General features: G+C 56.7%; 46 protein-coding genes, 3 tRNA genes and 1 pseudogene (2 of these 50 running past the window's edge). 17 read left to right on the top strand and 33 right to left on the bottom strand.

Annotated features, from left to right (window positions below; genetic code table 11):
• Nucleotides 1–2,609, top strand: the 3' portion of a protein-coding gene (gene barA, locus I6L58_RS17520; RefSeq protein ID WP_006178263.1) for a two-component sensor histidine kinase BarA. It extends 151 nt beyond the left edge of the window; only the last 2,609 of its 2,760 coding nucleotides appear in the window; its start codon lies off the left edge, out of view; its stop codon occupies nucleotides 2,607–2,609.
• A gap of 89 nt (nucleotides 2,610–2,698) precedes the next feature.
• On the opposite strand, the gene I6L58_RS17515 is transcribed toward barA, so the two are convergent.
• The 8 genes from I6L58_RS17515 to syd form a co-directional block, all read right to left on the bottom strand.
• Nucleotides 2,699–3,838 (bottom strand): glycerate kinase, encoded by a 1,140-nt coding sequence (locus tag I6L58_RS17515; protein WP_006178264.1) that lies wholly within the window; start codon nucleotides 3,836–3,838, stop codon nucleotides 2,699–2,701.
• 77 nt (nucleotides 3,839–3,915) lie between these two features.
• On the bottom strand, nucleotides 3,916–5,253 hold the full coding sequence (gudD, locus tag I6L58_RS17510; RefSeq protein WP_058608537.1) for a glucarate dehydratase: 1,338 nt from the start codon (nucleotides 5,251–5,253) through the stop codon (nucleotides 3,916–3,918).
• A 14-nt stretch (nucleotides 5,254–5,267) separates the two neighbouring features.
• On the bottom strand, nucleotides 5,268–6,608 hold the full coding sequence (locus I6L58_RS17505; RefSeq protein WP_042322288.1) for an enolase C-terminal domain-like protein: 1,341 nt from the start codon (nucleotides 6,606–6,608) through the stop codon (nucleotides 5,268–5,270).
• Complete coding sequence (gudP, locus tag I6L58_RS17500; protein WP_006178269.1) at nucleotides 6,608–7,963, bottom strand: galactarate/glucarate/glycerate transporter GudP; 1,356 nt, start codon at nucleotides 7,961–7,963, stop codon at nucleotides 6,608–6,610. Before gudP ends, I6L58_RS17505 begins: the two co-directional genes overlap by 1 nt.
• 338 nt (nucleotides 7,964–8,301) lie before the next feature.
• On the bottom strand, nucleotides 8,302–8,751 hold the full coding sequence (locus I6L58_RS17495; RefSeq protein ID WP_088208626.1) for a flavodoxin: 450 nt from the start codon (nucleotides 8,749–8,751) through the stop codon (nucleotides 8,302–8,304).
• Nucleotides 8,752–8,766: 15 nt separating this feature from the next.
• A complete protein-coding gene (gene truC, locus I6L58_RS17490) occupies nucleotides 8,767–9,552 on the bottom strand; it encodes a tRNA pseudouridine(65) synthase TruC (RefSeq protein WP_088208625.1) in 786 nt (261 codons plus the stop codon).
• A complete protein-coding gene (locus I6L58_RS17485; protein WP_006178276.1) occupies nucleotides 9,549–9,878 on the bottom strand; it encodes a YqcC family protein in 330 nt (109 codons plus the stop codon). Before I6L58_RS17485 ends, truC begins: the two co-directional genes overlap by 4 nt.
• A 633-nt stretch (nucleotides 9,879–10,511) precedes the next feature.
• The gene (gene syd, locus I6L58_RS17480; protein ID WP_088208624.1) at nucleotides 10,512–11,057 is read right to left on the bottom strand and encodes a SecY-interacting protein; all 546 of its coding nucleotides are present in this window, start codon (nucleotides 11,055–11,057) and stop codon (nucleotides 10,512–10,514) included.
• Between the two features lie 69 nt (nucleotides 11,058–11,126).
• Between syd and queF the strand changes: the two genes are divergently transcribed.
• The 5 genes from queF (at nucleotide 11,127) to xni (ending at nucleotide 17,555) form a co-directional block, all read left to right on the top strand.
• Entirely contained in the window at nucleotides 11,127–11,969 is an 843-nt protein-coding gene (queF, locus tag I6L58_RS17475) for an NADPH-dependent 7-cyano-7-deazaguanine reductase QueF (RefSeq protein WP_088208623.1), read from the top strand.
• Nucleotides 11,970–12,085: 116 nt separating this feature from the next.
• Nucleotides 12,086–13,450 (top strand): nucleotide 5'-monophosphate nucleosidase PpnN, encoded by a 1,365-nt coding sequence (gene ppnN / locus I6L58_RS17470; protein WP_042321829.1) that lies wholly within the window; start codon nucleotides 12,086–12,088, stop codon nucleotides 13,448–13,450.
• 515 nt (nucleotides 13,451–13,965) lie between these two features.
• A complete protein-coding gene (locus I6L58_RS17465) occupies nucleotides 13,966–15,255 on the top strand; it encodes an HAAAP family serine/threonine permease (RefSeq protein WP_088208622.1) in 1,290 nt (429 codons plus the stop codon).
• A 63-nt stretch (nucleotides 15,256–15,318) separates the two neighbouring features.
• The gene (locus tag I6L58_RS17460) at nucleotides 15,319–16,686 is read left to right on the top strand and encodes an L-serine ammonia-lyase (RefSeq protein WP_006178282.1); all 1,368 of its coding nucleotides are present in this window, start codon (nucleotides 15,319–15,321) and stop codon (nucleotides 16,684–16,686) included.
• Nucleotides 16,687–16,799: 113 nt separating this feature from the next.
• On the top strand, nucleotides 16,800–17,555 hold the full coding sequence (xni, locus tag I6L58_RS17455) for a flap endonuclease Xni (RefSeq protein WP_088208621.1): 756 nt from the start codon (nucleotides 16,800–16,802) through the stop codon (nucleotides 17,553–17,555).
• Nucleotides 17,556–17,708: 153 nt separating this feature from the next.
• Here xni and rlmM read toward each other — a convergent pair whose 3' ends face one another.
• The 4 genes from rlmM to I6L58_RS17435 all read right to left on the bottom strand — a co-directional run bounded on the left by rlmM (nucleotide 17,709) and on the right by I6L58_RS17435 (nucleotide 20,731).
• The gene (gene rlmM, locus I6L58_RS17450; protein WP_006178285.1) at nucleotides 17,709–18,809 is read right to left on the bottom strand and encodes a 23S rRNA (cytidine(2498)-2'-O)-methyltransferase RlmM; all 1,101 of its coding nucleotides are present in this window, start codon (nucleotides 18,807–18,809) and stop codon (nucleotides 17,709–17,711) included.
• Entirely contained in the window at nucleotides 18,802–19,197 is a 396-nt protein-coding gene (locus I6L58_RS17445; protein ID WP_003862756.1) for a DUF423 domain-containing protein, read from the bottom strand. The genes rlmM and I6L58_RS17445 overlap by 8 nt, the downstream gene beginning before the upstream one ends.
• Nucleotides 19,198–19,236: 39 nt before the next feature.
• On the bottom strand, nucleotides 19,237–20,154 hold the full coding sequence (gene gcvA / locus I6L58_RS17440; RefSeq protein WP_006178288.1) for a glycine cleavage system transcriptional regulator GcvA: 918 nt from the start codon (nucleotides 20,152–20,154) through the stop codon (nucleotides 19,237–19,239).
• Nucleotides 20,155–20,503: 349 nt separating this feature from the next.
• On the bottom strand, nucleotides 20,504–20,731 hold the full coding sequence (locus I6L58_RS17435) for a YgdI/YgdR family lipoprotein (RefSeq protein WP_006178289.1): 228 nt from the start codon (nucleotides 20,729–20,731) through the stop codon (nucleotides 20,504–20,506).
• Nucleotides 20,732–20,923: 192 nt separating this feature from the next.
• On the opposite strand from I6L58_RS17435, the gene csdA reads away from it, so the two are divergent.
• Nucleotides 20,924–22,129: a cysteine desulfurase CsdA gene (csdA, locus tag I6L58_RS17430; RefSeq protein ID WP_088208620.1), complete on the top strand. Its 1,206-nt coding sequence runs from the start codon at nucleotides 20,924–20,926 to the stop codon at nucleotides 22,127–22,129.
• Entirely contained in the window at nucleotides 22,129–22,575 is a 447-nt protein-coding gene (csdE, locus tag I6L58_RS17425; RefSeq protein ID WP_088208619.1) for a cysteine desulfurase sulfur acceptor subunit CsdE, read from the top strand. The genes csdA and csdE overlap by 1 nt, the downstream gene beginning before the upstream one ends.
• Here the strand turns inward: csdE and tcdA are convergent.
• Together tcdA and mltA are read right to left on the bottom strand one after the other, a co-directional pair.
• Nucleotides 22,566–23,372, bottom strand: coding sequence for a tRNA cyclic N6-threonylcarbamoyladenosine(37) synthase TcdA (gene tcdA / locus I6L58_RS17420; protein WP_088208618.1), 807 nt, complete (start codon nucleotides 23,370–23,372; stop codon nucleotides 22,566–22,568). The genes csdE and tcdA overlap by 10 nt on opposite strands.
• 77 nt (nucleotides 23,373–23,449) lie before the next feature.
• Nucleotides 23,450–24,547 carry a murein transglycosylase A gene (gene mltA, locus I6L58_RS17415; RefSeq protein ID WP_006178293.1) on the bottom strand — a complete coding sequence of 366 codons (1,098 nt, stop codon included), beginning with the start codon at nucleotides 24,545–24,547 and terminating at the stop codon, nucleotides 23,450–23,452.
• A gap of 208 nt (nucleotides 24,548–24,755) precedes the next feature.
• Between mltA and I6L58_RS17410 the strand changes: the two genes are divergently transcribed.
• The 3 genes from I6L58_RS17410 to I6L58_RS17400 all read left to right on the top strand — a co-directional run bounded on the left by I6L58_RS17410 (nucleotide 24,756) and on the right by I6L58_RS17400 (nucleotide 25,201).
• Nucleotides 24,756–24,832, top strand: a tRNA-Met gene (locus I6L58_RS17410).
• Between the two features lie 171 nt (nucleotides 24,833–25,003).
• Nucleotides 25,004–25,080 (top strand) — tRNA-Met (locus I6L58_RS17405).
• Between the two features lie 44 nt (nucleotides 25,081–25,124).
• Nucleotides 25,125–25,201: transfer RNA gene (locus tag I6L58_RS17400), tRNA-Met, on the top strand.
• 87 nt (nucleotides 25,202–25,288) lie between these two features.
• Here I6L58_RS17400 and amiC read toward each other — a convergent pair.
• Nucleotides 25,289–26,542, bottom strand: coding sequence for an N-acetylmuramoyl-L-alanine amidase AmiC (gene amiC / locus I6L58_RS17395; RefSeq protein WP_088208616.1), 1,254 nt, complete (start codon nucleotides 26,540–26,542; stop codon nucleotides 25,289–25,291).
• 226 nt (nucleotides 26,543–26,768) lie between these two features.
• On the opposite strand from amiC, the gene argA reads away from it, so the two are divergent.
• A complete protein-coding gene (gene argA / locus I6L58_RS17390) occupies nucleotides 26,769–28,100 on the top strand; it encodes an amino-acid N-acetyltransferase (RefSeq protein ID WP_006178296.1) in 1,332 nt (443 codons plus the stop codon).
• A 34-nt stretch (nucleotides 28,101–28,134) separates the two neighbouring features.
• Here the strand turns inward: argA and recD are convergent, their stop codons facing one another.
• From recD to rppH, 12 genes are all read right to left on the bottom strand, one after another.
• Nucleotides 28,135–29,955 carry an exodeoxyribonuclease V subunit alpha gene (recD, locus tag I6L58_RS17385; RefSeq protein ID WP_088208615.1) on the bottom strand — a complete coding sequence of 607 codons (1,821 nt, stop codon included), beginning with the start codon at nucleotides 29,953–29,955 and terminating at the stop codon, nucleotides 28,135–28,137.
• The gene (recB, locus tag I6L58_RS17380) at nucleotides 29,952–33,494 is read right to left on the bottom strand and encodes an exodeoxyribonuclease V subunit beta (protein ID WP_088208614.1); all 3,543 of its coding nucleotides are present in this window, start codon (nucleotides 33,492–33,494) and stop codon (nucleotides 29,952–29,954) included. Before recB ends, recD begins: the two co-directional genes overlap by 4 nt.
• Nucleotides 33,491–36,373 (bottom strand): pitrilysin, encoded by a 2,883-nt coding sequence (ptrA, locus tag I6L58_RS17375; protein ID WP_088208613.1) that lies wholly within the window; start codon nucleotides 36,371–36,373, stop codon nucleotides 33,491–33,493. Before ptrA ends, recB begins: the two co-directional genes overlap by 4 nt.
• 139 nt (nucleotides 36,374–36,512) lie before the next feature.
• Entirely contained in the window at nucleotides 36,513–39,887 is a 3,375-nt protein-coding gene (recC, locus tag I6L58_RS17370; protein ID WP_088208612.1) for an exodeoxyribonuclease V subunit gamma, read from the bottom strand.
• A gap of 12 nt (nucleotides 39,888–39,899) precedes the next feature.
• The gene (locus I6L58_RS17365) at nucleotides 39,900–40,223 is read right to left on the bottom strand and encodes a prepilin-type N-terminal cleavage/methylation domain-containing protein (RefSeq protein WP_006178301.1); all 324 of its coding nucleotides are present in this window, start codon (nucleotides 40,221–40,223) and stop codon (nucleotides 39,900–39,902) included.
• Nucleotides 40,208–40,609 carry a DUF2509 family protein gene (locus I6L58_RS17360; RefSeq protein WP_042321846.1) on the bottom strand — a complete coding sequence of 134 codons (402 nt, stop codon included), beginning with the start codon at nucleotides 40,607–40,609 and terminating at the stop codon, nucleotides 40,208–40,210. The genes I6L58_RS17365 and I6L58_RS17360 overlap by 16 nt, the downstream gene beginning before the upstream one ends.
• Entirely contained in the window at nucleotides 40,606–41,160 is a 555-nt protein-coding gene (locus I6L58_RS17355; protein WP_006178305.1) for a prepilin peptidase-dependent protein, read from the bottom strand. The genes I6L58_RS17360 and I6L58_RS17355 overlap by 4 nt, the downstream gene beginning before the upstream one ends.
• Nucleotides 41,157–41,621: a prepilin peptidase-dependent protein gene (locus tag I6L58_RS17350; RefSeq protein ID WP_088208611.1), complete on the bottom strand. Its 465-nt coding sequence runs from the start codon at nucleotides 41,619–41,621 to the stop codon at nucleotides 41,157–41,159. Before I6L58_RS17350 ends, I6L58_RS17355 begins: the two co-directional genes overlap by 4 nt.
• Nucleotides 41,622–41,804: 183 nt before the next feature.
• Nucleotides 41,805–42,599 carry a thymidylate synthase gene (gene thyA / locus I6L58_RS17345; RefSeq protein ID WP_006178308.1) on the bottom strand — a complete coding sequence of 265 codons (795 nt, stop codon included), beginning with the start codon at nucleotides 42,597–42,599 and terminating at the stop codon, nucleotides 41,805–41,807.
• 6 nt (nucleotides 42,600–42,605) lie between these two features.
• Nucleotides 42,606–43,481, bottom strand: coding sequence for a prolipoprotein diacylglyceryl transferase (gene lgt / locus I6L58_RS17340; protein ID WP_006178309.1), 876 nt, complete (start codon nucleotides 43,479–43,481; stop codon nucleotides 42,606–42,608).
• Between the two features lie 205 nt (nucleotides 43,482–43,686).
• Nucleotides 43,687–45,933 (bottom strand): phosphoenolpyruvate--protein phosphotransferase, encoded by a 2,247-nt coding sequence (gene ptsP, locus I6L58_RS17335; RefSeq protein ID WP_088208610.1) that lies wholly within the window; start codon nucleotides 45,931–45,933, stop codon nucleotides 43,687–43,689.
• Between the two features lie 12 nt (nucleotides 45,934–45,945).
• Nucleotides 45,946–46,476 (bottom strand): RNA pyrophosphohydrolase, encoded by a 531-nt coding sequence (rppH, locus tag I6L58_RS17330; RefSeq protein ID WP_003862791.1) that lies wholly within the window; start codon nucleotides 46,474–46,476, stop codon nucleotides 45,946–45,948.
• 454 nt (nucleotides 46,477–46,930) lie between these two features.
• On the opposite strand from rppH, the pseudogene I6L58_RS22945 reads away from it, so the two are divergent.
• From I6L58_RS22945 to I6L58_RS17315, 4 genes and pseudogenes are all read left to right on the top strand, one after another.
• A pseudogene (locus I6L58_RS22945) lies at nucleotides 46,931–47,008 on the top strand (hypothetical protein); the annotation flags it as partial.
• Between the two features lie 151 nt (nucleotides 47,009–47,159).
• Complete coding sequence (gene mutH / locus I6L58_RS17325) at nucleotides 47,160–47,852, top strand: DNA mismatch repair endonuclease MutH (RefSeq protein WP_088208609.1); 693 nt, start codon at nucleotides 47,160–47,162, stop codon at nucleotides 47,850–47,852.
• 129 nt (nucleotides 47,853–47,981) lie between these two features.
• Nucleotides 47,982–48,200, top strand: coding sequence for a YgdI/YgdR family lipoprotein (locus tag I6L58_RS17320; protein WP_006178316.1), 219 nt, complete (start codon nucleotides 47,982–47,984; stop codon nucleotides 48,198–48,200).
• 131 nt (nucleotides 48,201–48,331) lie between these two features.
• Nucleotides 48,332–49,372 (top strand): NADP(H)-dependent aldo-keto reductase, encoded by a 1,041-nt coding sequence (locus I6L58_RS17315; RefSeq protein ID WP_088208608.1) that lies wholly within the window; start codon nucleotides 48,332–48,334, stop codon nucleotides 49,370–49,372.
• 94 nt (nucleotides 49,373–49,466) lie between these two features.
• Here I6L58_RS17315 and lplT read toward each other — a convergent pair whose 3' ends face one another.
• A complete protein-coding gene (lplT, locus tag I6L58_RS17310) occupies nucleotides 49,467–50,660 on the bottom strand; it encodes a lysophospholipid transporter LplT (protein WP_088208607.1) in 1,194 nt (397 codons plus the stop codon).
• The gene (gene aas / locus I6L58_RS17305) at nucleotides 50,653–52,812 is read right to left on the bottom strand and encodes a bifunctional acyl-ACP--phospholipid O-acyltransferase/long-chain-fatty-acid--ACP ligase (RefSeq protein WP_088208606.1); all 2,160 of its coding nucleotides are present in this window, start codon (nucleotides 52,810–52,812) and stop codon (nucleotides 50,653–50,655) included. The genes lplT and aas overlap by 8 nt, the downstream gene beginning before the upstream one ends.
• A 619-nt stretch (nucleotides 52,813–53,431) precedes the next feature.
• Between aas and galR the strand changes: the two genes are divergently transcribed.
• Complete coding sequence (gene galR, locus I6L58_RS17300) at nucleotides 53,432–54,448, top strand: HTH-type transcriptional regulator GalR (RefSeq protein ID WP_058608559.1); 1,017 nt, start codon at nucleotides 53,432–53,434, stop codon at nucleotides 54,446–54,448.
• On the opposite strand, the gene I6L58_RS17295 is transcribed toward galR, so the two are convergent.
• From I6L58_RS17295 to I6L58_RS17280, 4 genes are all read right to left on the bottom strand, one after another.
• On the bottom strand, nucleotides 54,409–54,885 hold the full coding sequence (locus I6L58_RS17295) for a GNAT family N-acetyltransferase (RefSeq protein ID WP_088208605.1): 477 nt from the start codon (nucleotides 54,883–54,885) through the stop codon (nucleotides 54,409–54,411). The genes galR and I6L58_RS17295 overlap by 40 nt on opposite strands.
• On the bottom strand, nucleotides 54,882–55,655 hold the full coding sequence (locus tag I6L58_RS17290) for a GntR family transcriptional regulator (RefSeq protein ID WP_006178324.1): 774 nt from the start codon (nucleotides 55,653–55,655) through the stop codon (nucleotides 54,882–54,884). The genes I6L58_RS17295 and I6L58_RS17290 overlap by 4 nt, the downstream gene beginning before the upstream one ends.
• A 91-nt stretch (nucleotides 55,656–55,746) precedes the next feature.
• Nucleotides 55,747–57,174, bottom strand: coding sequence for a glycoside hydrolase family 1 protein (locus I6L58_RS17285; protein ID WP_088208604.1), 1,428 nt, complete (start codon nucleotides 57,172–57,174; stop codon nucleotides 55,747–55,749).
• 7 nt (nucleotides 57,175–57,181) lie between these two features.
• A protein-coding gene (locus I6L58_RS17280; RefSeq protein WP_088208603.1) for a PTS sugar transporter subunit IIC crosses the window boundary here: on the bottom strand, nucleotides 57,182–57,671 show its 3' portion. The gene runs 836 nt beyond the window's last position; only the last 490 of its 1,326 coding nucleotides appear in the window; its start codon lies beyond the right edge, outside the window; its stop codon occupies nucleotides 57,182–57,184.

The raw sequence follows: 57,671 nt of genomic DNA, 5'->3' as shown, positions 1-57,671 counted from the left end.
CGCTCGCCGTCTCCAGCGAGTATGGGATGAACCTGCAAAACCGTGAATCCATCGGCCAGCTCATCAGCGTGCTGCATCGCCGTCACTCCGAGATCGTGCGCGCCATATCCGTGTATGACGAGCACAACCGTCTGTTCGTCACGTCGAATTTTCATCTCGATCCTGCCGAGCTGAAAATCCCGGACGGTTCGCCCTTCCCCCGCCATCTCACCGTGCTCCGGCGGGGCGATATTATGATCCTGCGCACGCCCATTATCTCAGAGAGCTATTCGCCGGATGAATCAGCCCTGTCTGACGCCAAGTCCAGCAGCAATATGCTGGGATACGTGGCGCTGGAGCTTGATCTGAAATCGGTCCGGCTGCAGCAGTACAAAGAGATTTTTATCTCGGGCCTGATGATGCTGTTCTGCATTGGCATCGCCCTGATTTTCGGCTGGCGGCTGATGCGCGACGTCACGGGGCCTATCCGCAACATGGTCAACACCGTTGACCGCATTCGCCGCGGCCAGCTCGACAGCCGCGTGGAAGGCTTTATGTTGGGCGAGCTGGATATGCTCAAAAACGGCATTAACTCAATGGCGATGTCGCTGGCGGCCTATCACGAAGAGATGCAGCATAACGTCGACCAGGCGACCTCCGATTTGCGCGAGACGCTGGAGCAGATGGAGATCCAGAACGTTGAGCTGGATCTCGCCAAAAAGCGCGCCCAGGAAGCGGCGCGTATCAAGTCTGAGTTCCTTGCCAATATGTCGCACGAGCTGCGTACTCCGCTCAATGGCGTGATCGGCTTTACCCGCCTGACGCTCAAAAGCGAGCTGAACCCCACTCAGCGCGATCACCTGCACACCATCGAACGGTCGGCCAATAACCTGCTGACCATCATCAACGACGTGCTGGACTTCTCGAAGCTGGAAGCCGGGAAGCTGATCCTTGAGAGCATTCCTTTCCCGCTGCGCAGCACGTTGGATGAAGTGGTGACGCTGCTTGCCCATTCATCGCACGATAAAGGGCTGGAGCTGACGCTCAACATCAAGAACGACGTGCCGGACAACGTGATTGGCGACCCGCTGCGTCTGCAGCAGGTCATCACCAACCTGGTGGGGAATGCCATTAAGTTTACCGAAAGCGGCAACATCGACATTCTGGTCGAGAAGCGGGCGCTGAGTAACAACAAAGTGCAGATTGAGGTGCAGATCCGTGACACCGGCATCGGCATTCCGGAGCGCGATCAGTCGCGCCTGTTCCAGGCGTTCCGCCAGGCGGATGCGAGTATTTCCCGCCGTCATGGCGGCACCGGGCTGGGGCTGGTCATCACTCAAAAACTGGTCAAAGAGATGGGAGGAGATATCTCCTTCCACAGCCAGCCGAATAAAGGCTCCACTTTCTGGTTCCACATTAACCTTGACCTGAACCCTAACGTGCTGACGGACGGCCCGATCACCGACTGCCTGAAAGGGATGCGTCTGGCCTACGTTGAGCCAAACGCGGCAGCCGCCCAGTGTACGCTGGACGTGCTAAGCACCACGCCGCTGGAGGTGATTTACAGCCCGACCTTCTCCGCGCTCGCCGTTGAACATTACGATATTTTGCTGATGGGTATTCCTGTCACCTTTACCGGTGAGTTGACCATGCAGCAGGAGCGCCTGGCAAAAGCCGCGGCGATGACCGACTACCTGCTGCTGGCGCTGCCCTGCCACGCGCAAATCAACGCGGAAGAGCTTAAAAACGACGGGGCCGCCGCCTGCCTTCTGAAACCGCTCACCGCCACACGGCTGCTGCCTGCGTTAACGGAATATTGTCGCCTGAGCAACCAGCCCCTGCCGCTGGTTAACGACGAACACAAATTGCCGATGACCGTGATGGCAGTGGACGACAACCCGGCAAACCTGAAGCTGATTGGCGTGCTGCTGGAAGATCAGGTGCAGCACGTTGAACTGTGCGACAGCGGCGCACAGGCGGTTGAACAGGCTAAACAGATGCAGTTCGATCTGATCCTGATGGACATTCAGATGCCGGGCATGGACGGCATTCGCGCCTGCGAACTGATCCGCCAGCTTCCACACCAGCAGCAGACGCCGGTCATTGCCGTCACCGCTCATGCGATGGCCGGGCAGAAAGAGAAACTCCTCAGCGCCGGGATGAATGATTATCTGGCAAAACCGATCGACGAAGAGAAGCTGCACAGCCTGCTGCTGCGCTATAAGCCCGGGCATATCGGCGGAACCTATACGTTTTCAGCCGAGCCCGCAGAGATTAGCGTCAATCAAAACGCGACCTTCGACTGGCAGCTGGCGCTGCGACAGGCGGCGGGTAAACCGGATCTGGCCCGCGAGATGCTGCAGATGCTGGTCGCCTTCCTGCCGGAAATTCGCAATAAAGTGGAAGAACAGCTGGTTGGCGAAAATCCTGACGGCCTGCTTGAGGCTATTCACAAGCTGCACGGGAGCTGCGGCTACAGCGGCGTACCGAGGCTGAAAAACCTGTGCCAGCTGCTGGAGCAGCAACTGCGGGCAGGTACGCCAGAATCGGAGCTTGAGCCAGAGTTCCTGGAGCTGCTGGATGAGATGGATAACGTCACGCGGGAAGCGATGAAGCTGTTGGGGAACTGAGGTAAAAGCCCGGTGGCGCTACGCTTACCGGGCCAACAGGTGCACGAACGTAGGCCGGGTAAGGCAAAGCCGCCACCCGGCAATCACAGCTAAAATGCCTGCCCCACTTTCAGTACCGCCGCGATGTTTCTGGCGGCCATCCTGACGTTCTCGCTGGCGTTTTCCAGCGCATCTTCCAGCGAGCAAATGGTGTAAATCACGCTGAATACCGCGTCGATACCGTGATCGTGCACCACACCGACGTCCGCTGTCAGGCTGCCGGCGATCCCGATAACCGGTTTGTTATAGCGTTTCGCGACTCTGGCTACCCCAACGGGCACTTTACCGTGGATAGTCTGGCTGTCGATTCGCCCTTCGCCGGTAATCACCAGATCCGCGTCCGCTACCTGTTCATCCAGGTGCAGCGCGTCGGTGACGATTTCAATCCCCTGACGAAGCTGGGCACCGCAGAAGGCGTAAAGCGCAGCGCCCATTCCCCCTGCCGCACCGCCACCCGCAAGGTGCAGCACGTCGATGTCTAAATCCCTGGCGATGACCTGCGCGTAATGCTCCAGCGCGTTATCCAGGGTGACGATCATCTCCGGCGTGGCCCCTTTCTGCGGGCCAAAGATCGCGGATGCGCCCTCTTCGCCGGTCAGCGGATTGGTGACATCGCAGGCCACCTCGATCCGGCAATCCGCCAGGCGGCGATCGAGCTCACTCACGTCAATGCGCGCCAGGTTAGCCAGCTCACCGCCACCCTGTCCGACAGGTTGCCCGTGGGCGTCCAGCAGTTTTGCGCCCAGCGCCTGCACCATGCCCGCGCCACCGTCGTTGGTCGCACTGCCGCCAATGCCGATAATAATATGCTTAACGCCCGCATCCAGCGCGTGGCGGATGAGTTCGCCCGTGCCCCACGACGTGGTGATCAGCGGGTTGCGCTTAGACGGTGCGACACGTTCCAGCCCGCTCGCCGCCGCCATTTCGATAAACGCGCTCTGCTCGTCGCCGGACAGGCCGTAAAATCCGTCTACCCGTTCACCCAGCGGCCCCGTCACGTCTACAGGGACAATGCGCCCTCCAGTGGCGGCGACCATGGCTTCAACGGTGCCTTCGCCGCCGTCCGCCACCGGGAGTTTGACGTATTCAGCCGTCGGGAAAATGTCGCGAAAACCGTTTTCTATCGCTGTCGCTACCTCAAGAGCGCTCAAACTTTCCTTGTAGGAGTCCGGTGCGATAACAATTTTCATAAGCCGTCCTTACGCATGTGAGTTACGTTAAGCATATACCACCCAAGAGACCGCTTATGGGAGCGGTCCCAGTTGGTTTATCGTACCATGCACGGGCGCTTATTGTCGAATGTCCAGTTCGGGATCAGGTACTGCATCGCGGTGGCATCATCGCGCGCGCCGAGGCCGTGCTGGAGATACAGTTCATGGGCTTTCATAACGCGATCCATGTCCAGCTCGACCCCCAGGCCCGGCGTGGCAGGGACCTGCACCATCCCGCCCTTAATTTCAAACGGCTGCTTAGTCAGACGCTGGTTGCCTTCCTGCCAGATCCAGTGGGTATCGATAGCGGTGATCTTGCCAGGCGCAGCAGCCGCAACATGGGTAAACATCGCCAGCGAGACATCGAAGTGGTTATTGGAGTGTGAGCCCCAGGTCAGGCCGAACTCATGGCACATCTGCGCCACGCGAACCGATCCCTGCATCGTCCAGAAATGGGGGTCAGCCAGCGGGATATCGACAGACTGCAGCGACAGGGTATGCCCCATCTGACGCCAGTCGGTGGCAATCATGTTGGTTGCGGTCGGCAGGCCTGTGGCGCGGCGGAATTCCGCCATCACTTCCCGGCCAGAGAACCCCTGTTCCGCACCGCACGGATCTTCCGCATAAGCCAGAACGCCCTTCAGCTGTTTGCCGATGTTGATGGCTTCTTCCAGAGACCAGGCACCGTTCGGATCCAGGGTGACGCGTGCCTGTGGAAAACGTTTAGCCAGCGCCGAAATGGCCTCGGCTTCTTCTTCACCAGCCAGCACGCCGCCCTTCAGCTTGAAGTCGTTGAAACCATATTTTTCGTACGCGGCCTCAGCCAGGCGCACCACCGCATCCGGGGTCATCGCCTCTTCATGACGAACGCGATACCAGTCGCAGGTTTCGTCCGGCTGGCTCTGATACGCCAGCGGCGTCAGCTTGCGGTTGCCGACGAAGAACAGATAGCCCAGCATTTCCACTTCGCTGCGCTGCTGCCCGTCGCCCAGCAGAGAGGCGACGTTCACGCCCAGGTGCTGGCCCAGCAGATCCAGCATTGCGGCTTCGATACCGGTTACAACGTGAATGGTGGTGCGCAGGTCAAAGGTTTGCAGCCCGCGCCCGCCCGCATCACGGTCAGCAAAGGCGTTACGCACCGCGTTCAGAACATTTTTATATTCGCCCAGCGTTTTACCCACCACCAGCGGAATGGCATCCTCCAGCGTTTTGCGGATCTTCTCGCCGCCGGGGATTTCGCCCACGCCGGTATGCCCGGCGTTATCCTTCACGATCACAATGTTGCGGGTAAAGAATGGCGCGTGTGCGCCGCTCAGGTTCATCAGCATGCTGTCATGGCCCGCAACCGGAATGATCTGCATGGAAGTGACTACAGGGGTAGAAAATGTGCTCATCGTTCAATCCTTTATCAGTGACGTCCAAATACCGGGCGCTTGCGGTCAAATGTCCAGCCGGGGATCAGGTACTGCATCGGGCCTGCGTCGTTGCGCGCGCCGCCCGGCAGTTTTTTATACGCCTCATGCGCTTTGTGGATCTGATCCCAGTCAAGCTCGACGCCCAAACCTGGCGCATCCGGTACGGTAATGTTGCCATTTTTGATTTCCAGCGGATTTTTGGTCAGGCGGGCTTCCCCTTCCTGCCAAATCCAGTGGGTATCAATCGCGGTCGGGTTACCCGGTGCCGCTGCGCCAACGTGGGTGAACATCGCCAGCGAAATATCGAAATGGTTATTGGAGTGGCAGCCCCAGGTCAGGCCCCAGTCGTCGCAAAGCTGCGCCACGCGGACCGCACCAGAGAGCGTCCAGAAGTGCGGGTCGGCTAAGGGGATATCGACCGCATTGAGCATCACCGCGTGGCCCATTTCGCGCCAGTTGGTGGCAATCATGTTGGTGGCGACCGGCAGCCCGGTGGCGCGGCGGAACTCCGCCATCACTTCGCGCCCGGAGAAGCCCTGCTCGGCACCACAAGGGTCTTCTGCGTAGGTCAGCACATCACCCAGCCCTTTACACAGAGCGATGGCCTCATCCAGCAGCCATGCCCCGTTCGGATCAACGGTGATACGCGCATCCGGGAAGCGTTTCTTCAGCGCGCGGGCGGTGTCAATTTCCTGCTCACCGGGCAATACCCCACCTTTCAGCTTGAAATCTTTAAACCCGTAGCGATCCTGCGCCGCTTCGGCCAGGCGGACCACCGCCTCGCTGGAGAGCGCCTCCTGGTGGCGCAGGTGATACCATTCATGGCTGCCCGGCGAACGCGACAGATAAGGCAGGTCGGTTTTTTCACGATCGCCGATGTAAAACAGGTAACCGAGCACCGTCACCGCGTCGCGCTGTTTGCCCGGCCCTAACAGTTCGCAGACCGGCACGTTTAGCGCTTTGCCCAGCAGATCGAGCAGGGCCGCTTCCAGCGCGGCCACCGCGTTAACGCGCAGCTCAAAGGTCCAGGCCCCCTTGCCGAAGGTGTCGAAATCCGCCGACTGGTTGCCCTTGTGCACCCGCTGAACCACGTTGTTCAGACGAGCCACTTCATGACCAACAACCTGCGGGATGGCATCGACCAGCGTCTGGTAAATGACCTCACCTCCCGGCGCTTCACCGACGCCCGTATTCCCGGCGCTATCGGTAAGCACCACGATGTTGCGGGTGAACCAGGCGTTATGCGCGCCGCCGATATTGAGCAGCATACTGTCCTGCCCGGCCACCGGAATGACCTTCATCTCAGTAACGACAGGGGTTGATTGGGTTGTCATCATCCACGCTCCGCAACAGGTTTCAGTTCAACACGTTTGATATCCCCTACCAGCACCAGATAGCTCAGTACTGCGACCAGGGCATGCACGCCAACGTAAATCAGCGCGCCGTTAAATGAGCCGGTCGTGCCGACGATGTAGCCGATGGCGATTGGGGTGACGATCCCGGAAATGTTGCCGAACATATTGAACAGGCCACCGCTCAGGCCGCTGATCTCTTTCGGTGCGGTATCCGCCATCACCGCCCAGCCCAGCGCGCCAATCCCTTTGCCGAAGAAGGCCATCGCCATAAAGCCGATAATCATCCACTCTGCGCTGACGTAGTTACAGAACACCATGGTCATGGAGAGCAGCATACCGAGCACAATCGGCGTTTTACGGGCGATATTCAGCGAGCCGGTGCGGCGCATCAGCCAGTCGGAAATTACGCCGCCCAGCACACCACCGACGAATCCGCAGATCGCCGGAACCGAGGCGACAAACCCCGCTTTGAGGATCGACATGCCGCGAGCCTGCACGAGATAAACCGGGAACCAGGTGATGAAGAAGTACGTCAGGGCGTTAATGCAATATTGGCCAAGATAGATCCCGATCATCATGCGCGATCCGACAAGCTGTTTGATCTGCGCCCACTTCTGGCTGAACGGTACTTTTACCTTTTCGGATTTCTGATCCATGTTGATCAGCGCCCCGCCTTCCGCAATGTACTCCAGCTCCTTCTTGTTCACGCCCGGATGCTGGTTCGGTTCGTGGATAACCTTCAGCCAGATAAAGCTGATGACGATCCCCAGCCCGCCCATGAAGAAGAAGACGTGTGACCAACCTACCTCATGCGTCAGCCAGCCCATGATCGGCGCGAAGATCACCGTGGCGAAGTATTGGGCCGAGTTAAAGATCGCCACCGCCGTGCCCCTCTCCTGCGCCGGGAACCAGGCCGCCACAATTCGGCTGTTGCCGGGGAAGGAAGGCGCTTCCGCGAGCCCCACCAGGAAGCGCAGGGTAAAGAGCGCAACGATAATGCCAAAGCCGCTAAAGATATCGACGAAGCCCTGCAGCAGGGTAAACATCGACCAGATAAAGATGGACCAGAAATAAACGCGTTTGGAGCCAAAACGGTCGAGCAACCAGCCGCCAGGGATTTGGCCGATCACATAGGCCCATGAAAATGCCGAGAAGACGTAACCCATGCCGACCGGATCAAGCCCGATATCTTTTGCCATTTCGGAACCGGCAATCGACAGCGTGGCGCGGTCGCCGTAGTTGAAGGATGTGACGATAAACAGCATCACCACTATCCAGTAGCGAGCGTTGGTGCGCTTTTCAGCGCCGCTCGCGGCCTGGCTTAATGTACTCATAGTTGCACTCCTGAATCATGGCTTGCGCCAGTTCATTCTGTACAGCACCTGTAGGGTAATCAGAATGAGAGGTTAGTGTTGGGCAGTTTTGGTACGGCTCAGCGCCGTTTTATAGTGAAGCACTGCCTTTTCTGGTAACTGACGGGAAAAGTATATGAAGGAGTGACGCGCTTCCTCACCGTGCATCGACACAACATTCAACGGGGAGAAAGACGTGGTTTGGGGCATAAGCCCAAAGCAGTTGAAGATACTTCACGGAATTGCGGTTTTAATGCGGCTTTATGGCCGGGTGGCGGCTTCGCCTGACCCGGCCAGTAAACCCTGCCGCCGGGCAGGGATTAGCTGAGAAGTGTGGCCCAGTGCTCAACCCACGGGTTTGATTCGCTTTCTGGCTCCGGGTGTTCACCCGCATCAATCAGCAGCATCTCACCGACGCGCTGGGCGCTCTGTTCCTGCAGGAGCGCATCGAACTGTTTACCGCCGCCGCAGAAATTGGCGTACGAACTGTCACCTAAAGCAATGATGCCGTAGTGAACGTCGGGCTGATAACCAAGCCGATCTTTAATGCCCTGGTAAAGCGGAGCGATGCTGTCCGGCAGATCGCCCTGCCCGGTTGTCGACGTCACGACGAGGATGTATTTATCCTGGTACTTCTTCCAGTCATCCAGCTCAGAATCTTCGTACACCGTGGCCTTATGGCCCTGATTCACAAGGATTGCCTCTGCCTCTTCTGCTACCAGCAGCGAGTTGCCGTACATTGTGCCGACAAAAATGCCTACTTCAGCCATGCGTTGTTCCCTTGATTAATGCGCCTGCTGTTCATCCTGAACGTTGCCTGCCGCAAACTCAACCCTTTCATTTTCGGGGAGTTGTCCCCGCCAGCCAAACTGTGACAGCGCCTGCATCCAGACATCGTCCAGCCCCGCGCGGATGCTCAGCGGTTCACCGGTGAACGGGTGCGTCAGGCTCAATTCGCTGGCGTGCAGCATCAAACGGTGACAGCCAAAATGTTCGGCCGCACTGCGGTTCTGACGCAAATCGCCGTGCTTACTGTCGCCGATAATGGGGTGGCGAAGATGCGCAAGGTGGCGGCGCAGCTGGTGTTTACGCCCGGTTTTAGGCAAAAGCTCCACCAGGCTGTAGCGCGTGGTGGGAAATTTGCTGGTGGCGACCGGCATTTCCGTGGTCGCCATTGCCCGGTAATCGGTCACCGCAGGCTGCGGGCCTTTATCGTCGCGGGAAAATTTATCGGCTATTTTGTCCAGCTCCTCAACCAGCGGATAATCCAGCGTGCCGGATTCCGTCAGCCAGCCGCGCACGATGGCGTGATAGCGCTTCTGCATCTGGTGCTGCTCAAACTGTTGGGAGAGCAAACGCCCTGCCTCGCTGGATAACCCCATCAGCAGTACGCCAGAGGTCGGCCTGTCCAGACGGTGCGCGGTAAAAACATGCTGACCAATCTGGTCGCGCACGGTCTGCATCACGACGACCTTTTCGTCGCGATCCAGCCAGCTTCGGTGCACCAGCCAGCCTGACGGTTTATTCACCGCCACCAGCCACTCATCCTGATAGAGGATTTCAAGGGTCATGCATCGTCACCGGCAAACAGCGCATCGAGACGGGCCAGCTCGGCCAGCATGACGTCGCGGGCTGGATGGCTGGCCTCAAGCGCCATTTCATAATAGGGAGAAACCACAAATGCCTGCGGCAGCGGATGCCCGCCGTCCAGCAGCGCATGCATGCGGGGGATCAGCACCCACTGCAGCCACTCAAAAGGTTCCAGCGTATCGAGACAGAAAGGTTGTGTACTCGCGAATGCCTCTGGCTGCGGCGCGCTTGCCTGCCACAGCTGATGCTGGCGCAAAAGGGCTTCGATGGTGTGCAGCTGAGCACGAACGCTATCGTGATGCGTCATAAGAACCTCAACGTAAATACGGAACGGCGCGCAGCATAGCATTGCGGGAAGAAGAAATAAAAAAAGGGAGCACTGTATAAACAGTGCTCCCGGTTCGTTCCGCAGCATTCCAGCTACAATTCGTGCTCCCTGCTCATCCGTGACAACTTTTCCTGATGCCCGAAGGGCGTTGGTTATCCGTTAACCGTTGCATCCTGCTCACATCATCCTGATGTGTGTGTTTCGTCCTGAAACGTCCTGGCCTTCCTGACCCACCGACCATCCTGACCGGCTCTCGTTCTCCTTCCTGGAGGTGTCCCTTACGCATCCTGCGTTATCCACTTTGCTTCATCCTGAAGCCTTCCTGCAGCGCCTTCCTGACGAGTCCTTGCTGAGATACGCCATCATCCTGATGTTCGTTTCTCGTGTCGGCGTCCTGTCGACAGAGATAGAATCCGCTATTCCGCCGCATCTTACAACCCACCTGCAACGCCCTGTAAGCCATCAGAGATGCTGTAAGATCGCGTCATTTACCTTTAATATCTTGAAAAATAAGACGATACTTATCTTAAGCCTTTGAGACAAAACTCAACGTTCCAGCGATCTCTCACAAAGCGTGTAAGAGATCTCTCACACGCGCAGTAGCAACATGGATTACAGAACAGGCTCAAGTCGGGTGAGGAAATCCGCAAGTGAAGGGGCGAGGAGATCGCGGTTGCGGGTGCCGATCGTCTCTTTGACCACTTCCCCGGACAGGTTGCAAACGGAGATAACATCCAGCTCGCTGTCGAGTGTGGCAATAAAGAGCGTCGGAGAAAGCTTAAGGCGCTTTTGCGTGACCAGGTGACCAATCAGGTTTTCCTGAACACGCTGGAGGTCGTCCTCACTCCAGGTTTGCAGCAACGTCAGCGCGATATCGGCAAAGCGCGCGGTCATATCCCCGGCAAACTGCGCGGTATAATACGCGTGAACCGCTGGTTGTACCACAAGGTCCATTGCGCGTTCAACCGCATTTACATTCTGCTCAACCGTGAAGGGTTTGGGCTGCCAGAGCACGCTGTCTTCAAGCGTGGTGATAATGCACGGCGACGGCACGCCGTAAAGATCGGCGCTCTGCGGCCACGTCCCATGCTGTTCATGCCATGCATCGCAGTAGCGGGTGGTGAAAGTAGTTAGGGCATGTGCAGTTTCGATATCCACCGATTTCTCTCTTCTTGTAAGACAGGATAAACTCAGCCCATAAGTGTACCTGTAAAGTGGCTATGAAACATGTCTTACGAAAATCATCAGGCGTTAACGGGCCTGACGCTGGGCAAAACGACCGATTACCGCGACACCTACGATGCAAGTCTGTTGCAGGGCGTTCCCCGCAGCCTGAACCGCGACCCACTGGGCCTGCACGCCGATGCGCTGCCGTTTGTCGGCGGCGATATCTGGACGCTGTACGAACTCTCCTGGCTTAACGCCCGCGGCCTTCCGCAGGTGGCGGTCGGCCACGTTGAGCTGGATTACGCCAGCCAGAACCTGATCGAATCCAAAAGCTTTAAGCTGTATCTCAACAGCTTTAACCAGACCACATTTAACAGCTGGGAAGATGTACAGCACACGCTGCAGCGGGATTTAAGCGCCTGCGCGCAGGGCGACGTGGCGGTGTCGCTCTATCGCCTGCATGAACTGGAAGGCCAGCCCGTTGCCCACTTCCACGGTACCTGCATCGACGATCAGGATATCGGGATCGACAGCTACGAATTCAGCGCCGACTACCTCGAAAATGCGGCAAGCGGCAAGGTTGTCGACGAGACGCTGGTCAGCCATCTGCTCAAGTCCAACTGCCTGATTACCCACCAGCCCGACTGGGGCTCGGTGCAGATCCAGTATCGCGGTCCGAAGATCGATCGCGAGAAGCTGCTGCGCTATCTGGTGTCGTTCCGCCACCATAACGAATTCCACGAGCAGTGCGTGGAGCGCATCTTCAACGATATCATGCGTTTCTGTCAGCCGGAGAAGCTGAGCGTCTACGCGCGCTACACCCGCCGCGGCGGCCTGGACATTAACCCGTGGCGTACCAACACCGATTTCGTGCCTGCCACGGGCCGGCTGGTGCGTCAGTAATCTAAATATTTTCACAATATGCGGGCGGTATTCCGCCCCGGGTGTTGTGAAACGTCATAAGCCAGGGCTATTGTAATCTACAGGGAAAGACGATCTTCGTCCCGTAAGGAGCTCACTTGATTACACATATTAGCCCGCTTGGCTCAATGGATATGTTGTCGCAGCTGGAAGTCGACATGCTTAAACGCACGGCCAGCAGCGACCTTTATCAACTGTTTCGCAACTGTTCACTTGCCGTACTGAACTCCGGAAGCCTGACCGACAACAGCAAAGAGCTGCTGTCCCGCTTTGAAAGTTTTGATATCAACGTGCTGCGCCGCGAGCGCGGCGTAAAACTGGAAGTGATTAACCCGCCGGAAGATGCCTTTGTTGACGGGCGCATTATTCGCTCCCTGCAGGCAAACCTCTTCGCCGTGCTGCGCGATATCCTGTTCGTTAACGGGCAGATCAGTAACGCCGGGCGTTTCCAGCATCTTGACCTTGAAAGCTCGGTTCATATCACCAACCTGGTGTTCTCTATTTTGCGCAACGCCCGCGCGCTCCACGTTGGTGAAGCGCCCAATATGGTTGTGTGCTGGGGTGGTCACTCCATTAATGAAACCGAATATCTCTACGCGCGCCGCGTGGGGACCCAGCTTGGCCTGCGCGAGCTGAATATCTGTACCGGCTGCGGTCCGGGCGCGATGGAAGCGCCGATGAAAGGTGCCGCCGTAGGTCACGCGCAGCAACGCTATAAAGAGGGGCGCTTCATTGGCATGACCGAGCCGTCGATCATTGCGGCTGAGCCACCGAACCCGCTGGTTAACGAGCTGATTATTATGCCGGATATTGAAAAACGTCTTGAGGCGTTTGTCCGTATCGCGCACGGCATTATTATCTTCCCGGGCGGCGTCGGCACAGCGGAGGAGTTGCTCTATCTGCTCGGCATTCTGATGAACCCGGCCAACAAAGATCAGGTTTTACCGCTGATCCTCACCGGGCCAAAAGAGAGCGCCGACTATTTCCGCGTGCTGGACGAGTTTATCGTGCATACGCTGGGTGAAGACGCGCGCCGTCACTATCGCATCATCATCGACGACGCTGCGGAAGTGGCGCGCCAGATGAAAAAAGCGATGCCGCTGGTCAAAGAGAACCGCCGCGATACCGGAGATGCCTACAGCTTTAACTGGTCAATTCGCATTGCACCCGACCTGCAGATCCCGTTTGAACCGTCACACGAAAACATGGCGAATCTGAAGCTTTATCCGGATCAGCCGGTGGAAGTGCTGGCCGCCGATCTGCGACGCGCCTTCTCCGGCATCGTGGCGGGTAACGTCAAAGAGGTGGGCATTCGTGCGATCGAGGAGTTTGGCCCGTATAAAATTCACGGCGATCCTGACATGATGCGCCGAATGGATGACATGCTGCAGGGCTTTGTCGCCCAGCACCGTATGAAGCTGCCGGGTTCTGCCTATATCCCGTGCTACGAAATCATCAAATAACGCTTTAGCGATCCTCTGCCAGGCCGGAATGCGACGTCTCGCTTTCCGGCTTTTTTTATTCGTGAATTAATTCATAGACATCCCTTATGTCATTTACAAATCCATCACCTGCGCAAACGTTTACTCCCTTTTGCCAACCATCAATTATCAGCCTTAATCCAAATTACCTGCCACAAAACACTAAAATCCCATTTTTTTATAGCGTAAGCCACCTATCTCAGGGGCGGCTTCTTCACGCCATATGTTGTTAATGGTAGCCTTCGCGCCCGTAAATTCTCTTTGATGTTTTTTTGACAGATAAATGGTCTAAATATGCCCATCCTGAAAGTATATTATTGCAATTGGGATCAGGATCACTGATAGATTCATAACTAGAATGTATCTTTCCGCCCGCCAATAGTTACGGGCAAAAATTATTAAAAAACCGTCACTGAACGAATTTCATATTACCGTCAGGCACTTTTTCATCGGATTTGACTAAAAACCTGACAATTTGCTTCCTCCAGGAGATACAGATGGAAACCACTCAAACCAGCACCGTTGCTTCGATTGATTCCCGAAGCGGTTGGCGCAAAACGGATACCATGTGGATGCTTGGCCTTTACGGCACAGCAATCGGCGCTGGTGTACTGTTCCTTCCTATCAACGCAGGCGTTGGCGGTTTAATCCCGCTGATCATCATGGCGATTATCGCCTTCCCGATGACCTTCTTTGCACACCGCGGTCTGACCCGCTTCGTGCTGTCCGGTAAAAACCCGGGTGAAGACATCACCGAAGTGGTTGAAGAGCACTTTGGCGTGGGCGCGGGTAAACTGATTACCCTGCTCTACTTCTTCGCGATTTACCCGATTCTGCTGGTGTACAGCGTGGCGATCACCAACACCGTGGAAAGCTTCATGACGCACCAGCTGCAGATGACGCCGCCACCGCGCGCCATCCTTTCGCTGATCCTGATCGTGGGTATGATGACCATCGTGCGCTTCGGCGAGCAGATGATCGTAAAAGCGATGAGCATTCTGGTGTTCCCGTTTGTCGCCGCCCTGATGGTGCTGGCCTGCTACCTGATCCCACAGTGGAACGGCGCGGCGCTGGAAACCCTGTCTCTGAGCAGCGCATCCGCAACCGGCAACGGCCTGCTGTTGACCCTGTGGCTGGCAATCCCTGTCATGGTGTTCTCCTTCAACCACTCGCCAATCATCTCTTCTTTCGCGGTTGCGAAGCGTGAAGAGTACGGCACCGGTGCAGAGAAGAAGTGCTCCAGCATCCTGGCACGCGCCCACGTGATGATGGTACTGACCGTTATGTTCTTCGTGTTCAGCTGCGTGCTGAGCCTCTCCCCGGCAGACCTGGCGGCGGCGAAAGAGCAGAACATCTCTATTCTGTCTTACCTGGCAAACCACTTTAACGCACCGCTGATTGCGTGGATGGCACCGATCATCGCGATTATCGCTATCACCAAATCCTTCCTCGGCCACTATCTTGGCGCACGTGAAGGCTTCAACGGTATGGTGATTAAATCTTTGCGCGGTAAAGGCAAGAGCATTGAAATCAACAAGCTGAATAAAATCACCGCGCTGTTCATGCTGCTGACGACCTGGGCGGTCGCCACGCTGAACCCAAGCATCCTGGGCATGATTGAAACCCTGGGCGGCCCGGTTATCGCGATGATTCTGTTCCTGATGCCGATGTACGCGATTCAGAAAGTACCTGCGATGCGTAAATACAGCGGCCATATCAGCAACATTTTCGTTGTGGTTATGGGTCTGATTGCCATCTCCGCTATTTTCTACTCGCTGTTCAGCTAATACCTCCTGCGCCGTCTTCGGGCGGCGCACTCCTCCCCTCTGACTGATAGCAATGGACGCATCATGATTAGCGTATTCGATATCTTCAAAATCGGTATTGGTCCTTCCAGCTCTCACACCGTCGGACCAATGAAGGCCGGTAAACAATTCACGGATGACTTGATTGCACGCGGCATTTTGCACGACATCACCCGCGTGGTTGTCGATGTATACGGTTCCCTTTCCCTTACCGGTAAAGGCCACCATACCGATATCGCCATTATCATGGGCCTGGCGGGAAATCTGCCGGACACCGTTGATATTGATGCGATCCCTGGTTTTATCCAGGACGTCAATACCCATGGCCGCCTGCTGCTGGCAAACGGCGATCACGAGGTTGAATTCCCGGTTGATCACTGCATGAATTTCCATGCGGATAACCTGTCGCTGCACGAAAACGGCATGCGTATTACCGCGCTGGTTGGCGATAAAGCGGTTTACAGCCAGACGTATTACTCCATCGGCGGCGGTTTTATTGTCGACGAAGACCACTTTGGTCAGACCAACAACGCGGCGGTTGAAGTGCCGTACCCGTACAAAAACGCCGCGGATTTACAGCGTCACTGTCAGGAAACGGGTCTGTCCCTGTCCGGCCTGATGATGAAAAACGAACTGGCGCTGCACAGTAAGGAAGCGCTGGAGCAGCACTTCGCCAACGTCTGGGAAGTGATGCGTGGCGGTATTGAGCGCGGGATCACCACCGAAGGCGTACTGCCGGGTAAACTGCGCGTACCGCGCCGTGCGGCAGCGCTGCGTCGTATGCTTGTCAGCACCGACAAAACCACCACCGACCCGATGGCGGTCGTGGACTGGATCAACATGTTCGCGCTGGCAGTTAACGAAGAAAACGCAGCGGGCGGCCGCGTCGTCACGGCACCGACCAACGGTGCCTGCGGCATCGTCCCGGCGGTTCTCGCGTATTACGACAAGTTCATCCGTGAAGTGAACGCTAACTCGCTGGCGCGCTACCTGCTGGTTGCCAGTGCGATTGGCTCACTGTACAAAATGAACGCCTCCATTTCCGGTGCGGAAGTGGGCTGTCAGGGTGAAGTCGGCGTGGCCTGTTCTATGGCGGCGGCGGGTCTGGCTGAACTGCTGGGCGCAAGCCCAACTCAGGTCTGCATCGCGGCGGAAATCGGCATGGAGCATAACCTTGGCCTGACCTGCGACCCGGTCGCCGGACAGGTGCAGGTACCGTGCATTGAACGTAACGCGATCGCCTCCGTGAAAGCGGTGAACGCGGCACGTATGGCGCTGCGCCGCACCAGCGAGCCGCGCGTGTGCCTCGATAAAGTCATTGAGACCATGTACGAAACCGGTAAAGACATGAACGCCAAATACCGCGAAACCTCCCGCGGTGGTTTAGCCATGAAGATTGTCACCTGCGATTAAGCCTCAAAAAGAAGCCTCGTTTTGCGAGGCTTCTTCCCGTTTTACCCACCGCACATAGTTTCATACTGCTGACAGTGTTACCCTTCACCCATTAGATAGAAGGGAGATTATCTGTGGCTGTTCATTTGCTTATCGTCGACGCGCTTAATCTGATCCGCCGAATCCATGCGGTACAAGGCACGCCCTGCAAGGATACCTGCCTGCACGCGCTGGAACAGCTTATTCGCCACAGCGAACCGACTCACGCGGTTGCGGTGTTTGATGATGAAGCGCGTAACACTGGTTGGCGACACCAGCGTCTGCCCGACTACAAGGCCGGACGCGCGCCCATGCCTGACGATCTTCACGCTGAAATGCCCGCCATCCGGGCAGCCTTTGAACAGCGCGGCGTGCCCTGCTGGGGCGCGCACGGCAACGAGGCGGATGATCTCGCGGCCACGCTTGCCGTTAAAGTGGCAAGCGCCGGGCATCAGGCCACGATAGTCTCGACCGACAAAGGCTACTGTCAGCTGCTTACCCCCACCATCCGTATCCGCGATTATTTCCAGAAGCGCTGGCTTGACGCACCGTTTATCGCCAGTGAGTTTGGCGTCTCACCCGCGCAACTTCCTGACTACTGGGGTCTGGCGGGCATTAGCAGCTCTAAGGTTCCAGGCGTGGCAGGCATAGGCCCGAAGAGTGCCGCGCAGTTGCTAACGGATTTTCAACATCTGGAAGGGATCTACGCCCGGCTGAATGAGGTGCCGGAAAAATGGCGCAAGAAACTGGAAGCGCATAAGGAGATGGCGTTTATCTGCCGCGAGATTGCGACGCTACAGACGGATTTACAGCTGGACGGGAATTTGCAGCAGTTGCGGTTAGAGCGTTAATTCTCCCCTCACCCTAACCCTCTCCCCAAAGGGGAGAGGGGATCAGACGGTGCAGACTTTTCCGCCTCCCCCTTGACAGCAAAAGGGTCAGACTGTGCGATTTTCCCCCTCGCCCCTTTGGGGAGAGGGCCGGGGTGAGGGGATTTCAGCACACTATCGCTCGTCGCGACGCCCACCCACAGCCGCCCACCAGCGACGAACATGCACCGTCACCTCTTCGCGGTCGTGATACAGCTGGCGCGCCTGGATCACCACGTTAATACCGTGCTCATCCATCTGTTCCTGAATGTAGGCCAGGTTCTGGGAAACTTCCTCATAGCGCTTTTTCATTGGCAGCTTGAGGTTAAAGATGGTTTCACGACACCAGCCGTTTACCAGCCACGAGGCCATCAGCGCGGCCACTTTTGCGGGCTTCTCAACCATGTCGCACACCATCCACGAGATGTTGTTGCGGGTTGGGCGATAGCGGAAACCGTCTTCACGCAGCCAGGTCACCTGCCCGGTATCCATCAGGCTTTGCGCCATCGGGCCGTTATCGACAGAGGAAACCCACATGTTGCGTTTCACCAGCTGATAGGTCCAGCCGCCCGGACACGCACCAAGATCGACCGCGTACATGCCGTTAGCCAGACGCTCGTCCCACTCATCCGCCGGAATAAAGACGTGAAACGCCTCTTCAAGCTTCAGCGTTGAGCGGCTCGGCGCATCTGCCGGGAAGCGCAAACGCGGGATCCCCATAAAGAACGGCGAGTTGTTGGTGGTATACGAGTAGCCCGCGTAGCAGCAGCCAGGCGCGATAAAGAAGATATGCACTACCGGGCGCTTAGGCGTTTCGTAGTTGGTCAGCACGCCTGCGTCGCGCAAGGCCGCACGCAGCGGCACCGTGAATTTACGGCAGAACTTCATCAGCTCTTTGCTTTCGTTGGTGTCGGCAACTTCCACACGCAGGTCACCGCCCTTCTCCACTACGCCCTGCAGCATGCCAACAATGGGCGTGATGCGGTCTTCAGGCGGAAGATCCTTCAGCAGCTCGCCGGCGACAAACATCTGACGGGCAAAGATCAGCGAGCTGAACGGCAGCTCACGCGCCAGCTTATCGGCATCGTCAGGCTGATAGCACTCAAATATGACATAGCCCGCGTTCTCTTTCACACGGGCAAAGCCGAAGACTTCGCGCTTCGCCGCTTTATCGGTGATTTCCGCGGCGCACTCTTTCTCAAACCCCGGGCGACAATATAAAACAACCTTATTCATGAACAACGCCCTTGCGTTTCAGACGGATGGCTCCGATAAACATTAATACCCACCCCGCCAGGAAGCTGACGCCGCCGACGGGTGTAACAAACGCCCACAGGCGTAAATGAGACAGCGCAAGGCAGTAGAGGCTACCGCTAAACAGTACGGTCCCCAGCGCCAGAAACACGCTGCTCCAGTAAAACCAGATGCTGATCCGGCGCTGCATCGCCACCGCCAGCCCAAAGATAGCCAGGGTGTGAAACGCCTGATATTCGAGGCCGGTCTGGATCCAGCCCATTTCAACCACCCCTAACGATTTGCTTAACACATGCGCGCCAAAGGCACCCAGTGCAACAAAAATAAAGCCACTCACAGCGGCAAAAATCAGCATGAATCGGCTGGTCATGTTTCGGTCCTAAAGTGATGCGTGCTCGGCACACAAAAGTTATTGTTCATACCTGAAGCGGAATTTTTCTTGCTCGTTTGCCGCTTTAGACAGGATCCACTGTCGGAAGGCGGCTATTTTACCCAGTTCTGCCTGACTGTCATGACAAACCAGATAAAACGCATTCTTGCTGACCAGTACATCATTAAACGGGCAGACCAGACGGCCTGCCTCAATTTCGGACTGCGCCATGACGTTATTCGCCAACGCCACGCCCTGTCCATGAATGGCAGCCTGTAACACCATCGCACTGTGGCTAAAGATGGGTCCCTGCTGCACGTTAATATGGTTAAGACCCAACTGGCGGGTATAAGTTTGCCAGTCGCGGCGGGAAGCATCGTGTAAAAGCGTATGCTTTGCCAGATCGGCAGGCGTTTTGAGCGCTTTTTCACCCGTCAGCAGCATGGGTGAGCAGACCGGCAGCAGATATTCTGCGTATAATTTCTCCACACGCAAGCCCGGCCAGTTGCCCCGGCCATAAAAAATCGCCACATCCACATCGTCCGCAAGTTTATCTTCCTGGCGGTCTACGGCCTGGATTCGAACGTCGATTCCCGGATAAGCTGAGTTAAAGCTTGAGAGTCTTGGCACCAGCCACTGGATCGCAAAACTGGGCAATAAACTGACAGTCAGCGCGCCTTTTGCACTTCGCGCCTGTAGCTTACGCGTGGCTTCGGTGAGCTGTGAAAAAATCTCTTTGATATCCTGAAAATAGCTTTGCCCCTCTTCGGTCAGAAGGAGCGAACGGTTGCGGCGACGGAACAGCTTAAGCCCGAGAAAATCCTCCAGAGACTTGATTTGATGACTTACTGCGGCCTGCGTCACAAAAAGCTCATCGGCTGCGCGGGTGAAGCTCAGGTGACGTGCTGCGGCATCAAAAACACGTAATGCATTAAGAGGAGGCAATCGCTTGGACATGGTTATCTGGCTTAGATGTTAACGGGATTTAACATATAGGAAACAATGTTTAACCTATTAGTTTTTTTTATCTGAGCCATTATAATTTGTCCGTTGAGGAACTACCAGCAAATACCTATAGTGGCGGCACTTCCTGAGCCGGAACGAAAAGCTTTTTTTGGAATGCGTGTTCTGAAGGGCTTTTGGCTTACGGTTGTGATGTTGTGTTGTTGTGTTTGCAATTGGTCTGCGATTCAGACCACGGTAGCAACGCTACCACTTTTTCACTTCCTGTACATTTACCCTGTCTGTCCATAGTGATTAATGTAGCACCGCCAATTTGCGGTGCTTTTTTTTGCTTAAATCGCTATTAATGCTCGATTTCTTTCATCTCTTTCACATCACTGCGATTGATCTGCTGCTTGTTACCGTTGGCATCTTTGTACGAGATCATCCCGGTGTCATTATCGGTCGTCGGTTTCCCTTCAGAGACGATAGATCGACCATCGTTGGTGTGCATCACGTAGTTATTGCCGGAACAGGCGCTCAGCGCGAAGGTAAACGCACAGGCAGAGAGGATGGCGGCTGTCTTTTTCATGCTTATTCTCCTTTAGCAATTAATGCTATTCAAACATCGATTTAAAACAGGCTTAATCATTCACCTAACACTCTTTAGCATAACCTGCTTTTTGAGACTCGCCAGTTTATGCAGACAAATCTTATAGATATCAACCTCCTTGCCCTGCCGCTGAAATTGCGCGACGATCACCGTAATGATAAGAGGAATTCCATGAACGCTTTCAGCCCCTCGCAGTTTCGCGCCCAGTTTCCGGCGCTGGCCGATGCCGGTGTGTATCTTGATAGTGCCGCCACGGCGCTCAAGCCACAGGCGGTCATTGAGGCCACACGGCAGTTTTATAGCCTCAGCGCTGGCAACGTACACCGCAGCCAGTTTGCCGAAGCACAACGCCTGACGGCGCGCTATGAAGCCGCCCGGGATCAGGTTGCACGTCTGATTAATGCCGAAAGCGGAAAAAACATCGTCTGGACGCGCGGCACCACCGAAGCCATCAATATGGTGGCACAGTGCTATGCCCGCCCCCAGCTGCGCGCGGGCGACGAAATCATCGTCAGCGAAGCAGAACACCACGCGAACCTGGTTCCCTGGCTGATGGTGGCGGACCAGACGGGCGCGCGGGTCGTTAAGCTTCCTTTAGGTTCTGATTTACTTCCTGACGTGGCTCGCCTGCCCGAGTTCATCACCCCGCGCAGCCGCATTCTGGCGCTTGGGCAGATGTCTAACGTCACCGGCGGCTGCCCGGACCTGGCTCGCGCCATTGAGCTCGCCCATGCCAGCGGCATGGTGGTGATGGTCGACGGCGCGCAGGGGATCGTGCATTTCCCCGCCGATGTGCAAAAACTGGATATCGATTTCTACGCCTTCTCGGGACATAAGCTGTATGGCCCTACCGGCATCGGGGCGCTGTACGGCAAGCCTGACCTGCTGGCACATATGACCCCGTGGCTCGGCGGCGGAAAAATGATTACCGAAGTGACGTTCGATGGATTTACAACCCAGGACGTGCCTTATCGCCTGGAGGCCGGTACGCCGAACGTGGCTGGCGTCATTGGCCTGAGCGCAGCCCTGGAGTGGCTGGCTGAAACGGACGTGGTTCAGGCCGAAAGCTGGAGCCGGGGCCTGGCGACGCTGGCAGAAGAGGAACTCAAAAAGCGCCCGGGTTTTCGCTCGTTTCGCGTACAGGATTCCAGCCTGTTAGCCTTTGATTTTGACGGCGTGCATCACAGTGATATGGTCACGCTGCTGGCCGGATATGGCATTGCCCTGCGCGCCGGACAGCACTGCGCACAGCCGCTGCTGGCGGCGCTTGGCGTGAGCGGGACGCTGCGCGCCTCATTTGCGCCCTATAATACGCAAAACGATGTCGAAGCGCTGGTCGCCGCCGTTGACCGCGCCCTTGAATTACTGGTGGATTAATGACTCGCTCAGACCTGGCCGGACACCCGTTCGGCAGCACAATCACCGAAGAGACGCTCAGGCAGACCTTCGGCCCGCTAAACCAGTGGGAAGACAAATATCGTCAGCTGATCCTGCTGGGCAAGCAGTTGCCTGCCCTTCCCGACGCGCTGAAAGCCCAGGCAAAAGAGATCGCCGGCTGCGAGAACCGCGTCTGGCTCGGGTATCGCCTGTCCGGTGACAAACTGCATTTCTTTGGAGACAGCGAAGGGCGCATCGTTCGCGGCCTGCTGGCGGTGCTGTTGACCGCGACAGAAGGTAAAAGCGCGGCAGAGCTGCTGGCACACTCGCCGCTGGAACTGTTTGATGAACTGGGGCTTCGCGCGCAGCTAAGCGCCTCGCGCGGTCAGGGGCTGATTGCGCTCAGCGACGCGGTGCTGGACGCCGCGCGCCAGACTCAGGCCTGACGCTCCGCCTTCGCCATCATCTTCTTCAGGGCGTGTGAGACGGCGACAAAGCCAAAGGATGCGGTCACCATGGTGGCCGCCCCAAAACCGGAGGCACAATCCATCCGTTTTGGCCCTTCCGCCGTGCTTTTCATGGCACACACCGAGCCATCCGCTTGCGGGTAGACCAGCGCCTCAGTCGAGAACACGCAGTCAACGCCCAGTTTACCCTTGCTGTTTTTGACCACGTTAAAGTCGCTCTTTAAGCGTTCACGCAGCTTGGCTGCCAGCGGATCCTGGATCGTTTTTGCCAGGTCGGCCACCTGGATCTGCGTCGGATCGATCTGCCCGCCCGCGCCACCGGTGGTCACCAGCGGCACCTTGAACCGGCGGCAATAAGCGATCAGCGCCGCTTTCGGGCGCACGCTGTCAATCGCATCAATCACGTAGCTGTAACCCCGACTCATGTACTCAGCGACGTTATCTGCCGTCACAAAGTCATCAATCACCGTCACGCGGCATTCCGGGTTGATCAGCCGAATGCGCTCCGCCATCACTTCAGATTTCGCCAGACCAACGCTGTCGCGCAGGGCGTGGATCTGCCGGTTAGTGTTGGTGACGCAGACATCATCCATATCAATCAGCGTAATCGCGCCGATACCGGTTCTCGCCAGCGCTTCTGCCGCCCATGACCCCACGCCACCAATGCCCACGACGCAAACGTGCGCATCCGCAAAAAGCTGCAGGGCTTTTTCACCATAGAGACGTGCCGTGCCGCCAAAACGCTGGCGCCAGGCATCACTGATTACCACAGACATAACACCTCAGATGTAAAAAGGGTGAGGTTTTTCCCTCACCCTGAACAGCAATCCGTATTTCGCTCAGAATACCACAATCAGCCGCTGAATACGTTGCCCGTACCCGGCGCGGCCTTCAGCACCCATACGCGGCCATAGTGGTTATACCAGCCTGCGCGATGGCCTGCATCCGGGCCAATGCCCTGATAAATATCGAAGTGCTGGCCTTTGATTGCCCCGCCGACATCCAGTGCCACCATCAGGCGCAGCTCATACTTGCCGTTGAACTTGCCGTTGTTGTCCAGCAGAGGGACTTCGGCCAGCAGCGTGGTGCCTGCCGGAATGATTGAGCGGTCCGATGCGACGGACGCGCGGCCAATCAACGGTACCGCACTCGCCCCTTTCACCGGCGCAAAGTTTTGCGGTTTAAAGAAGACGAACGACGGGTTCTGCTCCAGCAGCTCGCGCACTTCGGCTTCGCTGTGCTTCTCGCCCCATTCGCGGATGGCCTGCATCGACATATCTTCTTTCTTTACTTCCCCACGGTCGATCAACACTTTACCGATACTGCGGTAAGCATGGCCGTTCTTACCGGCGTAGCTGAAGAAGTTAAGCGGTGAGCCGTCGCCAAAATCAATGTAGCCGCTGCCCTGAACGTCCATGATGAAGTTATCCATCAGCGAGTTGCTGTAGGCGAGGACATAGTTTTCGCTCAGCGCGCCAGCGTAAATCTCTGCGCGAGACGGCAGGCGGCCACGCTTTGGCGGCATACGATAGATCGGGTACTGGAATTCACCCTGACGCGTATGGCGCGCCTGGACAACCGGCGTGTAGTAACCCGTAAACTGGACGTTGCCATAGTTATCCGCCCCTTCCATCTGCCAGGCATCAATACCGAACTGACGCATGTTGCGGGTATCGCCCCCCGCGCGCAGCCAGTCCTGTACCGCACTGTAAACGTTGCTCTGTGAGCCATATAAACGCGGTGACGCATTGCGGATCTGGTAGACCTGCTCAGAGAAATCGCCAGCGTTGATCGGTGCGCCTACGGCATCGGGCTGGTTAACTAATGAGAAAGGCTGGGATAATTTCCCGTCTTTATACTGTTGACCGCGATCGGTCGGTTTGGAAGAGCAGGCCGCAAGAATCGCTACCATTGCGCCTGTCATCAGATACTTCACCCAACGTCCTTTCATTATATCTCGTCTTTTAGTTGCCCATTTCCGCGTTACGAAGATAACAAACCGCCAGGGCTAAGGAAATGCAATCCCTTGCCCTTTGGCAAATTCTGCGCAAAAAATAGGCCAAACAACGCTATATCGTTCAAATTACATACAAAATCATGATTAATGCGAAAAAGGGGTTGCATCACAAACCTATCCGAGTATAGTGCGCATCCACGGACGCGGGGTGGAGCAGCCTGGTAGCTCGTCGGGCTCATAACCCGAAGGTCGTCGGTTCAAATCCGGCCCCCGCAACCAATTAAAATTTGATGAAGTATCTTCTACGACAGTAGAAGTTTTTGCGAAGTAGTTCGAAGCACAACAAGATGGCGACGCAGTGAATCCTTAGGAACTTACTCCAGTAAGTGACTGAGGTGAACGAGAAAAGCCAGCGCAGATGTGGTTTAAAATACGAAGCAAAAAGACGGACGCGGGGTGGAGCAGCCTGGTAGCTCGTCGGGCTCATAACCCGAAGGTCGTCGGTTCAAATCCGGCCCCCGCAACCAATCAAATTTGAAGAAGTAAGTTTCTGCATAAGTAGAAAGACGGACGCGGGGTGGAGCAGCCTGGTAGCTCGTCGGGCTCATAACCCGAAGGTCGTCGGTTCAAATCCGGCCCCCGCAACCAATACTTCTAAAACAATAAACACCCTCAAGGGTGTTTTTTTGTATCTGCAGTTTATGAAACGGCCGGGCGATTACCCGGCGTGCAGCACTATCCACGACGCGCCAGCGTCGCCCCGTCAGAGAAATAGGCTTTTATTCCCGCCAGAATCGACTCGGCTACTTCCTGCTGGAATTTTGCGGTCTTGAGCTTACGCTCCTCTTCCACGTTACTGATAAACGCGGTTTCGACCAGAATAGACGGAATATCCGGGGCTTTCAGCACCGCGAACCCGGCCTGCTCAACGCTGTTTTTATGCAGCTTATTGATGTGGCCCAACTTGCCCAGTACCGCCTTGCCAAACTTCAGGCTGTCCGTGATGGTCAGCGACTGCACCATATCGAACATAGTGTGGTCGACGTAGCGGTCGCCACTTTTGCTTACCCCACCGATCAGGTCAGAGGCGTTCTGCGTATCGGCCAGGTAACGCGCGGCGGTACTGGTCGCCCCTTTCGTTGACAGCGCAAAGACCGAGGATCCGCTCGGCTGGCGGCTGGTAAAGGCATCGGCGTGGATCGACACGAACAGATCCGCGCGCTGCTTTTGCGCTTTCGCCACGCGGACTTTGAGCGGAATAAACACGTCTTCATTACGTGTCATGTAGGCCCGCATGTTGCCTTCTTTGTCGATTAACGCCTTCAGGCGGCGAGCAATTTGCAGCACCACATCTTTTTCTCGCGTGTGGTATTTCCCCACCGCGCCGGAGTCTTCGCCACCGTGACCGGGATCGAGCATGATCACAATAGGACGGTCGCGCCCCGCTTTGCCCGGTTTTGGCCCGCTTTGCGCTGGCGGAACCTGGCGTTGGAGATCGCCCTTGTTGTAATCCTCAAGCAACGCGAGAAGCGGATCCTGAATGTCCGTGGCATTAGACGGATAAAGATCCATTACCAGACGTTCTTTAAAGGTCGCAACGGGCGCCAGTGCAAACAGCTGCGGCTTCACGTTCTGCTTCAGCTCAAACACCATACGCACGGTGTGTGGATCGAACTGCCCCACGCGCGCCGATTTAATAAAGGGATCGTCACCACGGATCTGCGCCGCCATCCCTTTCAACACGGAGTTGAGGTTCACGCCTTCGAGATCCACCACCACACGCTCGGGGTTGCTGAGGGCAAATTGCTTATACTTAAGCACGCGATTGGACTCGACCGTCACACGTGTGTAGGTCGACGACGGCCAGACGCGCACCGCGACAACCTGACTGGTGGCGGCAAGACCTACCGGGCTGACGCTGAGCAACCACATTGCCCCGGCCCCTTTTAACAAGCGGCGGCGACTTATTGCTGAATTGGATCCCGACATGCTTCTCCCGAGCAAGAAATCTGATAAATGAACCAAACGTCCAAATTGACCGAAAACTTTAACGAATGACGCATAAACTGTCATCTATAAAAGGGTAAACAATCATACGTTAACGCACGGATTACTTACCCATTTCTTTGGATCGCAGAAAATTTAGGCTTGCGCATCCGGCCATAATCGAATAAAAATACAGAAATTACGAATAAACATTCATTAAGGTTGTGCCATGGTAAAGGAACGCAGAACGGAACTGGTTCAGGGATTTCGCCATTCTGTTCCTTATATCAACGCCCATCGGGGAAAAACGTTTGTCATCATGCTGGGCGGCGAAGCCATCGAGCACGAAAACTTTTCCAGCATCGTTAACGACATTGGCCTGCTGCACAGCCTGGGTATTCGGCTGGTCGTGGTCTACGGCGCCCGCCCGCAAATTGATGCCAACCTTGCGGCGCACCATCATGAGCCGATCTACCATAAGAACACGCGCGTAACCGACGCAAAAACCCTTGAACTGGTCAAACAGGCTGCCGGGCTGCTGCAGCTGGATATCACCGCACGCCTGTCCATGAGCCTCAACAATACGCCGCTGCAGGGGGCGCATATCAACGTTGTGAGCGGCAACTTTATCATTGCCCAGCCTCTCGGCGTGGATGACGGTGTGGATTATTGTCACAGCGGGCGTATTCGCCGCATCGACGAAGAAGCGATCCACCGCCAGCTGGATAGCGGCGCTATTGTGCTTTTGGGGCCGGTTGCCGTCTCCGTGACGGGCGAAAGTTTCAACCTCACTTCAGAGGAGATTGCCACCCAACTGGCCATCAAACTGAAGGCGGAAAAAATGATTGGGTTTTGCTCCTCGCAGGGCGTCGTTAACGATGAAGGGGTAATCGTGCCGGAACTCTTCCCGAATGAGGCTCAGGCCCGCGTTGAAGCGCTCGAAGCCGAAGGCGATTACTACTCCGGTACCGTTCGGTTTCTGCGCGGCGCGGTAAAAGCCTGTCGCAGCGGCGTACGCCGCAGCCACCTTATTAGCTACCAGGAAGACGGTGCCCTGCTGCAGGAGTTGTTCTCCCGGGACGGCATTGGTACGCAGATTGTGATGGAGAGCGCCGAGCAGATCCGCCGCGCCACCATCAACGATATCGGCGGCATTCTGGAACTGATCCGCCCGCTGGAACAGCAGGGTATTCTGGTGCGCCGTTCCCGTGAACAGCTGGAGATGGAGATCGACAAATTCACCATTATTCAGCGCGACAACCTGACCATCGCCTGCGCTGCGCTTTACCCCTTCCCGGAAGAAAAGATCGGCGAGATGGCCTGTGTTGCCGTGCATCCGGATTATCGCAGCTCCTCGCGCGGCGAAATGCTGCTGGAACGTGTGGCGGCGCAGGCGCGCCAGATTGGCCTGAGTAAGCTGTTCGTGTTAACCACGCGCAGCATTCACTGGTTCCAGGAACGCGGCTTCACGCCGGTGGATATCGATTCACTGCCGGAAAGTAAGAAAGAGATGTACAACTACCAGCGCCGTTCGAAGGTGCTAATGGCCGATTTGGGCTAAGATTCTGCCCTCACCTTCCGGTGAGGGCTGTCGCTTACGCGCCGTCGAATATCCTGCTTAAACCGCTTCGGCGCTCGGTACGCGTGGCAATCGCCTGCACCAGAATGCGGTCATCGGTATACAGCGAGAGCCGCTGGCGCGCGCGGGTTATGGCGGTGTAGATCAGCTCGCGGGTGATCACCGGCGAAAGCTGGGTTGGCAGGATCAGCGCCGCATGGTTGAACTCAGAGCCCTGGGATTTATGCACCGTCATTGCCCATGCCGTTTCGTGTTCAGGAAGACGGCTTGGCTGTACGGACTTGACGCTACCATCCGGCATCTGGAACCAGACGCGTAGCCCCTGCTCACGGTCCAGCGCAATGCCAATATCGCCGTTAAACAGGCCCAGGGCGCTGTCATTACGCGAAATCATCACCGGCCTTCCCTCATACCAGCGCGAATACGGCGAACGGTTAATCTTGCGCTTTTGCGCCATCAGCTGCTCTAGCCTTTCGTTCAGCCCCGCCACGCCAAACGGGCCTTCCCGCAGAGCGCACAGAAGCTGGTATTCGCCGAACGCCGCGATAGCCTCCTCCGGCGTGCTTTTCTGCTGCACACCGCGCAGGAAATGCTGATAGCCCAGCAGGGCGTCATTCAGCATCGCCTGGTACTCTTCCCCGGTTTGCAGTGACTTTTTCTCGATATCGGTGAACGTCCCGTCAAACACGCCGCGCGTGGTATGGCGATCGCCGTTGTTCACCGCCGCCGCGAGTTGACCAATGCCGGACTCGCTGCCAAAACGATAGCTTTTTTGCAGCAGGCACAGGCTGTCGCGCAGCGCGCCGGCCTGGGCGGAGGGCTCACCGTTCAGCGGGCAGCCCGTCAGGCGCGACAGCTCTTTTGCGCGCGCCTCGGTATAACCCAGGCTTGCATAGGTGCAGATATCGCCCAGCACCGCCCCCGCTTCAACCGAGGCAAGCTGATCGCGATCGCCGAGGAAGATGACCCGCGCATGGGATGGCAGCGCATCAATCAGACGTGACATCATCGTCAGGTCAATCATTGAGGCTTCATCCACCACCAGCACGTCCAGATGCAGCGGGTTTCCGGCATGGTAACGCAGGCGCTGGCTACCAGGCTGCGCGCCCAGTAAACGGTGCAGCGTACTGGCCTCACTGGGGAACAGGGCAAGCTGATCGTCCGTCAGCGGCAGCTTTTTCAGCGCGCCGCCAAGAGACTCCGTCAGGCGCGCGGCGGCTTTGCCGGTTGGTGCCGCCAGGCGTATACGGCATTTTTGTTCGCCCGCAAGCTGGATCAACGCGGCGAGAAGCTTCGCCACGGTGGTAGTTTTGCCCGTTCCCGGCCCACCTGAAATCACCGATATCCGTCGCGTTAACGCCACAGCCGCGGCCACTTTCTGCCAGTCGACTGCGTCACTGGAGCGAAACAGGGTATCAAGCGTTTCCCGCAGCTGGCCTTCATCACACGGCAACGGGGCGTTCGTCTCACTGAAAAACTGCGCGACCGTAAGTTCATTGCGCCACATGCGGTTGAGGTATAAGCGATCGCTTATCAGGATCATCGGCGTATGACGATCCCCGCAGCCGACCGCCGGAGAATTTGTCAGCGTGCTCTGCCAGTCCAGCGTCTCGTCGAGCAGGGCAAAACAGGCCTGCAACACCGGGGGCATTTTCTCATCAATGGCGAGACGTGAAACCGGCAGGCAGACGTGTCCCTCGCCCGCATCCTTGCTCAGGAGCGCCGCCGCCAGCATCACGGCGGGATGGGCATCCGCAACCAGCATGGCAAATTGCACGTCCAGCGGGCGTAATACGCGTTGTTCTACGGCATCCAGCAGCCGTTCCTGCATCGTCATGCCATCTCCTCCTGGGTTGCGGCAAAAAGGGTATCCATCTTTTCAATCAGCATCGCGTCAGGCCGCGTACTGAAGATGCCGGAACTCGGGTTAGCCGGGTCCACGCCACGCAGGAAGAGATAGATAACGCCGCCAAAATGGTCTTCGTAACGGTAATCCGCCATGCGATGGCGCAGGTAACGATGCAGTGCCAGGGTATAGAGTTGGTATTGCAGGTCATAACGATGCATCTGCATGGCAGAAGCCATGGCCTGTTGGGTGTAGGCGTCGCTGTTTTCACCCAGCCAGTTCGATTTGTAATCAAGCAGGTAGTAACGCCCCTGATGGCGGAACACAAGGTCAATAAACCCTTTCAGCATCCCCTGAACCTGGCGGAAATTGAGCGGCGGGCACCCGGCAGACAACGGATCGTATTCGCGGATCAGCGCATCAAGCGCCTCAGCCCTAAGTGGGCTGGCGATAGGCAGGTAAAATTCCATCTCCACCTGTTTATCTTTGGCCGTCAACTGGCTCAGAGAGATACCCTCTTCCGTCAGCGGCGCCTGCAGGATGGCATTGACCCACTCGGTCAACACGGGCTGCCACTTCGCCTCATAGCCGCCGCTTTGCAACATCTTTTCCACCCACGCCTCCGATACCGGCTGCGTGAAATCCAGCTCTTCAAACAGGCTATGCAAGAACGTACCGGGCGACGCGCCGCGCGGGAACTGATGCGGCGTCAGTACAGGCTCGACAGGCACCTCGCCGACGCCCGCCGCGTCGATATCCAGCTTCGGCATCAGATCCTGAGCAATGCTCTGGCCGTGCTGCTGTAAGCCTGAGTAGCTGGTTACCCGCCAGTCGTCCGCAACGGTTCGGACAATCGGCCGGGCGTTGAGATCAGGCTCGGCCTGCTCAGGTAGATGCCAGCGACGATTGTCGGGAAGCTCGGGGACATGCAGGGCGATATGGTCGCCGCAGAGCGATTCAATACATTGACGCAGCCCAGCCGCATCTTTCGGTTCGCCGCGCTGGATAAGCCGCCCCAGGGCGCTCAAATGGAAATCCGTCTCGCCTGTTTTTTCACCCCGGCGGCGAAAGAGCGGCGCAACCCCCAGGCTGCAGTGCCAGACGGAACGGGTAAGCGCCACGTACAGCAGACGCAGATCTTCCGCCAGCCGTTCGGCTTCTGCCAGCTCCACGCTGGTTTCGGCTTTGCTGAGGTCAAGCACCGCCTCAAAGGTCTCACGATCGTGATAAAACGCCTGATCCTGCACGCGGTAGTTAGCGATAAACGGCAGCCAGACCAGCGGGTATTCCAGCCCTTTAGATTTGTGAATGGTGACGATTTGCACCAGATGCTTATCGCTTTCAAGGCGCATCTGTTGGCTTGACGCGTTGCTGTTCGGATCGGCAATTTGCTGCGACAGCCAGCGCACCAGGGCGTGTTCGCTTTCCAGCTGAGAACCGGCTTCCTGCAGCAGTTCGCTGATGTGCAGGATATCCGTCAGGCGGCGCTCTCCCCCTGCCGTCGCCAGCAGATTCTCCGCAATACGGCGTTGCGCCATCAGTTCACGCAGCATCGCCATCACGCCGCGTTTTTGCCAGCGCTCACGGTAATGAACAAACTCGTCCACCACCTCATCCCACGCGGTTTCATTGTTATTGAGTGCGTCAATGTCGCGGGCATTAAGCCCCAGCATAGAACTCGCCAGCGCGCTGCGAAGCGTGCTTTCACGTTCAGGCGCCAGCACTGCCTGCAGCAGCCACAGCATCTCCTGCGCTTCCAGGGTGTCGAATACGCTGTCGCGGTTTGAGAGATAAACAGAAGGAATGGTGAGCAGCGTAAGCGCATCGCGGATCAGCGCCGCCTCCTGACGGCTGCGCACCAGCACCGTGATATCAGAGGCTTTAAGCGGCGTGGCGTTCTCCCCCTTCCACAACAGCGCTTCGCCACGCGAACCTGCGCTCAGCCAGTCACGGATTTGCGCGGCACAGTGCTGCGCCATCGCGGTTTGATAGTCAGCCACGCCGTAGCCTTCACCGTCCAGCAGCCAAAAACGCATGGCAGGCTGCACCGCGCCGTTATATTCAAAACGCAGATCGGCGTTCTTCGAGGCGGACTTAACCGGCTTGAAGGGAATTTCCCGGAACATAAATGCCGCATCCATCCGTTCAAACAGCGCATTGACGCTTTCAACCATGCCGGGAGAGGAGCGCCAGTTGGTATCGAGCGTATAGTGCGCCTCGACTTCACTGCGTGCCTTCATATAGGTGAAAATATCCGCCCCGCGAAAAGCGTAAATAGCCTGTTTGGGATCGCCGATCAGCAGCAGTGCGGTTTCAGGCTGCTGTCGCCATATGCGCCGGAAAATACGGTACTGCTGGGGATCGGTATCCTGAAATTCATCTATCATCGCCACCGGAAAACGGGTACGGATAGCGTGAGCCAGCGCTTCGCCATTTTCGCTGCGTAGCGCCTCGTCCAGCCGGCTCAGCATATCGTCAAATCCGAGTTCGCCCCGTCGGCGTTTCTCCCGCGCCACAGCGTCGCGAATTTCAGCCATCGCGCGGGTAATAATCAGGTCATTGAGCGAGAGCGGCTCAGCCAGCAGCGCCTCAATGGAAACAAATAAGGGATGTTCAGGCACAATGCCATCGGCTTTGGTCCGCTCCGCAAGGAAGCGCTGAGAGAATTTCTCGAGCGCGTCCGGGAGCTGATAGCCCCGCGTCTCTTCCTGCGCCCAGGCGCTGATCTTCTCGATCCACTTGCCCTGATTACCGCGATTGAACTTGCGCCTGTCGATACCCGAGTTTTCAATGATCGCATCGATATCGCCAACGGACTCATTCCACTTCTGCTTTAATCCGACGATTTGCGCGATGATCTTTTCATGACGCGAGGCCAGCGTTTCATCTGCTGGCGGCGGGGATTTGATCACCGGTGCTTCACCCTGCAGGTAGCGGCCAATGGCGCGCAGCAGATCTTCCGGACCTTTCCACAAAGCATGCACCGCTTCTGCAATGTCGCGCGGTAGCGGATAACAATGACGACGCCAGAAATCCGCACAGGCCTGATAGCGAAGCTCCGACTCATCTTCGATGAGCTGCTGTTCAAACAGCATGCCGGATTCAAAGGCATTCAGGCTCAACATACGCTGACAAAAACCGTGGATGGTGAAGACGGAGGCGTCGTCCATTTGCCGTTCGGCTAACAGTAGCCATTGGGCCGCCTGCTGCTTATCAGCAATTTCTTCGAGCAGACTCGCATAGAGAGGGTTATCCGTGGTCTGGCGCAGGCAGGCGATGCGCAGCTCATGAATATTGGCGCGAATACGGCCGCGCAACTCGGCGGTGGCGGCCTCGGTGAACGTCACCACCAGCAGCTCTTCCACGCTTAACGGACGTGGAAACGCGGCATTGCCGCCCAGCCCCAATAACAGGCGAAGGTACAGCGCGGCGATGGTGAAGGTTTTTCCCGTTCCCGCTGAGGCTTCAATCAACCGTTCACCCTGTAGCGGCAAACGTAAGGGATCAAGGGACTCAGCGGTATCGGTCATTCTTTCTTACTCCAGGGCATAGATTGTTGCAGCGCGCTGATGCTCTTCCAGACTTTCCAGCCTTTCGGGTCAACGAATTCTGCTTTCCCGCTCTGGCTGCCGGAAACCTCAGACAGGATAGCCATTCCCTGCGGTTTGACCACCGCCTGATGGAAGAAATCGGCAACCTTCTGAGGGGTCAGCTGTTTTATCTCGGCCACTACTTTATCACGCGAATCAAACTTCATATTACCGCGATCGAAATCTTTGCTCAGCTGTGAGGCTTCTTCACCCAACGTCTGAGGCGACTGCATAACCTGTGCGATAACGGCTTGCTGGATCTGGGCAAACTCGTCCGGCTTCATGGCGCGCAGCTTCGCTTCGACCTGCGGGAAGAAGGCCTGATAGCGCTGCCACAGATAGGCCGGTTGCTTATCACTGCTTTGCAACAGGAACCCGAGGCCCCACTGACGCCCTACGTTCATCGAAAACGCAAAGACCGCATAGCCGAGCTGTTCTTCGGTGCGCAGCTGGTTATAGAACCACGGCTGAATAATTTGCCCCAGCACGGCGCTCTGCGCAGAGCTGGCATATTCGTCATATCCCGTTGGCACAAAAACGGCAGCCAACGCGGAATCCGTACTGCCACCCGTTTTTTCGAAAATCACATTCTGTTTTTTCTCAACCAGCACATCCTGATTGCGACACCACACCTCGCCTTTCGACCCCAACTGGGTACGCACATTTTGCGCCAGGGTTTTCGCGGCCTCTTCACTCATATTCCCCACAATCAGGAACTCGGGCCGGGTGTTGGTTTTCAGTAACGCCCGGTACGCCAGCACATCGTCTAATGATATGGAGGGCAGCAGCGCGCGGCGTTCATCCCGCTGGAAATAGGGGATCTGCGACAGCATCTGCGGCGGCATGATCGCCTGTTCGTAGGCTTTGCCTTTCTCCGCGGAATCCATCATCTGCGCATACCAGGACTTGGCCTGCTCAAGCTGCTCCTGGGTTGGCGTATAGCTGAAATAGCCTTCGAGCAACGCCTGGAACAGCTGCGGCAAACGCTGGGTGTAGCCGTTAGCGTTAAGCATCAGACCGTTGTTGGCATTGGTAGAGAAGCTAATACCGCCCACGGCGGCCTGATTGCTAAGCTGGTCTAAAGCGATACCCGCCAGATAGTCATTAAGCGCAAAGATCACCTGATTTCTGGCCGTGTCCATCGCCTTCGGGTTGCGCAGCACAACGCTGACATCGGCTTTCGGCTCGCTCGCAAAATAGCGGCTTGGGGTGTAAACCACGCGCAGCGTTGGCTCATCAACAATGAGTTCCGGGTGCGGATAAGCTTTGGTGGTCTTAATCAGCGTGAAGTCGTCCGGAATGTAGGGATTAAGCTCCGGCAACGCCAGGGCAATCCCGGCGGACTGCTTCTGCCACTTCGCAAAGGTCTCCTCGCCGATCTTATCAACCTGATAAGGCGCATCCACGAAGTAGGCCGTTTTGTTGTGCGGCTCGTTCGGGCTGATATACCAGATACGTGCGTTCTGCGGGGTCATCATCGCCAGACGTGCTTTTAACGCCCCGGCGTCGTACTGGTCAGCAATGTTGACAGCATCAAGCGTGTGGGCCACCGGCACGCGGATCATGGTATCGGCGAGCCATTCAACATAGTCCATGTCACGCGTGATCGAGGGATAGCGGAAATCGAGATCCAGCACATGCGCCAGTTCATCGAAGTAACGTTTATCCACCCCTTTCTCACGCAGCAAAGAGAGATAGCTGAAGATCGCAGCAACCACCTCATCGCGGTTCGCGAGGCCTTTATCGGTCAGGGTTGCGGAAATCGCCAGCACACCGCTGTTGCCGTTTACCACCGGATCGGAGTCGGCACGGATCCCCTCGACCAGCCCCTGCTTTTGCAGCCAGTCAGAGAGCGTACCAGGGCTGCGGTTACCGATAAGATAGGTCACCAGCTCATCGGTTTTACTGCGGAACTGGGCGGTATTGTTATCGATACGGAACTCAACGCGCAGGACCTTACGCGGCAGCGCCGGCACGTAGTGGATCACGATCCCCTTTTGCGCGTCGGTTACCACCGGCACGTTAATCTGCGGCAGATCGATATTTTTATTCGGCACCCGGCCAAAGGTCTGGGCCGCCATGTTCGCCAGCTCACGCAACGGCTTGTTGCTGTAGATGACGGCTTTCATCAGGTTGGCTGAGTAATATTTATCGCGAAACGTATGCAACGCCTTGAGCACGGGGCTGTTCGGCTTATCGCTTAACGTCTCACGGTTACCACCGGAAAAGCGCGCGCCGGGGTGCGCCGGGTTGATGGTTTCAGCGCTGACCTGCGCCATGCGCATACCATCGCGCGTGCGGGCCATGGTCAATTCAGCATTCACCGCGTTTCGTTCGCGGTCGGCGTATTTTTTATCCAGCAGCGGCGCGGCGATGGCGTCAGCGAGGCGGTCCACCGCCCCTGCCAGCGCATCATTTTCCACTTCAAGGTAAAACGCCGTGCGATAAGGCGCCGTACTGGCGTTGTGGCTGCCGCCATGCATTTTCAGGAATTCTGACAGGCTATCCGGCTGCGGGTACTTTTTCGACCCCATCAGCGTCATGTGTTCAAGATAGTGAGCCAGACCCGGGTGCGCCTCAGGATCTTCCAGAGACCCAACCGGCACCACCAGTGCAGAGAGCGATTTCACCGCCTGGGGATCGGAAACCAGCAGCACGGTCATCCCGTTATCAAGGCGAATGGCCTGATACTGGCGGGTATCTTTCTCGCTTTTGCGAATCGTTTCCTGGATGGGTTGCCAACCGGAATCTGCCTGAGTGAAGGGGGCCCAGAGGGCGACAAACAATACAAACGCTTTAAACAAGGTGCTGCCTGGCATTACGACCTCTTTATCACGGCTACATCATTAACAAACTGCGTGCTGGACACGCCAGCATCTCTTTCTTTTGGTACATCACTCCGTGATAAGAGCTGCATAATAAATGAACGCCAAAATCAGCGCAATTTTTATACAGTCGTCAGGACTGATTAAATTTAAACAACGGTAACAGGTAGCGCTGTGCCTCCTGCGTGATGGCGTCAAAGAATTCTGGCTCAAGCGTTCTCCATAAGCGCTGATACCAGACATCGTCACCTTCACCGCGTACCATCATGTTCCCTTCGTAGGCCTGCAAAAATTTACTCCGCGCTTTTTGCAAGGAGGCCTCGTCCGTTAACATGGCATCATTCTGCGCGTCGTAACAGGCTTTTATCCACGCCCCACCACTTTCTGGCAGTAGCAGCAACGGTTTGTTCATTCCCTGCCGGTAGCCTTCAATGTACAACGATAAATACGCCAGCGCCTGCTCAGCCTCCATGGGCGGGAAGCGCCACTCACCGTCTTTACGCAGGAATAACCGGCTCTCTCCCTGATTACCCTCTGCGCTGTAGACAAGATGTTCGAGCCAGAGTTGCAAACCTTGTGAAACGCTGAGCATGGAGGGCCGCCAGCGCAGCAGGCCATCAGACTGCACATGAGTCAGCCAGCCGGTGAGTTGCACGCCGTTACAGTCGAGATCGATCTCAATACTTTGTCCGGGTTGTCGGCATGCAATCACGCGCTCCGCCAGAGTCGTCATCTCCTGGCACTGCGTATCCCAGACAATCTCACCAAACGCGCCATAAGGCAGTTGTCCCGCAGCACGGTAGCGGCGATAAAGCAGTTGGGCATCTTCCTCGTCAACCAGGGCATTCAGCAGTTGAAGGTTAAGCTGGTAGCGTTCCAGCCCATCAAGGGTAAAGGGTTCCGCATCGGGGATTTCACTCTCTTCAGAGCGGAAGTTGACCTGCAGGCGCTGCTGGAAAAATGCCCGTACCGGGTGCGCCCAAAAACGCGAAAGCTGCTCGAACGTCAGGGTGTCAATTAAGCGGGGCTCCAGCTCCTGAATAAAATCGGTGTGTGCCGTGCCTTCCCGTTTCGCCGCCGGGAGCCATTCCTGGGCATAGCTCTGCTGTTCATTCCTGGCGTAGTTAACCGGATCAAACGGCATGCGGCTGTGGTGAAACGTAATATGATCTTTCACGCGCCGTTCACTTTCGTCACAGTTGCGGGCTTCGTCACCCGGCAGATAGTGGCTCTGCCCGATATAATCCACCAGTTCCTGTACCAACACAGAGGGAAAGCGTTCGCTGTTGTCCTGAATCGAGCGCCCGATATAGCTGATGTAGAGCTTGCTCTGCGCCGAGATGAGCGCTTCCAGGAACAGGTAGCGGTCGTCGTCACGGCGGCTGCGGTCACCCCGCTTCGGCTGAGCGCTCATCAAATCAAACCCCAGCGGTGGCAGCGCACGCGGATAGATCCCGTCGTTCATCCCCAGCAGGCAAACCACACGGAATGGGATCGAACGCATGGGCATCAGGGTACAAATATTGATGGGGCCGGCCAGGAACCGCTGGCTGATCCGCTCCTGATCGAGGCGTTGCGTCAGTTCATCGCGCAGAAGCGACAGTGGAACCGCCTCGGAGTAGTGTGAATTGACCCCCTCTTCGATGATGGCCTGCCACTGTTTTTCAATGAGCGCCATCGCGGCTTCTGTTTCGTCGTCCGGCAGGAAGAAAGCATTAAGCATTTCGCGGCAGACGGGAAGCCACTCGACAAGCGGGCGAGGCTGCATTAGCTCACGACGCCAGCGGTTAAGCTGCATCAGCAGCGAGGCAAGATGGCCCACCAGCTCAGCGATGAGACCGCTGGATTCATCGTAGGGGAGCACCTCGTTCCACTCACCGTGGTGGCTCTCCATCGCGTAGCCCAGCAGCATACGCGTCAGGCCAAACCGCCAGGTGTGCTGTCCCGTCGGCGGAAGCTCGAACTCCTGAACGTTGTCATCGTCCAGCCCCCAGCGAACACCGGACTCATTCACCCACTGGCGAAGGTAGCGCAACCCCTCTTCATTAACGTCAAAACGTGCCGCCAGGACCGGGACATCCAGCAGCGCCAGCACATCTTCAGAAATAAAGCGGCTGTCCGGAAGTGAGAGCAGGCTGATAAAAGCCTGCAAGGCAGGATGCGACTGGCGCGCACGGCGGTCAGAAATGGCGTACGGCAGATACCGCTCGCCCGTAGCGCTGCCAAATACGGCCTGAATAAACGGGCTGTAGCTGTCGATATCCGCCACCATAACCACGATGTCGCGCGGCGTCAGGGTCGGGTCATCCTGCAGCATCGCCAGAAGCCTGTCATGAAGGATCTCAACCTCTCGCTGCGGGCTGTGGCAAACGTGCACGGTGATGCTTCGGTCGTCCGGATCCAGCAGGCGTTTACCGTCGCTGCGAACAAATTCCTCTGATGAGATCCCCATGACGGCGCGGTTTTCCAGATCCAGAATGTCAATCTGGATGTTGTGCAACAGGCTGTCCGGCGCAATCTCTGCGAAGGCGTCCACATCCCCTTCGCCAGAAGAGGTGATATCGGAGAGCATATGAATATAGTCGCGCCCGAGTTTTCCCCAGGAGGCAAGCAGCGGATTGGGCAAGTTTTGCATGCCGTCTTCATCGAAGAGCTGCGCGGCGGTTGCGCTGTCTTTGAACAGGGGAACGCTGCGTTCTTCAAAAAGGCGGCGACGTTGCCGGGTGACTAGCCGGGCGAGCCAGCGGGCGTCCTGAATATCCCCCCAGTAGTGGCGGCAGGGGTTAGTAAAAAGAATGTGGATATCAATATGTCGGCCGAGCGCTCGCAGTGCATTCAGGTACACAGGCGGAAGGGCGGATATTCCGCAGATAAACACCCGCGACGGCAGACGAGCCGGACGCTCGGTAGCCCGTTCAAGGATCGAAATAAAACGCTGGTACAGGTTGGCTCGGTGCCATTTTGGCTGGCCGAGTTTCTCCGTGTGTTCTACCAGCGCTTTCCAGAGTGGCGCCTGCCAGATTTGCGCGTCGGGTAAGCCCTCCACCCTCTCACCGGCTTCCCAGGCCGTCAGCCACTCAGGACGGTACACCAGATACTGGTCAAACAGATCGGCGGTACGTGAGGCCAGTTGGAACAGCTTGCGTTTATCGGTATCGTCATTGAGATAGTGACGCAGCATCGTGAATTCATCGTGCGTCAGCATATCCGGTAACAGGGTCATCAGCTTCCAGCTCATGCTCTGTTTGTTGAAGGCGCTCTGCTCAGGGATGTCGGGCAGCACGCGAACAAACATCTCCCAGATAAAGCTCGCGGGCAGCGGAAAGTCGATGTTCGCCGCAATGCCAAACTTCTGCGAGAGGGACATTTGCAGCCACTGCGCCATACCGGTACTTTGCACCAGCACCATTTCAGGCTCAAAAGGATCGTCGAGGCGATCGCGCTCGACAATAAATTCCATCAGTGCTTCCAGCACATCAAGACGATTTGAGTGGTAGACCCTTAACATAAACGCTCCAGACTACTGACTAACCGGGCAATGCAGACGTGTTATTTCGCCGCGTCGCCCCAGAGGAGAAATAAGTGAGACCGTGATGCTGACACATCCGGACCGCGTTGTCTGCATTCGGCTCGCCTGCCAGCCAGTCGGTGACGTAAAGGTTGAGAGCTGCGACAAATTCCAGACATGGTGCCAAAGCTGGCGGGTCTGATTCAGCGCCGAATAGCGCGTCGCCAGCACCCGCTGATAACCCGATAGCGCCGTCACAATAATAACCAGCAGCATCATCGCCAGCAGGACTTCGACCATGCTAAACCCTTTTTGTCTGCTCAGGGTAACTGACATAGTGCACTCTCCTTAAGCGGGCAGAAATCGCTCCAGCCGTGAGGGGAAAAACGTATGCGCCCGTCTGTTATCTCTCCAGCACGCCATAGCAGCGTGTCATCACTACCGGCTATCAGCAAAACGCGCCCCTCGTTCAACAATCGCAAACAGACATGCCAGTCTTTGTTCGCTTTACACTGCACCCCGGGCTGCAAGGCCCAGTTCTGCATCCGCCCCCATTCCAGCGCTGACTGTACGGCCATCTGCTCCCGAAGCGAGCGGGTCTCGCCCCCGACCAGGGCGCTAAGGCTATCAAGCTGCTGACTGAGGCCGGTCAGGATCAGGGTGCCGAGTACCAGCAAAAGCACGACCAGCGCCAACGACGACATTCCCTGCTGACGGTTCACAGATTGAATCCCGTGACGGTATAGCGCGCGGCAAACGGCGCGGCTAACGCGCCTTGCCGAAGGGCAACCAGCTCAACAGTCAGTTCCGGCGCAAAACCGGCGTGTTCCACTTTGCTTACTTTTAACTGCTGGATCGCAATCCGGTCTGGATCGGTAAGCTTTTCCCATCCTCGCCCTTCACAGCTGGTCGCCCCGCGCAGCGTTTCCAGCGCGCCCGACTCCAGGCGAAATCCGGTGCTGTCGTTTTCAGAGGAGGACGCGTCCCAGGCCCCATTGCTGTTGGCATCCCATTTTACGATGGCACAACTGCCCTGTCGGCCAATGGTCAGCCCCGTTCCCTGGCAATTTCCTGCACAGTAGCCCGCTCGCTGAAGCTGCTTACCGATGGAAAACAGACGCTGCCAGACCTCCTCCTCAAGCTCCTGTTGCCCGGATTGCAGCAAAACCGCGCGGTGTAGCGCCGGCAAAAAACGCGATGTGCTGACCAACAAAATGCTGCTGATAGCCATAGCCATCAGCATCTCCGTAAGCGAAAAGCCGCTCTGGTTCATCGACACGCTCCCTGAACTGCCGCATTACACATTCTGATTCGTCCTGCGTTTGAGATAATAATCAGCCACTCACCCGCGCGACTTTTCACCCCTACCCGCCCGGCCCAGGCGGTATCTCTCAGCCCAAAGAACCCCAGCGACGGTGTTATCTCGCTGATGACGACCTCAGGCCAGAGCGGTACCATCACGAAGGGACCACCGCTTTCGCAATCCATTACGGCGGAGCTCACTAGGCAGTCTCTGTTTTCATCCCGCTGAAGCGTGATCAGGTGGTCGCGGTTATGGCGGTTAGCATCGTTACGCAAAAACACCATGTAATCGCGCACCTGGCCTGCGGTTTGCCATAGCCGCTGCTGGCGTTGCCAGCTGTCCCAGCCGTAAAGCCCTGTAGCGCTCAGGATCACCACAAGCGTAAGGGCAATCAGTGTTTCAATCAGCGTAAAGCCGTTCTCATTTTTCATGCCGGGAGTGTGACGGCAGCAGAGATATTTAACGAGGGACGGATGGGAAGTTTGCGAGCCGCTTTCAGGTGTTTTTTGTCTTTTGCAACGGATTGCAACGGCTGCGGAATGCGCCTCGTAAAAGGCATTGAGGACGAAAAAAACCGGCGCTAAAAAGCGCCGGCTGTGTAACGATTTACCGCATCAGATTGCAACCGGGGCTTTGATACCCGGGTGCGGGTCGTAACCTTCAATCTCGAAATCGTCGAAACGATAATCGAAGATCGATTCAGGTTTGCGTTTGATAACAAGTTTCGGCAACGCACGCGGTTCGCGGCTCAGCTGAAGATGTGTCTGGTCCATGTGGTTGCTGTACAGGTGGGTGTCCCCGCCCGTCCAGACAAAATCACCCACGTCCAGATCGCACTGCTGCGCCATCATGTGCACAAGCAGCGCGTAGCTGGCGATGTTAAACGGCAGGCCGAGGAACACGTCGCAGGAGCGCTGATAAAGCTGGCAGGAGAGCTTACCGTCCGCCACATAGAACTGGAAAAACGCGTGGCACGGTGCCAGCGCCATTTTGTCCAGTTCACCCACGTTCCAGGCAGAAACGATGATACGGCGAGAGTCCGGATCGTTTTTCAGCTGGTTCATTACGGTGGTGATCTGGTCGATATGGCGGCCGTCAGGGGTAGGCCATGCCCGCCACTGCTTGCCGTAAACCGGCCCGAGGTTGCCATTCTCATCGGCCCATTCGTCCCAGATGGAGACGTTGTTTTCGTGCAGATACGCTACGTTGGTGTCGCCTTGCAGGAACCAGAGCAGTTCATGAATGATCGAGCGCAGATGGCAGCGCTTCGTCGTCACCAGAGGGAAACCTTCCTGCAGGTTGAAGCGCATCTGGTGGCCAAAAATAGAGAGCGTCCCGGTGCCGGTGCGGTCATTTTTTGGCGTGCCCTCATCGAGCACTTTTTTCATCAATTCAAGATACTGTTTCATGGTTCCTCAGGAAAGTTGTTGCTGTGGACGACGGCGGTAGGCCCAGATCATCATAACGGCACCCGCGACAATCATCGGAATGGAGAGGATCTGCCCCATACTGATGTACTGTACCCATTCGCCGGTAAACTGCGCATCCGGCTGGCGGAAGAACTCGACGATGATACGAAACGCGCCGTAGCCAATCAGGAACAGGCCAGAAACCGCCCCCGTTGGGCGTGGCTTGCGGATGAACAGGTTAAGAATGATAAACAGCACCACGCCTTCAAGCGCCAGTTCATAGAGCTGGGACATGTGGCGCGGCAGAACGCCGTAGGTATCGAAAATGGATTGCCATTCAGGGTGAGACGGCAGCAGCGCCAGGTCTTCTGCACGCGAACCCGGGAACAGCATCGTAAACGACACGCTCGGATCGACACGCCCCCAAAGCTCACCGTTGATGAAGTTACCCAGACGACCCGCGCCCAGCCCAAACGGGATCAGAGGCGCAATAAAATCAGCCACCTGGAAGAAGTTACGCTTGGTGCGTTTGGCAAAGATGAGCATCACTAAGATCACGCCAATCAGGCCGCCGTGGAAGGACATGCCGCCGTCCCAGACGCGGAACAGATAGAGGGGATCGCTCAGGAAAACCGGGAAGTTATAGAACAGAACATAGCCGATGCGCCCACCCAGGAACACACCGAGGAAGCCCGCATACAGCAGGTTCTCGACTTCGTTCTTCGTCCAGCCGCTACCCGGACGATTAGCGCGACGCCCTGCGAGCCACATGGCAAAAATAAAACCGACCAGGTACATCAGTCCGTACCAGTGAAGCGCTACAGGTCCTACTGAAAAAATGACCGGATCAAATTCCGGAAAATGCAGATAACCACTGTTCATCTGTCACCACAAGATGTTGTTATTCCGCTGAAAGTGGACAGCGGTAGAATTGCATTCCCGCCACTGGCAGGTGCTCCAAGGTTGCGAATAATAGCATAAGGCAGCCCAGGTGGATGCGCCTGAGATGTAAAAGATGTGTATAGAGGATTGTGCGCACCGATACCTGGATGACGCCCCTCCCCCACAGGAAGAGGGACGATAGCCGCTAGCGGCCGCCGCGGATCAGGCCGCCCATACCGCGTCGCTCCATAAAGGCCGCAACCTGGTGGCGTACTTCGGTTGCCAGTTGCGCGTCGATACTGCGTTCTGCCAGCTCCCGCGCATCGTCAAAATCGATGTGGCGTAACAGGTATTTTACGCGGGCAACGGAACGACCGTTCATCGACAGGTGACGATAGCCCAGGCCGATCAGCACCGCCACACACATCGAATCGCCGGCCATCTCACCGCACAGACGCAGATCGAGGCCATACTGCTCGGCCTCACGGGCGATCATTGCCAGGGCTCGGAGCATAGCCGGATGGAGGCTGTCGTAAATACTGGCTACGCGCGTGTTGTTACGGTCGACGGCCAGAATGTACTGGGTTAAATCGTTAGTGCCGACGGAGATAAAATCAACGCGATTGGCCAGCTGTGCGATCATAAAGACCATCGACGGGACTTCGAGCATGACGCCAATCCGGGGTTTAGGGATTGCATAGCCGATCATCTCTTCGACTTCACGCCCCGCGCGCTCAATCAGCCGACGGGCCTCGTCGATTTCATCGATGCTGGTCACCATCGGCAGTAAAATGCTGAGGTTTCCCGTCGCCGCATTGGCGCGCAGCATTGCGCGGACCTGGATCAGAAAGATCTCCGGCTGATCGAGCGTAATGCGGATCCCGCGCCAGCCCAGGCACGGGTTCTCTTCGCTGATCGGCATGTACGGCAATTGCTTATCGGCACCAATATCCAGTGTACGCAGCGTCACCGGTTTGTCGTTAAACATCTGCAGCATGCCCTGGTACTGCGCCACCTGCTCCTCTTCGGAGGGGAAGCCGCTCTGCAACATGAAAGGAATTTCGGTGCGGTACAGGCCAATGCCGTCGATACGGCTGCCAAGCTTCTCTTCGTGTTCAGGGCTTAAGCCCGCGTTGAGCATCACCTTGACGCGCTCGCCGCTTTTGAGCTGCGCGGGCAGGTTGACGTCGTCTTCCGCCAGCTTGCTTAATTCGTTCTCTTCACTGATTAACCGCTGATATTCCTGAAGCAGCACCGGTTCCGGGTCGACTAACAGCTCACCGCGATAGCCGTCCACAACCAGGGTGCGCCTGTGCAGGACTGAGGGCTGGATATCCGCGCCCATCACGGTCGGGATGCCCAGCGCACGGACCATGATGGCCGCATGGGAGTTAGCCGCGCCATCGCGCACGACAACGCCCGCGAGCCTGTCCTGCGGCAGTTCAGCCAGCGTCGTTGCCGACAGCTCATCGGCCACCAGCACAAAGCGTTCAGGCCAGGCATTTGCGCCCTGATTGGTATCGTCGAGATGGAACAGCAGTCGCTGCCCCAGCGTGCGTAAATCCCCCGCGCGCTCCTTAAGATACCCGTCCGTTAATGACGCAAACTGCTCAGCAAACTTTTCGATAACCTTTTTTACCGCCCACTCCGCGACCGCGCCTTTATCAACTTCGGCAAACAGTTCACGCCGCAGACGCGCATCGGAAAGCAGGTGGGAGTAGAGGTCAAAGATGGCCGCCGTCTCTTTTTGCGCACCTGCCGCAAAACGCTTGCTGTAGCGACGAAACTCGTTCGCCGCCTCTTCCAGCGCAGCGGTGAGGCGTTCACGTTCGAGCGCTTCGTCAAGCGTTGAGGCCTCGTACACCTGCTCCATCAGCGGCAGGGTCGCATCCATCCAGCCTTCTGCAATCGCCACGCCAGGCGAGGCCGGAAGTGCACGTATGCGCGTATGGCGATACTGACCAAAGAGCGCAGCCAGCTGAGACTGCGACAGGATCGCTGCCATCTGCGTTGCCAGCGTAACCAGAAACGACTCTTCGCTTTCATCGTACTGTCGAAGCTCGCGCTGCTGAACCACCAGTACGCCAAGCAGCTGACGACGCTGGATGATAGGTACGCCAAGGAATGCGCGGAAACGCTCTTCTTTAACGGAGGGGATGTATTTGAAGCTGGGGTGTTTTTGCGCATCGGCAAGGTTGATAGGTTCAGCGAGGCGCCCAACCAACCCAACGATGCCTTCATCAAACGCAAGCGTGACGGTACGGCCACGTGGTTTTTTTAAACCACGGGTCGCCATCAGGTAATAACAGCGTCGGTCATGGTCGGCCAGATACACCGAACAGACGTCGGTTTCCATCGCAAGACAGATGTCAGTGACCAGAATATTCAACGCCTCGTTGAGGCGAGGCGCACTGGCCACCTTTTCGACTATTTCTCGCAAGCGGGTGAGCATGATTTGCGTAGCTTAACCTCTTTTACGTCGCCAGGCAGGTGCACTCTGCGGCTTAGGAGGCGTCTCCTGAAGCTGCATCACAACACTTGCAAACTCTTTCATCACCCTGCGGTATACATCGCGCTTAAACGACACGACCTGACGAACAGGATACCAGTAGCTTACCCACCGCCAGCCATCGAACTCAGGCGTACTGCTGGTTTGCATGTTGATATCCGAATCGTTGCCCACCAACTGCAGTAGAAACCATTTCTGTTTCTGGCCGATACAAACCGGCTTTGTGTCCCAACGCACCAAACGTTTCGGTAACTTGTAACGCAACCAGTTGCGGGTCGAAGCCAGGATACGCACATCCTTTCGGCTTAAACCGACTTCTTCAAACAGCTCCCGGTACATCGCTTGTTCTGGGGACTCCCCTGGGTTGATCCCGCCTTGCGGGAACTGCCAGGAGTGCTGACCATATCGTCGTGCCCACATGACCTGGCCCTGACGATTACAAATTACGATTCCTACGTTCGGGCGGTAGCCATCGTCATCAATCACCGGACTACCCCAATATAAACCTTATATATGAATGATTGTTTCACACTACAGGGAGGCGGTAAACCACTCTCTTACGGGCCTGTAACCTAATAACATTTGAATAACTCACAAAATTCACGGGAGTTATAAACAGATGAGGCACCGTGAAGCCAATTTTATTCACCTTTTCTGTGGATATAGTTGTGAAGAAGTATGGAATTACCGATGGACAACCTTCATGCATCGAAAAAGCGCCACAAACAGTCATTCTGATAAGCGATTTAATTTCATTATCTTACATCCAAAACCATGGCCTGAAAACAGGATAACGTGACGATCGTCACACCAGAGATCCTCCCACTGATGAAAGATCGAACAGCGTCGGTTTTATCCACAGATTGTGCCAATAAGTTAGTCACAATTTGTGTGAAAATTCGATTTTCGTCGCACGTCAAGGCTGTAAATTGAAACAGTAGTGAGGGTTATTCCCAGTTATCCCATTTTTCTGTGGATAACATGGTGTAAGATCCTGTTCATTGTCAGTGACCAGTTTTGAACAACCTGTTTTTGCCGCGCCCTTTGCCTTTTTAAAACTGGCAAAATAACCTATAAATCATGGACATGGCATTGTTAACCAGAAATCGGTAAACTCTATCCACATGCCCCCATTTATCCGCTCACTTTTTAACCAGATGGATGTATTTATGAATTCGCTTGCGCCACTGACCTCTCCTCCTGGAAGTGAAGCTCAACTGCTGCATCAGGCGCAGCGTCTGGCGGGCTATTCGCTTGGGGAACTTGCGGCTATGGCGGGGTTAGCCATTCCGGGGGATCTCAAGAGAGATAAGGGGTGGATCGGTATGCTGCTGGAGCTGTGGCTCGGGGCAAGCGCAGGCAGCAAGCCTGAACAGGATTTTGCCGCGCTGGGCGTAGAGCTAAAAACCATCCCTATAGACGGTCAGGGCAGGCCGCTGGAAACCACTTTCGTATGCGTTGCCCCGTTAACCGGTAACAGCGGCGTGACATGGGAAACCAGCCACGTACGCCACAAGCTAAAGCGCGTGCTGTGGGTGCCGGTAGAGGGAGACCGGCAGATCCCGCTGGCGGATCGACGCGTGGGCGCGCCTCTGCTGTGGAGTCCCAGCGAAGAGGAAGATCGTCAGCTGTCTCAGGACTGGGAAGAGCTGATGGATATGATTGTTCTTGGTCAGGTGGAGCGCATCACCGCCCGACACGGCGAGGTGCTACAGATCCGCCCGAAAGCGGCGAACAGCAAAGCCCTTACCGAGGCAGTCGGCGCGCGGGGTGAACCGATCCTGACATTACCGCGCGGCTTTTATCTCAAAAAGAATTTCACCGGGGCGCTGCTCGCTCGCCATTTCTTACTGAATACATAGCTTTTTAACCATTTTTGCGCTCTACCTAACACAATCGACTGGTTTTTAAGATTTTACCGCTTCCTCCTGACGAAATATCAGGTTATTACTACACTATGATTTGATACGAGCCAGGTGAGGACGATAACGATGAAAAAATGGGCAGTGATAATCTCGGCAGTGGGTTTAGCGTTTGCGGTATCGGGTTGTAGCAGCGATTATGTCATGGCGACAAAAGACGGGCGTATGATTTTGACCGACGGTAAACCTGAAGTCGACGACGATACCGGTCTGGTGAGTTACCGTGATCAGGCGGGCAACAACCTGCAGATTAACCGCGACGAAGTCTCCCAGATTATCGAGCGTTAAACATTTAAGGTCAGTAACCTGCTGGCCTTTTTGATTTTTCCCTTCCCCTTTTGCTTCCCCTCTGCCATGTTTATATTCCTTTGTCGGGAGGTTCCTGACGCGGTCTACATGTCTAATGAAGGAAGCCGGCTATGCATTATCACCGTATCCCCCACAGCGCTCTGGAAGTTAGTCAACTGGGGTTGGGCACGATGACATTTGGTGAACAAAACAGCGAAGCCGATGCCCATGCACAACTCGATTATGCCGTCAGCCAGGGCATTAACCTGATTGACGTAGCAGAGATGTACCCTGTCCCTCCCCGCCCGGAGACGCAGGGACTTACCGAAACCTACGTCGGTAACTGGCTGGCGAAACGCGGTAACCGCGAAAAGCTGATCCTCGCCTCCAAAGTCAGCGGCCCGTCGCGCAATAACGACGCAGGGATCCGCCCCAACCAGATCCTCGATCGCAAGAACATCCGTGCCGCTCTGGATGCCAGCCTCAAGCGCCTGCAAACGGATTATCTCGATCTTTACCAGGTACACTGGCCGCAGCGTCCAACCAACTGCTTTGGCAAACTAGGCTACAGCTGGAATGAGAGTGCTCCTGCCGTGAGCCTGCTCGACACGCTGGAAGCGCTGACGGAGTGCCAGCGCGCGGGCAAGATCCGCTACATTGGCGTCTCGAACGAAACGGCGTTTGGCGTGATGCGTTACCTCCATCTGGCGGACAAGCACGATCTGCCGCGTATTGTGACCATTCAAAACCCCTACAGTCTGCTGAACCGCAGTTATGAAGTTGGTCTGGCCGAAGTGACGCAGTATGAAGAGGTGGAATTACTCGCCTATTCCTGTCTGGGGTTTGGCACGCTGACGGGCAAATACCTGAATGGCGCAAAGCCCGCCGGTGCGCGTAATACCCTTTTCAGCCGCTTTACCCGCTACAGCGGTGAGCAGACGCAAAAAGCGGTTGCTGCCTACGTGGATATCGCGAAACGTCACGGACTCGATCCCGCGCAAATGGCGCTGGCGTTTGTGCGTCGTCAGCCGTTTGTGGCCAGCACCCTGCTGGGCGCGACCACCCTGGAACAGCTGAAAACCAATATTGAGAGTTTCCACCTGAACCTGAGTGAAGAGGTGTTAGCGGAGATTGAAAGGGTGCATCAGGTTTATACCTACCCTGCGCCGTAGCCCGATGCTTTTGCCCGGTGGCGCTCCGCTTACCGGGCCTACAAGTGCACAACCGTAGGCCGGGTTAGGCGAAGCCGTCACCCGGCAATATCTCTCAACGGCGACGCTGCCAGAGCCACAAGCCTGCAATCGCCAGCGCAAACAGCGCCCCAAACCCGATGCCAATCCCAACCACTGGTGCACCCGCTTTAACCGCCAGCGAGTAGAGCCCCAGCATCAGCAGCATCGCCAGGTTTTCGCCCAGGTTTTGCACCGCAATCGCATTCCCCGCGCCGACCGTCTGCTTGCCGCGCGCCTGCAATAGCGCGTTCAGCGGCACCACAAAGAAACCGCCCAGTATCCCGATCAGGATCAGCAGTGCGTAGGCGGGCAACAACGCGTGTTGAAGCGAGAAGAACAGAACGCCAACGCCTATCAGGATCCCCGCAGGCATACAGCGCGCCACGGTCTCGAGCGTTACCAGCTTCGCCGCCGCGCCCGCGCCGACGACAATCCCGACGGCAACCATTGCGTTAAGGTAGGTAGGCGTCGCGTTGTCCACAATCCCCAGCGCCACCGGAACCCACAGCACCAGCAGGAAACGCAGGGTCACGCCCGCCCCCCAGAACATGCTGGTGCCCATCAGCGAGAAGCGCGTTTCGCCGTTACGCCACAGCACGCGACAGGCATTAAAGAAACTCCCGGTCATCGGCGCGAAACGCCAGGATTGCCCCGGACGCGCCACCGGCAGTTTGGGAATGAACAGGTTGGCCACTACCGCGCCGCCGTACACCACCGCACACACGCCCAGTGCCGCCAGTACATGCCAGTCGGCCAGTACCCCGCCCGCCACGGAGCCGAGCAGGATCGCCGCAATGGTGAATGACTCCATCAGGCCGTTGGCTTTAACCAGCTTATCACCCGTCGTCAGTTCGCCCAGAATGCCGTATTTCGCCGGCGAGTAAGCGGCCGCGCCAACGCCCACCAGCGTATAGCCGATAAACGGGTTGATACCAAAGCAGATACTGGCCGCGCCCAGCAGCTTCAGGCCGTTCGCAAACATCATCACCCGGCCTTTCGGGAAACTGTCCGCGACCTGCCCCACAAACGGCGCAAAGATAATGTAAGCACCCACAAACACCATCTGGAGGACAGGCTGACTCCAGTCGGGGTAAAACTCAGCTTTTAACAGCGCCAGGGTCGCGAACAGTAAGGCATTGTCCCCGAAGGCAGAGAGAAACTGGGCGGCCGTGACCGCCAGCATGCCTCTCGACCAGAGGGAGGTGTTAGTGTGTACTGACTCACGCATTTTGCTGTTCTGCCTCTTCAACCATGCCTTTGAGGGTCACGAAGTCGGGCTTGCCGCTGCCCAGCACCGGAAGTTGCTTGAGATAACGAATGTCGCGCGGCACCGCCAGTTCAGGAATGCCGTGCTCGCGCGCATGCTTAAGCAACTGCTCGCGCTTCAGCTCGCTGTCGGTGGTAAAGAGCACCAGCGCTTCGCCTTTGCTGGCATCGCTTTTCACCACGGTGGCGTGCAGCTTATCGGCAGAGACCGCCGTCGCCAGCATCTCCACCATTTCCAGAGAGACCATCTCCCCGGCAATTTTGGCAAAGCGTTTTGCCCGGCCCTGGATCTGCACAAAGCCCTGAGCATCAAAGCGGACGATATCGCCGGTGTCGTACCAGCCGGCCTCTGTTTCACCGTCAACGTTTTCCGCCGTCGGGGCTTCGAGGACACCCGGGTTTTCCACACGCAGGTAACCGTTCATCACATTCGGCCCTTTCAGCTGCAGTCGGCCGCCCTCTTCAATACCCGGTACCGCCAGCAAGCGAGCGTCCATTCCCGGCAGAATACGCCCGACCGTGCCAGGTTTCGCCGCCATCGGCACGTTAATGGAGACCACCGGCGCGCACTCCGTCACGCCATAGCCTTCGAGGATGCGCAGGCCAAACTTGTCCTGCCAGATCTGGCGCGTGCTCTCCTGCAGTTTTTCCGCCCCGGCGACGACATAGCGCACCCGGAAGAAGTCATACGGGTTGGCAAAGCGCGCGTAGTGGCCGAGGAAGGTGGACGTCCCGAACAGCACGGTGCAGTTACGGTCATACACCAGCTCCGGCACGATGCGGTAGTGCAACGGGCTTGGGTAAAGGAACACCTCCGCGCCGGTCAGGAGCGGCGTAAAAAGCCCAACCGTCAGGCCAAACGAGTGGAACAGCGGCAGGGCCGACATAAAGCGGTCCTTCGCCGTAAAGTCGGCGATGGTTTTGATCTGCTCGACGTTAGCCAGAATGCTTTTATGGCTGTGCACCACCCCTTTCGGATTGCCTTCGGAGCCAGAGGTAAAGAGGATGATCGCGTCATCTTCCGGCTGCTGTTTCACCTGCGCCAGGTGCGGCATCAGCAGGTGAGCAAAAATCCACAGCTTGTCGCCGGGGGTGACGTCGGCTTTCAGATCTTCCAGGAAAACCCAGCGCACCTGCGTGAGCTGCTCCGGCAGGTGCCACAGCTTGCCTTTGTCGAGGAACTGGCGAGACGTAAACACGGTTTTGATTTGCGCAGCGGTAATCGCGCTGGTCAGCCCTTTCACGCCCGCCGTGTAGTTCATCATTGCCGGGATACGGCCACGCGACACCGCGCCAAAAATGACCGCCGCGCTGATGCCTGCGTTAGGCAGCATCAGGCCAATTTTTTCACCCTGCTTGCTGTACTTCTCGAGGATGCGGCCAACAAACAGCGTTTTCGTCAGCAGTTTGCGGTAGGTGTCCGGCGTAAAGTTAACGTCTTCGATGCAGTTTTTGTTCGCACCATAGCGGTACTGGGCCGACAGCAGCGATTCGTAGAGCGTTTCGCGCGGGCGAACGGCCATGCGCGCTTCCATCATAATCTGGTGCAGCATTTCACCAGCGATTTTGCGGCGATCCCGCGCGCGCGGCGCCTCGGGCATCGGCAATGAGGTCGGGGGAAGAATATGCAGGGTGATGGCGGGGAACAGTCGCTGCTTCACGAGCCCTTTCAGGCGGCTGAACCGGGTAAGCTCGGCACCTTCAATGCGCATCGGCACCACGGTGGCCTTTGACTTTGCGGCAACAAACCCCGCGCCGTCGTAGATTTTCATCAGCGAGCCGGTCACCGAGATCCGCCCTTCCGGGAAAATAACCACCGGACGCCCCTGCTCAACCAGGCGCACCAGGTGTTTGATCATCATCGGTTTTGTCGGGTCGAGCGGCACAAAATCGATCAGCGGCGCCAGCCAGCGCATAAACCACTTTTCGCTGATGGAGCTGTAGACCGCAAAAACCGGGCGCACCGGCAAAAACAATGCCAGCAGAATGCCGTCAATAAAGGAGACGTGGTTTGGCGTGATCAGCACGCGTTCGCCAAAAAACGCCTGCGGATCGCCGGTTACGCGAATACGAAAGAGGATACGGAACAGTGTACGGAAGAACCCAAAAAGCATCTCAACTCCCTTTGCCAGCCAGTGTGGAGGGTGACTAAATGGTGGCAGATTACACGAGAAGTCGTTAGGGAGCGACAGCAAAAAAAGAGGCAAAAAAAAACCTGCGCATCCGCGCAGGTTGGTGCAAGAGATGAGTACGAAACCGTACTAAGAATTCTCACCAATCAATACCTCTGGGATCTTGATTGTGGCTGTTCACCCTGTGCTTCGCCACCTGGAAAACGCAAAGGAATGAGCCTAAGTGCAACCAGGTGTGAATATTCTCTGTTGCTGTTACAGGTTGAACTTACAGGCAAAAAAAAACCTGCGTAAAACGCAGGTTGGTGTAAATCGTGTTAATCAACCGGAGTTGATACCACCTATCAATACCTCTGGGATCTCGACTCTATCAACCCACTCCGGGACTCTGCTATCGGACAATCGCAACAGCCTAAGGCAAAGTGTAACTAAAGGTTCAGAATCACACGGCTTTGACATGAGTCTGCGTGTAACGATTACACCGTCCGGGGTGGTCTGGGTCACGTTTGTTGAGGCGTCCCGCCTGCTCCCCTTGAATGCGCGCCACTTTTCCGCAACACTGTTTACGTGTAAACGCTTACCCCAAATAAGAAGGTATTGAATGGCGACAATAAAGGATGTGGCTCGTCTGGCCGGTGTTTCCGTCGCGACCGTCTCGCGCGTGATCAATAACTCCCCGAAAGCCAGCGATGCATCACGCCAGGCCGTGCAGGACGCCATGGAAAACCTGAATTATCACCCCAACGCCAACGCGCGTGCGCTTGCCCAGCAGTCTACCGAGACGATCGGGCTGGTGGTGGGCGATGTCTCCGACCCTTTTTTTGGCGCCATGGTCAAAGCCGTGGAGCACGTCTCTTACCAGACGGGCAATTTTCTGCTGATCGGCAATGGCTATCACAACGAGCAAAAAGAGCGCCAGGCCATTGAACAGCTGATGCGCCACCGCTGCGCGGCGCTGGTGGTCCATGCCAAAATGATCCCCGATGCCGAACTGATTCATCTGATGAAGCAGATCCCCGGCATGGTGATCATCAACCGTATCATTCCCGATTTTGAAGAGCGCTGCGTGGCTCTCGACGACCGCTACGGCGCGTGGCTCGCGACGCGTCACCTTATTCAGCAGGGCCATACCCGCATCGGTTATCTCTGCTCCAACCACCCCATCTCCGATGCCGAAGATCGTTTGCAAGGCTATTACGACGCGCTGCGCGAACACGGTCTACCGTGCAATGACCGGCTGGTGGCGTACGGTGAACCCGACGAGAGCGGCGGCGAGCAGGCCATGACGGAACTGCTGGGCCGCGGGCGCAACTTCACGGCCATCGCCTGCTATAACGATTCGATGGCCGCCGGTGCGATGGGGGTATTGAATGACAATGGCGTTGAGGTGCCGGCTGAAATTTCGCTGATTGGTTTTGATGATGTGCTGGTGTCGCGCTACGTTCGCCCTCGCCTGACCACGGTGCGTTACCCGATCGTCACCATGGCGACCCAGGCCGCCGAGCTGGCGTTAGCCCTGGCAGAGAATCGCCCGCCGCCGGAAATTACCCATCTGTTCAGCCCAACGCTGGTGCGCCGTCACTCCGTAGTCCCTCCGGCAGAGGCATCCGAGGCGTAGCGGTAGAGGTGAACCCTTTTGTCAGGGTATTCGAGCGCGTCACCGATGTATTGCCAGCCGTAGCGTTCGTAGAAGTCACGGCAGGCAGACCAGAGGTGCAGCTCAGTAAACCCGGCCTGCGCGGCATACGCGATGACATGCCGCTGCAGTTGCCCCGCCAGGCCTTGTCCCCGCGCCGCCTCGTCGACGTATAGCGCGGCGAGCCACGGGTAAAGATCCTGACGGCTGATCAAGTCGCAGCGCCACAGCCCGACCGTGCCCAGCAGGTTGTCTCCGTCGGCAGCGATAAAGGTGAGCGGCAACGCATCGGGCGTCTGGCTATGGTCGACAATGCTCTGGAAAAAGGCGCGCGGCAGCCCGTCGCCAAACGCCTGCCAGATCCAGTCGGTTACCCGGTCCGCAAACTGCGGCGCGGCATATAGCGGCAGAATGTTCACACCAGCTTACCCTGAAAAATAGGCACCGATTCAAAGAGATACCCGTCAAAATCGGGCGCGTCTTCATCGGACAGCTCCAGCAGGCTCTTTTTCACATTCTCAAGATGCTGGAACATCGCCTGCCAGGCGCCCATCACATCCCGGCGGCGCAGCGCGGCGAGAATGGTTTGCCTGTCGCCCAGCCATTTCAGGCGCCAGGCCCGGCTGGCAATATGGACGTTAAACTGCTGCCACAGTGGGCTGCTGTCCATGTGATGCCAGACGCTCTCGACGGTCGCCAGCAGCATCTGGTTTTGCGTGGCCCCGGCCAGCACCAGATGGAACATCTTGTTATTGTCCTGACTGTTATCGTCCGCGGCAATCGCCCGCTGTTCCTGTTCGATTATCCGGCGCAGATTGTCGATATCCGCCCGCGTTGCCATTTTGGCGGCAAACGCGGCGATATTGCTTTCCAGCAGCTGGCGCGCCTGAAGGATCTCAAACGGGCCGACGTCACTGTTAAGAAAGCGTTCTTCCTCGTTTTCGTGCTCCTCAGGAATGCGCATGACATAGACGCCAGACCCCTGGCGGATATCTACGGTGCCCTGCAACTCAAGCATCAGCAGCGCTTCCCGCACGATGGTGCGGCTCACGCCGTAGGTTTCAGCAATGTTGCGCTCGGGCGGCAGACGCGACCCAACGGGATAGTGCCCCTGGATAATTTGCGTCCGTAAATCCTCGCCAATTTCCTGGTACTGTTTTTTTTCCGGCAGGATGACAGCCTTATCCACGTGATCACCTGTGATTGTCAGTTAATGCGCAGGCCGGGCATCCTCCCGGCCAGTTTGTGCGCTATTTTATCAGAACCCGCACGCTTTTCGCCTACTTCCATTCATCATCAACCGTGAGCGTGAGCTCGCGCGCATCGCGCAACTGCCGGAACCAGGCCGCCGATTTTTTCGCACGCCGGGCGCGATTGTCGTTGAGATCGATCTCAATCAGGCCATAGCGGTTTTTGAATGCGTTCATCGGAGAGACGTTGTCGGTAAACGCCCACAGCATATAGCCGTGACAATTTACCCCTTCTTCGCGCGCCAGCAGCGTGTAATAGAGGTGCTCACTGATAAAATCGATGCGGTAAGAGTCTTCGATAATGCCGTCACTGTTGCGAAACTGCGCTTCGTTCTCCACGCCCATTCCGCTTTCCGCCACAAACCAGTCGATGTTGCGATAGTCTTGTTTAATTCGCATCGCCATGTCGTAGATAATGCGTGGGTATATCTCCCAGCCGCGGGAGGCATTCATCCGCCGCCCCGGCAGTTCGAACGGCTCATAATAGTACGCCGGGTGGAACGGCGTCTCCGGGTGCCAGGCGCGGGAAGGCGCTTTCACGCGGTGTGGATAGTAGAGGTTGATGCCCAGTTCATCGACGGTGTTGTCGGCAATCAGCGCCAGTTCGTCTGCGGTGTATTCCCACTGAACCTGATGCTGCTCCAGCAGGGAGAAAAGTGCCTGCGGATAGCGCCCATGGACCAGCGGATCAAGAAATACGCGGTTATAGAACAGGTCGTACATCTCTGCGGCGCGCACGTCATGCGGCGCGCGCGAGCGCGGATAGGTCACTTCCGGGTTGAGGATGCACCCTACCGTCCCCCGATAACCCTTGTCACGAAACAGCTTCACCACCTTTGCCGTCGCCAGCACCTTGTGGTGGTTCCACTGCATCCATGTGTCGGTATTCTGCTCATAGGGCCAGCGCAGGGCATCGAGATAGACGCGGGTTTGTACCACAATGGGTTCGTTGAAGGTAAACCAGCGGCTGACCTTGTGGTGATAGCGTTCAAACACCTTTTCGGCATAACGCGTGAACAACTCAACCACGTGCTTTGACGCCCAGCCACCATAGGTCTGCAGTAGTACGCCCGGCAACTCGTAGTGCTCAAGGCAGATCATCGGCTCGATGCCCTGACGGTGCATCTCATCGAACAGCGCGTCGTACCAGGCCGCGTACTCCTCGTCTACCGTTACGTTTTCATAGTCGGTGAGAAAGCGTGACCAGTTGATTGAGGTGCGGTAGTGCGTTAACCCCGCCGCCTTCATCAGCGCCACGTCTTCGCGAAAGCGGTTGATAAAGTCGGTGGCCACGGCCGGGCCGTAGCCGTTGTGCCAGACATGTCGGTCATTTTTGTACCACAGATCGATCCATGAATCCTGCCCCGCTTTCTTGCCACTCCAGCCTTCGGTTTGCCAGGCTGAGGCCGCCGCGCCAAGAATGAAATCCTGCGGTATCGTCATCTTTTTTATGCTCATAGCGTCCTCATGCGTTGTCGGTGGCGTGTTGCAGCGCGGCCTGCTCTGCGCGGCGCGAGGCAATCTTCACAAACGGCAGGTAGATCAGGACGGCGGTGACAATACAGATAAGCTGGGTCACCACCGCCCCCATTGAGCCTGCCGTAGAGAGCCAGGCGTTAATCAGCGGCGGCGTGGTCCAGGGCACCATCACCACTGCCTTACCGGCAAAACCTGTCACCGTGGCAAAGTAGCCAATCGAACCGGTCACCAGCGGAGTGATGATAAAGGGAATGGCGAGGATCGGGTTGAGCATGATTGGCATACCGAAGATCACCGGCTCGTTGATGTTAAACAGGCCCGGCCCGATAGAGAGCTTGGCGATCTCTTTCATCTCTTTGCGTTTGGTGGCGATCATCACGGCGATCAGCAGGCCGATGGTCAGGCCGGAGCCGCCGATGCTCATGTACACATCCCAGAACGGCATGGTGATGATGTTCGGCACCTCTTTCCCCTGC

This window comes from Enterobacter cancerogenus (genome assembly GCF_019047785.1).
Lineage (GTDB): Bacteria > Pseudomonadota > Gammaproteobacteria > Enterobacterales > Enterobacteriaceae > Enterobacter > Enterobacter cancerogenus.
Note: the sequence above shows the minus strand (reverse complement) of the source record. Positions and strands in the feature narration are given on the sequence as shown.

What these genes read in the sequence shown, in the direction of transcription:
- I6L58_RS17285 (WP_088208604.1), bottom strand. Translation starts at nt 57,174, where the DNA reads ATGAGCATAAAAAAGATGACGATACCGCAGGATTTCATTCTTGGCGCG.
- recC (WP_088208612.1), bottom strand. Translation starts at nt 39,887, where the DNA reads ATGTTAAGGGTCTACCACTCAAATCGTCTTGATGTGCTGGAAGCACTG.
- I6L58_RS17315 (WP_088208608.1), top strand. Translation starts at nt 48,332, where the DNA reads ATGCATTATCACCGTATCCCCCACAGCGCTCTGGAAGTTAGTCAACTG.
- ptsP (WP_088208610.1), bottom strand. Translation starts at nt 45,933, where the DNA reads ATGCTCACCCGCTTGCGAGAAATAGTCGAAAAGGTGGCCAGTGCGCCT.
- csdA (WP_088208620.1), top strand. Translation starts at nt 20,924, where the DNA reads ATGAACGCTTTCAGCCCCTCGCAGTTTCGCGCCCAGTTTCCGGCGCTG.
- galR (WP_058608559.1), top strand. Translation starts at nt 53,432, where the DNA reads ATGGCGACAATAAAGGATGTGGCTCGTCTGGCCGGTGTTTCCGTCGCG.
- mltA (WP_006178293.1), bottom strand. Translation starts at nt 24,547, where the DNA reads ATGAAAGGACGTTGGGTGAAGTATCTGATGACAGGCGCAATGGTAGCG.
- lgt (WP_006178309.1), bottom strand. Translation starts at nt 43,481, where the DNA reads ATGAACAGTGGTTATCTGCATTTTCCGGAATTTGATCCGGTCATTTTT.
- mutH (WP_088208609.1), top strand. Translation starts at nt 47,160, where the DNA reads ATGAATTCGCTTGCGCCACTGACCTCTCCTCCTGGAAGTGAAGCTCAA.
- I6L58_RS17355 (WP_006178305.1), bottom strand. Translation starts at nt 41,160, where the DNA reads ATGAACCAGAGCGGCTTTTCGCTTACGGAGATGCTGATGGCTATGGCT.
- thyA (WP_006178308.1), bottom strand. Translation starts at nt 42,599, where the DNA reads ATGAAACAGTATCTTGAATTGATGAAAAAAGTGCTCGATGAGGGCACG.
- gudD (WP_058608537.1), bottom strand. Translation starts at nt 5,253, where the DNA reads ATGAGCACATTTTCTACCCCTGTAGTCACTTCCATGCAGATCATTCCG.
- I6L58_RS17465 (WP_088208622.1), top strand. Translation starts at nt 13,966, where the DNA reads ATGGAAACCACTCAAACCAGCACCGTTGCTTCGATTGATTCCCGAAGC.
- I6L58_RS17485 (WP_006178276.1), bottom strand. Translation starts at nt 9,878, where the DNA reads ATGACGCATCACGATAGCGTTCGTGCTCAGCTGCACACCATCGAAGCC.
- I6L58_RS17495 (WP_088208626.1), bottom strand. Translation starts at nt 8,751, where the DNA reads ATGGCTGAAGTAGGCATTTTTGTCGGCACAATGTACGGCAACTCGCTG.
- gcvA (WP_006178288.1), bottom strand. Translation starts at nt 20,154, where the DNA reads ATGTCCAAGCGATTGCCTCCTCTTAATGCATTACGTGTTTTTGATGCC.
- I6L58_RS17435 (WP_006178289.1), bottom strand. Translation starts at nt 20,731, where the DNA reads ATGAAAAAGACAGCCGCCATCCTCTCTGCCTGTGCGTTTACCTTCGCG.
- rlmM (WP_006178285.1), bottom strand. Translation starts at nt 18,809, where the DNA reads ATGAATAAGGTTGTTTTATATTGTCGCCCGGGGTTTGAGAAAGAGTGC.
- I6L58_RS17505 (WP_042322288.1), bottom strand. Translation starts at nt 6,608, where the DNA reads ATGACAACCCAATCAACCCCTGTCGTTACTGAGATGAAGGTCATTCCG.
- aas (WP_088208606.1), bottom strand. Translation starts at nt 52,812, where the DNA reads ATGCTTTTTGGGTTCTTCCGTACACTGTTCCGTATCCTCTTTCGTATT.
- I6L58_RS17320 (WP_006178316.1), top strand. Translation starts at nt 47,982, where the DNA reads ATGAAAAAATGGGCAGTGATAATCTCGGCAGTGGGTTTAGCGTTTGCG.
- ptrA (WP_088208613.1), bottom strand. Translation starts at nt 36,373, where the DNA reads ATGCCAGGCAGCACCTTGTTTAAAGCGTTTGTATTGTTTGTCGCCCTC.
- argA (WP_006178296.1), top strand. Translation starts at nt 26,769, where the DNA reads ATGGTAAAGGAACGCAGAACGGAACTGGTTCAGGGATTTCGCCATTCT.
- csdE (WP_088208619.1), top strand. Translation starts at nt 22,129, where the DNA reads ATGACTCGCTCAGACCTGGCCGGACACCCGTTCGGCAGCACAATCACC.
- tcdA (WP_088208618.1), bottom strand. Translation starts at nt 23,372, where the DNA reads ATGTCTGTGGTAATCAGTGATGCCTGGCGCCAGCGTTTTGGCGGCACG.
- recB (WP_088208614.1), bottom strand. Translation starts at nt 33,494, where the DNA reads ATGACCGATACCGCTGAGTCCCTTGATCCCTTACGTTTGCCGCTACAG.
- gudP (WP_006178269.1), bottom strand. Translation starts at nt 7,963, where the DNA reads ATGAGTACATTAAGCCAGGCCGCGAGCGGCGCTGAAAAGCGCACCAAC.
- I6L58_RS17460 (WP_006178282.1), top strand. Translation starts at nt 15,319, where the DNA reads ATGATTAGCGTATTCGATATCTTCAAAATCGGTATTGGTCCTTCCAGC.
- I6L58_RS17365 (WP_006178301.1), bottom strand. Translation starts at nt 40,223, where the DNA reads ATGTCAGTTACCCTGAGCAGACAAAAAGGGTTTAGCATGGTCGAAGTC.
- truC (WP_088208625.1), bottom strand. Translation starts at nt 9,552, where the DNA reads ATGACCCTTGAAATCCTCTATCAGGATGAGTGGCTGGTGGCGGTGAAT.
- lplT (WP_088208607.1), bottom strand. Translation starts at nt 50,660, where the DNA reads ATGCGTGAGTCAGTACACACTAACACCTCCCTCTGGTCGAGAGGCATG.
- queF (WP_088208623.1), top strand. Translation starts at nt 11,127, where the DNA reads ATGTCTTACGAAAATCATCAGGCGTTAACGGGCCTGACGCTGGGCAAA.
- amiC (WP_088208616.1), bottom strand. Translation starts at nt 26,542, where the DNA reads ATGTCGGGATCCAATTCAGCAATAAGTCGCCGCCGCTTGTTAAAAGGG.
- I6L58_RS17350 (WP_088208611.1), bottom strand. Translation starts at nt 41,621, where the DNA reads ATGAAAAATGAGAACGGCTTTACGCTGATTGAAACACTGATTGCCCTT.
- I6L58_RS17445 (WP_003862756.1), bottom strand. Translation starts at nt 19,197, where the DNA reads ATGACCAGCCGATTCATGCTGATTTTTGCCGCTGTGAGTGGCTTTATT.
- recD (WP_088208615.1), bottom strand. Translation starts at nt 29,955, where the DNA reads ATGACGATGCAGGAACGGCTGCTGGATGCCGTAGAACAACGCGTATTA.
- I6L58_RS17515 (WP_006178264.1), bottom strand. Translation starts at nt 3,838, where the DNA reads ATGAAAATTGTTATCGCACCGGACTCCTACAAGGAAAGTTTGAGCGCT.